This is a genomic window from Neorhizobium sp. 05N33, from assembly GCF_056397445.1.
The window spans coordinates 1-56230 of sequence record NZ_JBFTNK010000016.1 but is presented as its reverse complement, the minus strand read 5'-3'; the positions used below and the strand labels follow the sequence as shown (position 1 = coordinate 56230).

Genomic DNA, 56230 nt, shown 5'->3' with positions numbered 1-56230 from the left:
CCGAGCGGGTAGGGCGAACCGGCATTTTTTAGGTCGCGCAGGATGTGGTAGTCGAAGCTCATCAGCGCCACCTTGCCCTGATAACCTTCGAGGACCTCGAGCACCGCCTCGGCGAACCCGTCGTCGTCGCCGTCGCCTTCGCGTCCCTTGACCTCGATCACCAGAGGCACCTTGCCGGCGACGAGGGCAAGCATCTGCTTCAGCGTCGGCACCTTGTCCTTGGTCGCCCCGACCGAAAGCATGCCGAGTTCGGCTGAGGTCTTTTCACGGATATCGCCCTTGATGCCGCAGAGCCGTTCGAGATCGTGATCGTGGAAGATCACCGGCACGCTGTCGGCGGCAAGCTGCACGTCGCATTCGATCGCAAAGCCGGCCTCGACAGCGCGGGAAAACGCCGACAGGGTGTTTTCCCAGACCTGGTGGTTCACATCGTGATAACCGCGATGGGCTACCGGAAGGTCCTTGATCCAGGTGGCGTCGGTCATGCTTCGATCTCGATAATGGCTTCGATTTCGACGGAGGCGTTGAACGGCAGCGCCGCCATGCCGACGGCAGCCCGCGCATGCTTGCCCGCGTCGCCGAGAACGTTGGCGATCAGGTTCGATGCGCCGTTGGTGACGATATGCTGTTCGAAGAAGCCGGGCGCCGAGGCGACAAAGCTCGAAAGCTTGACCACCCGCTTGATCCGGCGGAGATCGCCGCCCAATGCCGCCTTCGCCTGGGCGAGGATATTGATGGCGCAGAGTTCTGCAGCACGGCTCGCTGCCGGCACGTCGACACCCGCGCCGACAAGGCCGGTGACGGCCACCTTGCCGTTTTCATTCGGCAGCTGGCCGGAGATGAACAGCAGGTTGCCGGTAATCACGTAGGGCACGTAATTGGCGGCGGGTGCGGCCGCGACGGGGAGTTCGATCCCCAGTTCCTTCAGGCGGCCTTCGATGGCTTCGGTCATTTTCGACTCCCGTTTTGTTGTAAATTCTTCAAAAATCCTGCATCAAGGCCTTAGCTTGGTCAGATGGCGTTCTTATAACATCCCCGACTGAGTCCAACAGGAGAATGTGAATGTTGCGAATGAGCCTCGGGGTGATCCTTGCCGGCGGTCTGAGCCTTGCGGCTGCCACCTCCGCGGACGCGACGACCGACGGTGCCGCCCGGCTGCTCGTCCCGCATCGCGCCATTTACGACCTGAAGCTCAAGAATGCCTCTGAACGTTCGGGCATCGAAGGCATGTTCGGCCGCATGGTCTATGAGTTCACCGGCTCGGCCTGCACCGGTTTTTCCACCAATTTCCGGCTGGTCACCAAGATCGACACGGGCGAGGAGACGCGCCTTAGCGACCAGCAGACTACGACCTTCGAGGACATGGCCGCAAACCAGTTCCATTTCGAGACCAAGTCCTTCACCGACGAGCAGCTCGACAAGCAGCTGACCGGCGATGCGTCGATCGCCGACAAGGGCGTCAAGGTGGCAATTACCCAGCCCGACGGCCGCGAGATCGACCTGCCGGCGAGCGATTTCCCGACCAGCCATATGCTGGACGTCATCGCGAATGCCAAGCAGGGTAAGAACTTCTTCGAGGCGCGGGTCTTCGACGGTTCGGAAAACGGCGACCAGGCGCTCCTGACGACGACGGTGATCGGCAAGTCGCAGACGGTGCAGAAGGACGATGTGGATGCCGACAAGGCGGGCGAGTTCGCAAAGACGGCCTATTGGCCGGTGACGATCGCCTATTTCAACGAAAATGCCGCCGGCGATCCCACCCCCGTCTACAATATGTCGTTCAAACTCTACGAAAACGGCATCACCCGCGATCTCACCATGGATTACGGCGACTTCGTGCTGTCCGGCAGCCTGGTCAAGCTGGAGCTCCTGAAGCCGCAGGATCCATGCCCCGCGCCGGCGAAATAGCCGTCCTCTGTCAATTGCCGGTCACTGGCTGGCCCGCTGAGGCAATTTCCGGCAAAAGCACTTGCTTTTGCGGTAAATCGAATGTATGGCCAGCCGCATTCCACACGTAAGGCATGGGATTGTCCGGGAGAAATCCGGACTGTTCCGCCCGGTGGCATTCTCGAAGAGGGTGCTGTTCGCCTTGCGGAGGTTCAACCGGAAAAGGATAACAAGGCATGGCATTGCCCGATTTCTCTATGCGCCAGCTTCTCGAAGCAGGCGTTCACTTCGGCCACCAGACTCACCGCTGGAACCCGAAGATGAAGCCGTACATCTTCGGCGACCGTAACAACATCCACATCATCGACCTGGCCCAGACCGTCCCGATGCTGTCGCGCGCCCTTCAGGTCGTGTCGGACACCGTCGCCCGCGGCGGCCGCGTTCTGTTCGTCGGCACCAAGCGCCAGGCGTCTGAACTGATTGCCGACTCGGCCAAGCGTTCGGCCCAGTATTACGTCAACTCCCGCTGGCTCGGCGGCATGATGACCAACTGGAAGACCATTTCGAACTCGATCCAGCGCCTGCGCAAGCTCGACGAGATCCTGAATTCGGAACAGTCCGGCTATTCCAAGAAGGAACGCCTGAACCTTGAGCGCGAACGCGAAAAGCTGGACAAGGCTCTCGGCGGTATCCGCGACATGGGCGGCACTCCGGACCTGATGTTCATCATCGACACCAACAAGGAAAAGATCGCTATCGACGAAGCCAAGCGCCTGGGCATCCCGGTCGTTGCCATCATCGATTCGAACTGCGATCCGGACCTCATCGACTACCCGATCCCGGGCAATGACGACGCCTCGCGCGCCATCGCTCTCTACACCGACCTGATCGCTCGCGCTGCCATCGACGGCATCGCTCGCCAGCAGGGCGCTTCGGGCCGCGACATCGGTGCCTCTGCAGAAGCTCCGATCGAGCCGGCGCTCGAAGGCGAAGCAGAAGCAGAAGCTTAAAGCTCGGATGGAGCGGCCCGGCCGCTCCTCCTTTCTGAAATTCGATCGAGGCCAGAGATACCGATCCCTGGCCTTGGTCGTTTCAAGGCGAGCCGCCACCGCTTGGTCGTCGAGGCGATCGCTTTCGTGATGTCTTCATCACGCTGTCACACTTCCGGGTACATTCGTCCCAAAACTTTTGAGTCCGCCGACGTTTTTCCGGCGAGAAGCACTTGAACCGACAAGAGGCAAAACAATGGCTGAAATCACCGCTGCACTGGTAAAGGAACTGCGCGAAAAATCTGGCGCAGGCATGATGGACTGCAAGAAGGCGCTGACCGAAACGAACGGCGACATCGAAGCGGCGATCGACTGGCTGCGTGCCAAGGGCATTTCCAAGGCCGACAAGAAGTCCGGCCGCACCGCGGCTGAAGGCCTGATCGGCATCGCCAGCGCCGGCCACAAGGCTGTCGTCATCGAGCTCAACTCGGAAACCGACTTCGTTGCCCGCAACGATGCCTTCCAGGACCTCGTCCGCGGCGTTGCAAGCGTCGCCCTGACGACCGACGGTTCCGTCGAAGCAATCTCGGCTGCCACCTATCCGGCTTCCGGCAAGCCGGTTGCCGACACCATCAAGGACGCGATCGCCACGATCGGCGAGAACATGACGCTGCGTCGCGCCGCCCTGCTGCAGGTCGAGCACGGCGTCGTTGCGACCTATGTCCATAACGCTGCCGGCGACGGCATCGGCAAGCTCGGCGTTCTGGTCGCCCTGAAGTCGGTCGGCGACAAGGAAGTCCTGAGCTCGATCGGCCGTCAGGTCGCCATGCACATTGCTGCCACCAACCCGCTCGCCATCCGCGCCGAAGAGGTCGATGCGGCTGTGGCTGAGCGCGAGCGCAACGTCTTCATCGAGCAGTCGCGCGCTTCCGGCAAGCCGGAAGCCATCATCGAAAAGATGGTCGACGGCCGCATGCGCAAGTTCTTCGAAGAAGTTGCCCTTCTGTCGCAGGCCTTCGTCGTCAACCCGGAAGTGACCGTCGGCCAGGCCGTCAAGGACGCTGAAAAGCTCGCCGGCGCTTCGATCGAAGTCGTCGGCATGGCCCGTCTTCTGCTCGGCGAAGGCGTCGAAAAGGAAGAAACGGATTTTGCCGCTGAAGTCGCGGCAGTCGCCAAAGGCTGATATTCGTTAGCTAAAGCTGTCGAAAGCGCAAGGGCACCGGTGACAAGCCGGTGCCCTTCGTGTATCCGCAAGCCGTTTGACCCTCCGCATGCATTTCGATTTCAAGGAGCCTCCATGTCGCCTCAGCCCCTCTACAAGCGTGTCTTGCTCAAGGCCTCCGGTGAAGCTCTGATGGGCAGCCAGGGTTTCGGCATCGATGTCGCAGTTGCCGATCGAGTCGCCTCCGATATCGCCGAAGCGCGCGCCATGGGCGTCGATGTCGGCGTGGTCGTCGGCGGCGGTAATATCTTTCGCGGCGTCGCGGTCGCTTCCAAGGGTGGCGACCGGGTGACCGGCGACCATATGGGGATGCTCGGCACCGTGATCAACGCGCTGGCGCTCGCCACCTCGCTGCGCAAGCTGAACGTCGATACCGTGGTTCTGTCGGCGATCTCGATGCCGGAGATCTGCGAGAGCTTTTCGCAGCGCCAGGCGCTGCATCATATGGCGCAGGGCAGGGTGGTGATCTTCGCCGGCGGCACCGGCAATCCGTTCTTCACGACCGATTCGGCGGCGGCCCTGCGCGCGGCCGAAATCGGTGCGGAGGCGATCTTCAAGGGCACCCAGGTGGACGGCATCTATTCGGCCGATCCCAAGAAGGACCCGACGGCGACCCGCTTCGAGACGCTGACGCACGGCGAAGTGCTCGAAAAGGGTCTGGCGGTGATGGACGTGGCAGCGGTGGCGCTCGCTCGCGAAAATTCCATCCCGATCATCGTTTTTTCGATCCATGAGAAGGGCGGCTTCGCTCAAATCTTGACCGGCGGCGGCCGCAAGACCATCGTAGCGGACAATTGAGGCGCGGCGTCGCGGGCCGCCCAGACAACATACGGGAGTAGACGGATGAGTGGAATCGACCTCAACGACATCAAGCGCCGCATGGAAGGCGCGATCAACGCCTTCAAAAGCGATATCGCCTCGCTGCGCACCGGCCGCGCCTCGGCCAATATTCTCGATCCGGTGATGGTCGAAGCCTATGGTTCGCGCGTGCCGCTCAACCAGGTGGCCAACATCACCGTGCCGGAAGCGCGCATGCTCGGCGTGTCCATCTGGGACAAGTCGATGGTCGGCGCCGTCGACCGGGCGATCCGCGAATCAAACCTCGGCCTCAACCCGATCGTCGATGGCCAGAGCCTGCGCATTCCGCTCCCCGAGCTTAATGAAGAGCGCCGTAAGTCGCTGGTCAAGGTCGCGCATGATTATGCGGAAAAGGCGAAGGTTGCTGTACGTCACGTTCGCCGCGATGGCATGGACGGCCTGAAAAAGGCCGAAAAGGACGGCGACATCGGCCAGGACGAAAGTCGCTCGCAGTCGGAAAAAGTGCAGAAGATGACGGATGATACGATTTCCGAAGTCGACCGCTTGCTTGGCGACAAGGAAAAGGAAATCATGCAGGTCTAATTTAGGCCTGGTTTGCCGCCATATTCCCGGCGGCCAAAGGAGCCGCATAGAATATGGTGAACCCCGAGCTTGCAATCATCCCTCAACACGTTGCCATCATCATGGATGGTAATGGACGCTGGGCCAACAAGCGCGGGCTTCCTCGTACGGTCGGACACAGCAAGGGCGTCGAAGCGGTTCGCGAAACGGTACGGGCTGCCGGCGATGCGGGCGTCAAATATCTGACGCTCTTTGCGTTTTCTTCGGAAAACTGGAGCAGGCCTGAAACCGAGGTGAGGGATCTCCTCGGTCTCCTCCGGCGCTTCATCCGCCAGGATCTGGCCGAACTGCACCGCGAGAACATCCGCATCCGGGTGATCGGCGAGCGCGAAAAACTGCGCAGCGACATCCTCCCGCTTCTTCTTGAAGCCGAGGAAACCACAAAGTTCAATACGTCGCTGACACTGATCATCGCCTTCAACTACGGTGCCCGCGATGAGATCGCCCGCGCCGTCGCGATGCTCGCGCGCGACGTCGAGGCCGGCATCCTCAAGGCATCCGAGATCGACCCGGACAAGATCAGCGCAAAGCTGGACACCGCCGGCATTCCCGATCCGGATCTCATCATCCGCACTAGCGGCGAGGAACGGCTTTCGAACTTTCTGCTGTGGCAGGCGGCCTATTCCGAACTTGTCTTCCTGCCGGACTACTGGCCGGATTTCGATCGGAAGCTCTTCCTCGACGCCCTGAAGATCTATGCCTCGCGCGACCGCCGCTTCGGTGGCCTATCGGACAAGACGATAGCGGTGGGCGGTTGATGAGCGCTGAACTGAAGCGCCGCATTGCATCCGCATTGGTTCTGGCGGTCGTAGTGCTGACGGCCACCTGGTATGGCGGCCTGACATTCCGCGTCGTGGCGGCCGTCATGGCGGTGCTGATCTATTACGAGTGGTCGACGATCACGCGGGCGGCCGAGCGCGATTTTCGTGCCAACGCCTTTGGCTGGCTCTCCATCGTTCTGATTGCTATTGACCTGGTCGCTGACGAAGGTGAGCTCTCGGTGCCGATTCTCGGCGGCGCGATGATCACCGCCATTCTTTTCGTGCTGCTGCGCAAGGGAAGCTGGTGGCTGCCGGGTGGCATCTTTTACGCAGGCTTGAGCGGTATCTCGCTCGCCGCGATCCGTGCCGAGGACCAGGCGGGGTTGGTCGCGACGCTTTTCATTTTCGCGGTCGTCTGGGCGACCGACATTCTCGCCTATTTTGTCGGTCGTGCCCTGCAGGGGCCAAAACTGGCGCCGCGGATTTCTCCCGGCAAGACCTGGTCGGGCGCGATCGGCGGCACTGTGTCCGGCGTGATTGCAAGCTCGGCCCTGACGCTCGGCGTGTTTTCCCGGCTGTCGATCTGGACGGTGGCGATCGCATTTTTGCTCTCGGTGGCAAGCCAGATAGGCGACCTGTTCGAATCGTTCATCAAGCGCCGGTTTGGGGTGAAGGATTCCAGCCACCTCATCCCGGGGCATGGCGGCGTCATGGACCGCGTCGACGGCCTCGTTTTCGCCTGTTTCGCAGCGTTCCTGATGACGCTTGTTTATGCGGCCACGACGGGCCATCTTGATATATCGGTTGCAGGCTTTCTCTTCGGCTTTTGAGGACTGGGCGGCCGCTACAATGTTGAAACGGAAACTTTGATGGCCATCCTCAGCTTCTTCACCGGCTACATCATCCCCTTCGTGCTGGTCTTGTCCCTGCTCGTCTTTGTGCACGAGATGGGACACTATCTCGTCGGGCGCTGGTGCGGCATCCGGGTAACCGCCTTCTCGGTCGGCTTCGGTCCGGAACTCATAGGCTTCACCGATAGTCACGGCACCCGCTGGAAGATCTCGGCGATCCCGCTTGGCGGCTACGTCAAATTCTTTGGCGACGAGGATGCCGCGAGCATGCCGGATGCGAGCGGCCTTGCGGGCATGAGCGAGGAAGACAAGGCGAGGACGCTCGCAGGCGCCAAGCTTTGGAAGAGGGCCGCCACCGTTGCGGCCGGCCCGATCGCCAATTTCATTCTGGCAATCGCGATTTTCGCCGTCCTCTTCAGCGTCTATGGCAAGGTGGTCGCCGATCCGGTGGTTGCCGAGGTTCAGCCGAATAGCGCCGCCCTTGCCGCTGGCGTGCAGCCCGGCGATCGGCTGGTGGCGCTTGACGGTTCGCGCATCCGGACTTTCGACGACGTGCGGCGTTATGTCAGCATCAGGCCGGAGACCCCGATCGTCGTGACGGTCGAGCGCAACGGCCAGGATCTCGATCTGCCGATGGTGCCGAAGCGCTCCGAGGTCACCGACCAGTTCGGCAACAAGGTCGAGCTCGGCCTGATCGGCATCGTCACCAACGAACAGCGCGGCAATTTCCGCATCGAGACGTTCACGCCGCTGCAGGCCGTTGCCGAAGGCGTCACCGAGACCGGCCATATCGTCACCGGCACCTTCCGCTATATCGGAAATCTGGTGACCGGCCGGATGAAGGCCGACCAGCTCGGCGGGCCGGTCAGGGTTGCCCAGGCATCGGGGCAGATGGCGTCGCTCGGCTTTGCAGCAGTGGTCCAGCTCGCAGCCGTTCTTTCCGTCTCAATTGGGCTTTTGAACCTCATGCCTGTGCCAGTTCTGGACGGCGGCCATCTCGTCTTCTACGCAATCGAGGCCATCCGTGGCCGGCCGCTTGGCGCGGGAGCGCAGGAGATCGCCTTTCGTATCGGGCTTGCGATGGTTTTGAGCCTGATGGTCTTCGCGACCTTCAACGACATCAGCAATCTGATCGGCTGATGTCCTTCAAATCGTAAAAGAAACCGTTTATTCACCATGTTTCCAACAGTTGCGTGGCCATTGGGTCACGCAAGGGAAGTAAGTAAACAGAAATTAACGCGATGCCTTGCTTGTAGGTCAAAAGAAGGTAAAACGACACACGTGGCCGGAGTCGGGCACCACCCGCCGAGGGACAACGGGAAAAGGTAAGAATTGAAATGAAGGCTGGTTCAAAGTTTTTGAACGCAGTGTCGGCGTTTGCGCTGTCTGCTAGTGTTGTTGCATCGGGCGCAGGTGTACTGGTACTTGCTTCCGCACTTTCTGCCGAAGCGGCGGTTATCCGGAACGTTCAGGTCCGCGGCGCACAGCGCGCCGGCGAGGAGGCCGTCCGTTCCAACCTGACCATCCGTCCGGGTGTCAACTTCTCCAACAACGACATCGATGAATCGGTCCGCAAGCTCTATTCGACCGGCTATTTCTCGGATGTCAAAATCAGTGTTTCCGGCAGCACGCTCGTCGTGTCGGTGAGCGAAAATCAGCTCATCAACCAGGTCGTGTTCAACGGAAACCGCAAGATCACCGACGAGAAGCTCCAGGCCGTGGTGCAGACCCAGCCGCTCGGCCCGTATAATCAGGCCCTGATCGATGCGGATATCCAGCGTCTGCGCGAAGCCTATCGTGCGATCGGCCGCAGCGACGTCCAGATCACCACCCAGACCGCTGACGTCGGCCAGGGACGCGTCAATCTCGCCTTCGTCATCAACGAAGGCGACCGCACCAAGATCGCCGACATCAATTTCGTCGGCAATCAGGCTTATGGCGATGGCCGCCTGAAGTCGGTGATCGTCACCAAGGAATCCGGCCCGCTGTCCTTCCTGACCCGCAAGGACGTCTATAGCGAGGACAAGCTGCGCGCCGACGAAGAAGCGTTGCGCCAGTTCTATTACAATCACGGTTATCCGGACTTCCGCGTCATCTCGTCGGAAGCTGTGCTCGACGCATCGGGCAACAAGTACAATATCAGCTTCACGGTCGAGGAAGGCCAGCGTTACGAATACGGCAACGTCTCGGTCGAATCCACCGTCCAGGGGATCAGCAGCCAGGACCTCGAAGGTCTGGTTAAGACCCGTGCCGGCAACGTCTACGACGCCCGCGAAATCCAGAAGACCATGGAAGCGATCTCCAAGCGCGTCGCCGCGGCCGGTTATCCGTTCGCCCGCGTCACGCCGCGCGGCGACCGCAATATGCAAAACCACACGGTCGGTGTTTCCTACCTGGTCGACCAGGGCGAGCGCGCCTACGTCGAGCGTATCGAAATCCGTGGCAACACCCGCACGCGTGACTATGTCATCCGCCGCGAATTCGATTTCAGTGAAGGCGACGCCTTCAATCAGGAAATGATTTCGCGCGCCAAGCGTCGCCTTGAAGCGCTCGGTTACTTCACCTCCGTCAACATCTCGACCTCGCAGGGCTCGTCGCCCGACCGCGTCGTCATCGTTGTCGATGTCGAAGACCAGCCCACCGGTTCGTTCGGTATCGGTGCCGGTTACTCCGCTGGCGGCGACGGCTTCCTGCTCGAAGCTTCGATCGAAGAAAAGAACTTCCTCGGCCGCGGCCAGTTCATCCGCGTTGCAGTCGGCGGTGGTCTTGACGAAGCGCGCAGCTACAATCTTTCGTTCACCGAGCCCTACTTCCTCGGTTATCGTCTGGCGGCCGGTTTCGACCTCTTCAAGAGCAAGACCTCGTCGAACAGCTATTACGATTACAACGAGCAGGGCGTTACCCTGCGCGTTACGGCGCCGATCACCGAAGATCTGGCGACGACGTTCCGCTACACCTACAAGGAAATCGAATACTCCAACGACGGTGCCTTCGGCGCTGACGGCGTTCCTGGCACCGTAGACGACAATCTTTCGTCGCCTTACATCTCGATGATCGACAACGGCAAGTTCGTTCAATCGTCGATTTCGCAGACGCTGACCTACAATACGCTCGACAGCCAGACGCTGCCGCGCGAAGGCATCTACGCGACGATCACGCATGAATATGCAGGTCTCGGTGGCGACTCCGACTTCTACAAGATTTCCGGTCGTGCCCGTTACTTCCAGCTCCTGTCGACCGAAGCTGACCTGATCGGCTCCATCGCAGTCGGCGCCGGCCATGTGGTTTCCACCGGCGACAATCTGCATGTCTTCGACCAGTTCACGATCGGCGGTCGTCAGGTTCGCGGCTTCGAGAACGACGGTATCGGTCCGCGTACGACCGATCACGGCGACGCGCTCGGTGGCACGACCTACTTTACGGCCTCTGCCGAAATGACGATGCCGATGCCGGCTGTTCCGGAAGACTTCGGTCTGCGTGCTGCTGTCTTTGCCGATGCCGGTACACTTTACGGCAACGATGTTCCGCTCGGCACCAGCACCGCGCAGGGCACCAGCATGAACTGGCGTGCTTCGGTCGGTGCGGGTATCATGTGGGCGTCGCCGTTCGGCAACATCCGCTTCGACTACGCGCATCCCGTCATGAAGGAAGACTTCGACGAAACCCAGGAATTCCGGTTCAGCATGGCGAACCAGTTCTGATCATCTCCGCTCGCGATTGCGAGCGGAAATCTGTTCTGGAGCTTTAGCTTTATGGACCACAATGAATTCTTTCCGCCCCATGATGGCGTGAGCCTGCGCGAGTTGGCCGCCCTTCTTGGGGCCGAATTGCTTGATGGCAGCGCCGGAGATCGGTTGATCCGTTCCGTTGCACCCGTTGCGCGGGCCGGTGAGGGCGAGATTTGTTATATCCTGTCCCGGAAAAGCCGTCGCGAACTGGAGAGCTGCAAGGCTTCCGCGATTATTTGTGACACGGCGATCCGTTCCATCATCCCGGCCCATATCCCGGTCGTGCTGACCAAGACCCCGCACACGGCGTTTGCGCAGGCGGGTGCTATCCTGCATCCGATCGCGATGCGACCGTCTCCGATCACCTCGTTTCCGCCCGGCATTTCGCCGGCCGCTTTCGTGGATCCAACCGCCAGGCTTGAACCCGGCGTCGAAGTCGAGCCCATGGCCGTGATCGGCGCGCGGGCGGAAATCGGCACCGGCAGCCGCATCGGCGCCGGCAGCGTCATCGGCGCCGACGTCAAGATCGGCCGGGATTGCACAATCGCCGCGGGTGCGAGCGTCGTTGCAGCTCTCATCGGTAATGGCGTGATCATCCATAATGGCGTTCGCATCGGCCAGGATGGCTTCGGTTTTGCTCCGGGTCCGAGAGGCATGCTGAAAATCGTTCAGATCGGCCGCGTCATCATCCAGGACAATGTCGAGATCGGCGCCAACACGACCGTCGATCGCGGCGCCATGGATGATACGGTCATCGGCGAAGGCACCAAGATCGACAATCAGGTTCAGATCGCCCACAACGTCCGCATCGGCCGCCATTGCGGCATTGCGAGCGGCGCAGGTATTGCCGGTTCGACGCGGATCGGCGACGGAGTATTGATCGGTGGCGCATCCGGTATTAATGGACACATCTCGATTGGAGACGGCGTGCAGATCGCCGCGATGAGCGGTGTGGTGGGGGATATTCCTGCCGGGGCGCGTTATGGCGGCATTCCCGCCCGCCCGATGCCGGATTTCCTCCGCGATACCGCGGAAGTCTTGATGCGTTCGGACGAGCGGGCGAAACGCAGAGGAGAGAAGAAGAATGACTGATGAGACCAAGCCGGTGCTCGGCGCGGCCGATATTCAGGAAATCATGAAGCTGCTGCCGCACCGCTATCCTTTTCTCCTGGTCGATAAGATCGTCGAGATCGATGGCGATAACTCCGCGATCGGCATCAAGAACGTCACCGCCAACGAGCCGCATTTCACCGGGCATTTTCCGGAGCGGCCGATCATGCCGGGCGTGCTGCTGATTGAAGGCATGGCGCAGACCGCCGGCGCAATCTGCGCCAGGAAGGAAGGCGAGGGTGGCAATCTCGTCTACTTCATGACCATCGACAATGCCCGCTTCCGCAAGCCGGTCGTGCCGGGTGATCGGGTCGAGTTCCATGTCACCAAGCAGAAACAGCGCGGCAATATCTGGAAATTCCATTGTGACGCGAAGGTAGACGGCGTACTTGTTGCCGAAGCCGATATCGGCGCGATGATCCGGCGCAAGGAAGAAGAATGAAAAGCATTGCAGCTAGCGCACGCATCCATCCGTTAGCTTTGGTCGAGGACGGTGCCGTCATCGGCGAGAATGTCGTCGTCGGCCCGTTTTCGCATGTCGGTCCGCGTGTGGTGCTGAAGGATGGCGTCGAACTGGTTTCGCATGCTGTGGTAAGCGGCCGTACCGAGATCGGCCGCAACTGCCGAATTTTCCCGATGGCGATCATCGGCGGCGTCTCCCAGAGCCTTCATGAGGCTGGCGAGGATTCGACGCTGACGGTTGGCGATAATTGTACCATGCGCGAAGGCGTGACGATGAATTGCGGCACGGTCGGCGGCGGTGGCAAGACCGTCGTTGGCGACAACTGCCTGTTCCTCGCCAATTCGCACGTGGCGCATGACTGCCAGCTCGGCAACGACATCATCATGTCGAACAATGTCATGCTCGCGGGCCATGTCCATGTGGCTGATCGGGCGATCCTCGGTGGCGGCTGCGCCGTGCATCAGTTCACCCGCATCGGCCGCCAGGCTTTCATCGGTGGGCTAACGGCCGTCAATTACGACGTCATCCCGTATGGCATGCTGAACGGCAATCCCGGCGTGCTCGGTGGCCTGAACGTGGTCGGCATGACCCGCGCCGGCATTGAACGGGCGACCATCCATGTCGTCCGCCGCGCCTTCAAGCAGATCTTCGAGGGCGAGAGCAATATCCGCGCCAACGCAGCGGCGATCCGTAACGACTACGCCGATTGCAAGGAAGCGATGGAAATCCTTGATTTTATCGCGGCCGATAGCGATCGCGCCATTTCCTCGACGTTCCGCGGCAAGGGCTGACCCGCGATGGCCGGCCTCCCGAGCCTCGCGCCGAAGGGCCGGCTGGCGATCATCGCCGGGAAGGGCTTTTTACCCCTCTATGTAGCAAAAGCCGCGCAGCAGGCCGGTGAAGCGCCGCTCATTCTCGCGCTCGCCAATGAATCCGATCACAGCTTTGATGGTTTCGAGGCGGTTTCCGTCGGCGTCGGCGATCTTGCCGCAATCGAGCGCCTGTTTCGCGACAAGGGCGTCACCCGCGTCATCCTGTCGGGAGGCGTGGCGCGAAGGCCTGACTGGCGTGACATCCACCCGACCTTCCGCACCATTCTGAAAGTCCCCTCCGTGGTTCGCACGCTGCTGTCCGGCGGTGACGATTCAGTGCTCCAGATGGTCATCAAGCTCATCGAGGCGATGGGCTGCGAGGTGCTGGGCGCCCACGACATCGTCCCCGGCCTGCTCGCCAAGACCGGACCGCTCGGTGCTCATACGCCATCCGATGATGATCGCCGCGACATCGATCGTGCGTCCGAAGCCGCCAAGCGTCTCGGCGAACTCGATATCGGCCAGGGCGCCGTCAGCGTCGGCGGACGTGTCGTGGCGCTTGAGGGCGTCGAGGGCACGGACCGGATGCTCGAACGGGTGGCGGCATTGCGCGCCGAAGGCCGTATTTCGGCCCGCCGCAAGGGCGTGCTCGTCAAGCTCTGCAAACCGCAGCAGGACATGCGCGCCGACCTGCCGACGATCGGCCCGTCGACCGTGGAGAATGTCATCCGGGCCGGGCTCGCGGGCATCGCCGTGGAGGCGGGGCGCGCACTTGTGCTGGAAGAAGCGAAGATGATTGCCGCGGCCGATGCTGCCGGTATTTTCGTCTGCGGTATCGATCCAGGTCTGCCGCAAGGAGGATTGTGATGGTCGAGACTTTGAAGGTTGGCGTCATCGCCGGCGAAGTATCGGGCGATCTCCTCGGCGGCGATCTGATTGCGGCCTTGAAGGCAGCTTGTGGCGGCGAGGTCGAACTCATCGGCGTCGGCGGCGAGGCGCTCGAAGCGCAGGGCCTCAATCCGCTCTTCGATTTTTCGGAGCTGTCGATCATGGGGATCACCCAGGTGATCGCCCGCCTGCCGAACCTGATCAAGCGGATCAATCAGACGGCGGCGGCCATTGTGGCTGCAAAGCCGGATGTGCTGATCATCATCGACAGTCCCGATTTCACCCATCGCGTCGCCAAGAAGGTGCGGGCCGCTCTGCCGGACCTGCCGATCGTCGACTACGTCTGCCCGAGCGTCTGGGCATGGAAGGAATACCGCGCCAAGGCGATGCTCGCCTATGTCGATCATGTCCTGGCTGTGCTGCCGTTCGAGCCCGAGGCCATGAAGCGTCTCGGCGGACCGGAAACAACATTCGTCGGTCACCGCCTGACCGCCGATCCGTCGCTCCTCAAGGTCCGCGGTATCCGTGCCGAACGCCCAGTAAAGGCGCAGGGCGAACAGAGGACGATCATGCTGTTGCCGGGCTCCCGGTCGGCGGAGATCAAGGCGCTTCTGCCGGTCTTCGGCGAGGCGGCTCGCGAGTTCGTCGCCCGCAACGGACCGACCCGCTTCGTGTTGCCGACGGTTGCCCGCCAGGAAAAGCTGGTGCGCGAGATCGTTGCCGGTTTCGAGGTCAAGCCGGAGATCACCGCTGATACGGACGGCAAATGGGCGGCATTCGCCGAAGCCGATGCAGCGCTTGCAGCCTCGGGTACGGTTATCCTGGAACTCGGTCTTGCCGGGATTCCACTGGTCTCGGCCTATAAGACCGACTGGCTGATCACCATGCTCGCAAAACGCATCAGGACCTGGTCCGGCGCCCTGCCGAACCTGATCGCCGACTATGTCGTCGTGCCGGAATACGTCAACGAGGTGGTGCGGCCGGCAAGCCTGTGCCGCTGGGCCGAGCGCTTATCCTCCGACACGATGCAGCGTCGCGCCATGATCGAAGGTTTCGATCTTACGTGGGAGCGCCTGCAGGTGCCCGTGCCGCCCGGTGAGGCCGCCGCCGGCATCGTTCTCCAGGTTATGGACACTAAAAAACCCGGCCATTTCTGACCGGGTTTTTTGTTGGGTGTGGCTTGCCGATTAACGCTTGGAAACCGGGATGTAGTCGCGCTGGGCTTCGCCGGTATAGAGCTGACGCGGGCGGCCGATGCGCTGTTGCGGATCTTCGATCATTTCGGCCCACTGGGCGATCCAGCCGACGGTGCGGGCGAGAGCGAAGAGCACGGTGAACATGGTGGTGGGGAAGCCCATCGCCTTCAGCGTGATGCCCGAATAGAAGTCGATATTCGGGTAGAGCTTCTTCTCGATGAAATACTCGTCGGTGAGCGCGATGCGTTCCAGTTCCATCGCGACCTGCAGCAGCGGATCGTCCTTGTGGCCGAGTTCGCCGAGCACTTCATGCGTGGTCTTCTGCATGATCTTGGCGCGCGGATCGTAGTTCTTGTAGACGCGGTGACCGAAGCCCATCAGGCGGAACGGATCGTTCTTGTCCTTGGCGCGGGCGATATATTCCGGGATCTTGTCGACCGTGCCGATTTCCGTCAGCATGTTGAGCGCAGCTTCGTTGGCGCCGCCGTGGGCCGGGCCCCAGAGGCAGGCGATGCCGGCCGCGATGCAGGCGAACGGGTTGGCGCCCGAGGAGCCGGCGAGGCGGACCGTCGAGGTCGAAGCGTTCTGCTCATGGTCGGCATGCAGGATGAAGATGCGGTCCATGGCGCGAGACAGCACCGGATTGACCACATATTCTTCGCACGGAACCGCAAAGCACATGCGCAGGAAGTTCGACGCATAGTCCAGGTTGTTCTGCGGATAAACGAAGGGCTGGCCGATATGGTATTTGTAGGCCATCGCGGCAAGCGTCGGCATCTTGGCGATCATGCGCAGCGAAGCGACCATGCGCTGGTGCGGATCGGTGATGTCGGTAGAGTCGTGATAGAAGGCAGACAGCGCCCCGACACAGCCGCACATGACGGCCATCGGATGGGCGTCGCGGCGGAAGCCGGTGAAGAAGCGGCTCATCTGCTCATGGACCATCGTGTGGTGGGTCACGCGATAGTCGAAGTCCTTCTTCTGGGCAGCGGTCGGCAGTTCCCCGTAAAGCAGCAGGTAGCAGGTTTCCAGGAAGTCGCCGTGCTCGGCGAGCTGTTCGATCGGATAACCGCGATGCAGCAGGATGCCGGCGTCGCCATCGATATAGGTGATCTTGGATTCGCAAGACGCCGTCGAGGTGAAGCCGGGGTCGTAGGTGAAGGTGCCGGTGTGCTTGTAGAGAGCGCCGATATCGACCACATCGGGACCGATGGTCCCCGACTTGACCGGCAGATCGACTTGTCTGTCACCGATTACCAGATTTGCGCTTGTTTCCGTCATGCTGATCCTCCAACCTTTTGGCGGCATGGCGCCCTAAAAGCGCCACAAGAATTAAGCGTCCACCAGTTTAGCTATATGATCCTAAAGCTGATGCCAAGCTGTCGTGACGGCATTTTGTGCAGCGCGAAAAATTATTGAGCAACAGCTTTTGCTTGGATGTCCAACTTCCTGTTGCATGCCCTTTCGGTGGCTCGGAATTCCCGATATTTAACCGCCAGTTGACGACCGAAGAAGAAACGCGCAGGTTGTATTGCCGCATGTCTGGCGGTGGGGCGGACAGAGCGTTTCATGCCGGAGGAAAATGCATTTCCGACGCATGCCAAGGCAGGGAAACTGATATCCCGGCCGCCGGACCCCCGCATAAACACAAGCGCTCCCGACTCGGGCAAGCTCCGAAATCTGGCCGAGCTTTTCCCCGCGATCGAGCGCCGCCCGCCGGTCCATACGCTGGACGGGGGCTTTCGCCGCTCCGCGAGCCGGCGCCTCGATCGGTTGCTACGCAGTTTCCCGATCATGCTGGAAGAGGAGACGGTCTATGGCCATGGCTTCCTTTTCCTGCCGGTCGTCGTCGGGGCAGGGGCCGTCTGCTGGTTCGCACTGCCCTATAACCCTGCGTTCTGGCCGTTTTTCCTCGTTTTTTGCGTATGTACGATCTTCGTCATCGTCTCGCGCCACCGCTCCGGCACGATCCATCTCTTGCCGCTCGGTGTCGCGCTCTTTCTGGGCGGCATGATGCTGGCACAGTTCGAGACGTGGCGGCGGTCCACCGTCGTTCTCGATACGCCGGTGACAACCGAGCTTGCCGGCGTGGTCGAGCGCAGGGAGATCGATGCCCAGGGCCGTTGGCGTTATGTCGTCCTTATCGACCGGACATCCAATCCGGAAGTCAGGCGCCCGCCGGAGCGTGTATCGCTGCTTGCAAGGTCTCGACATGAGCCCGCCCAGATCGGCGAGACGATCAGCGGCCGCGCGCGCCTTTCACCACCCTCCGGACCTGCACTGCCTGGCCTCAACGACTTTGCCTTCTCCTCCTATTTCGACGGCATCGGCGCGGTCGGATTTTTTTATGGAGCGCCGAAAAAACAGGCTGCCGGTCCGTCGACCCGGAGCTGGATTGCCGACATCGAAAGCCGGCTTTTCGATCTCCGCAGCGCAATCGCCACCCGTATCCGCGAGACCGTGCCGGGAGATTCCGGCGCCTTTGCTGCGGCAATCGTGACGGACGAACGCCGGGCGATCTCCAAGGGAACGACCGAAGCTTTACGGCTTTCGGGATTAGCCCATATCGTCGCCATTTCCGGACTGAACATGGCGCTCGCCGCCGGTATCTTCTTCGTCGGCGTGCGGACCGTGCTCGCGGTCTTTATGGGCTTCGGCCACGCCTATCCGGTGAAGAAGATCGCCGCACTCGGCGCTCTGATAATGGTCACCGCCTATTACCTGATCTCCGGTTTCGGCGTTTCGGCCGAGCGGGCCTACATCATGATGGCAATCATGCTGGTTGCCGTCCTCTTCGACCGACCGTCGATCAGCCTGCACAATGTGGCGCTGTCCGCGCTCGTCATCATCGCCATGTCGCCCTCGGAAATGCTCGGGCCGAGCTTCCAGATGTCGTTTGCCGCCACCGCCGCCCTGGTCGCCGGTTATGCGCTCTGGAAACAGAGGGCCGAAGGCCGCGATCCTCAGCCTCTGCCGTTCCGTCACCGCATGGTGATGCCTATCCTGGCATCGTGGAACTTCGCAGCCGGCGTCTTCGTCACCTCGCTGATCGGCGGCGTTTCGACCGCGATGTTTTCGGTCGAGCATTTTCATCGCATCGCCACCTATGGCCTCGCCGCAAACCTCGCAGCCATGCCGATCATCTCCTTCGTGGTGATGCCGGCCGGTCTGGTCGGCATGCTACTGATGCCCTTCGGCCTTGATGCTCCCTTCATGAAGCTCATGGGCCTTGGCCTGGAAGCGGTGATCGCTATTGCCGGGCACGTGGCTGCCTGGGGTGGCGATGTCGGGATAGGCCGCCAGCATCCATGGTTCCTGACGGTCTCAACGGCAGGCTTCCTGCTGCTGACCCTGCTCAGGACGAAGCTAAGGCTGATCGGTCCGCCGCTGATGGTGACCGCTCTGCTGCTTTCCTGGCATGAGCGATCGACGCCTCTGGCGGATATATTGGTCTCGGAAGACGGGACAATGGTGGCGCTCGTAAACGGGGAACAGGTTTCCACCAACCGCGCCCGCCCGCCTGATTTCATCTACGACCAGTGGAAGAGGGCGCTTCTGCTCGGCGACCCGACCAAACCGGACATGTCGCCGGCCAGGGACAAGCCGCCCGACCGCAAACCAGCAGGCGCAAAAAACGATAAGCGCCGCGAGTTGACCTCGGCGGAACTCGAAACAGTGAGGTTGCGAATAAGCCAGGTGACTTCCGACCGCTTCACCTGCGAGCCTAAGGCCTGGTGCGCCGCAAGCACGGGCAATGCCATCATCGTGGCCGTAGAAGACGGCCGTTACGCCGGCGCTGCCTGCGACGCCGCCGATCTTGTCATCGCCCCGCGGGCACGCTTCGACCGATGCCGGTCCGGCGGACTGATGATCAATGGCACGACGCTCAGAAAGACCGGCGCGCTGGAGATTTCGCTGAACGACACGGGCGACATGCGACGCTGGCAGGTCCGTGCCGCAATGGCGGCCGAGGACCGGCCCTGGACTAGGCACCGCCACTACGATTGGCGAAGCCAGAGTTTCGACAACGCGTTGCCGGAACCGCTCCGGCAGCTGATCAGTGATAACGGCGGATGAGGCCGACGAGCTTGCCCTGGATCTTCACCCGGTCAGGCCCGAAAATGCGGGTCTCGTAGGCGGGGTTGGCGGCTTCGAGCGCGATCGAGGCGCCGCGGCGGCGAAAACGCTTCAGCGTCGCTTCCTCATCGTCCACCAGCGCCACGATGATGTCGCCGGGATTGGCCGTCGTGCCGTTGCGAATGATCACGGTGTCGCCATCGAGAATGCCTGCCTCGATCATCGAATCGCCCTTGACCTCCAGCGCGTAATGCTCGCCGGAGCCGAGCATCTCGGCCGGCACGGAGATGTCGTGCGTGTTGTTCTGGATCGCCGAGATCGGCACGCCGGCGGCGATGCGGCCCATGACGGGAACGGTCGTGGCGTTCGACGAGCCATCGTTGGCCGCGAGTTTCTGAGGTGCTGCGGCCGGCTGCGGTTTGCCGAGGCTGCCCTCGATGACGCTGGGCGAAAAACCGCGCCGCGGCTGAATGCTCGGCGAATAGGCTTCCGGGAGCTTGATGACTTCCAGCGCGCGGGCCCGGTTCGGCAGGCGGCGGATGAAGCCGCGCTCCTCGAGCGCCGTGATCAGACGATGGATTCCGGACTTGGACGCAAGGTCGAGCGCGTCCTTCATTTCGTCGAATGACGGCGGGATACCGGATTCCTTCATGCGTTCGTGAATGAACAGAAGCAATTCCTGTTGTTTGCGCGTGAGCATCTTTTGGCACCCTCAGAGTCGGAAACAAATCCAGAACGGACACTATATGTTCCATATGTGTTCCGCAAGTCCCTAAATTTCTGTGAAGTATGATGATTTTTTCTTCATAGATGCGTGCCAGATATCTGGTGTCACACCACTTGCGCGGCGCCAGCCCGCTGCCAAAGTAGCTTTGCGATTCCAATTCAGGGGGCCCTCGCGTGAACGCAAGACCGATCGATCATCTCGTGCTGCCGGTGGCGGGACTTACCGCTGCGCGTTCCCGGCTCACGGAGCTCGGTTTTACAGTTGCGCCGGATGCTTTTCATCCTTTCGGCACCGCCAATGCTTGCGTGTTCTTCTCGGATGGGACCTACCTGGAGCCGCTGGCTCTTGCCAACCGACGCCATGCGGGTGTTGCGGCAAAGCGCGGCAACGTTTTCACGGCTCGCGATCTCGCCTTCCGCAAGACGTCCAACCGGCAGGGCTTTTCCGCTCTCGTTGTCGCGACCCGCGATGCGATGGCCGATCATGCGCGTTTCAAGATGCGCGGCGTTTCGGCAGGCGACGTGCTCGAATTTTCCCGCGGCATGATCCTGGCCGACGGTTCCGAGACGCAGGCGAGCTTCCGGCTGGCATTCGCCGGCGATGACCGCGCGCCCGAGTTCTTCCTGTTTTCCTGCCAGCGCATCAACCCGCTGCCTGCCGACCGCGAGCTGGAGCGGCATGCCAATACCGTCACCGGCCTGAGCGAAATCATCCTGTCGGCCCCGACACCTGCCGATTTCGCTCCGCTGGTCGAACAGGTGCTGCTGACCAAGGCCGCGCCGGAGGCTGCACCGCTCCAGCTTGCCGCGGCCAATGCCCGCATCCGGATCCTGCAGGATCGGGAGCTCGAGGCGGAATTTGCGGTTCAGCCGACCCCGGGCGCCGAAGGACTGCGCGGCCGGGCGGTCATCTTCAAAACCGCCGATCTTGCCGTGACAGAGATCACCCTTGCTGCTAATGACGTCGCATTCGTCCGCCGGGAGGGCCGCGTTCTCGTCTCGGCGGCGCCCGGCCAGGGTGTTTTGTTCGGCTTCGAGGAATAGATCATGGAAGTTACCGCAAACTCCAGCGTCTCCGTCGGCGAAGGAGGCGGCAAGGTGGTTTTCGCGCAGAACGCAAAACTGTCGCTGATCGCCGGTCCCTGCCAGATGGAAAGCCGCGACCACGCCTTCATGATGGCAGGCGCGTTGAAGGAACTCTGCAGCAAGCTCGGCATCGGCCTCGTCTACAAGTCCTCCTACGACAAGGCCAACCGCACGTCGATTTCAGGCAAGCGCGGCCTCGGGCTCGAAACCGCCATGGAAATCTTTGCCGACCTCAAGAAAGAGTTCGGCTTCCCGGTTCTGACCGACATTCACACGGAAGAGCAGTGCGCCGTCGTGGCCGAGACGGTCGACATCCTGCAGATCCCGGCCTTCCTCTGCCGCCAGACCGACCTGCTTATTGCGGCGGCCAGGACCGGCCGCGTCATCAACGTCAAGAAGGGCCAGTTCCTGGCGCCTTGGGACATGAAGAACGTGCTTGCGAAGTTCACCCAGAGCGGCAATCCGAATGTGCTGCTTTGCGAGCGCGGCGCGTCCTTCGGCTATAATACGCTGGTCTCCGATATGCGCTCGCTGCCGATCATGGCGTCAATGGGCGCGCCGGTGATTTTTGATGCGACGCATTCGGTGCAGCAGCCGGGCGGGCAGGGCGCTTCGACCGGCGGCGACCGCACCATGGTGCCGGTGCTGGCGCGCGCAGCCGTGGCTGTCGGTGTCGCCGGCGTCTTCGTGGAAACCCATCAGGACCCCGACAATGCTCCCTCGGACGGCCCGAACATGGTGCATCTGAAGGACATGCCGCGGCTGCTCGAAAAGCTGCTTGCCCTCGACGCCGTCGCCAAGGCGGCGTGAGCGCGCCCACAAAAAGCACGCAAACTGCTTCGATTGTAATTTTCGTGTCATTGATTATGAGACATTTTCAGTGACCTCGTGACGTCAAGTTCAAACCCAGGGAGAGACCCTTGACCGCCATCACCGATATCATCGCCCGCGAAATTCTCGACAGCCGCGGCAATCCGACCGTTGAGGTGGATGTCTATCTGGAAGACGGTTCGATGGGCCGTGCGGCCGTTCCGTCGGGCGCCTCCACCGGCGCACATGAAGCCGTCGAGCTGCGTGACGGCGGCAAGCGCTATCACGGCAAGGGCGTCGAAAAGGCGGTCGAAGCCGTCAACACCGAGATCTTCGATGCGATCGGCGGTTTCGATGCAGAGAGCCAGATCCATATCGACAAGACCATGATTGCGCTCGACGGCACGCCGAACAAGTCGCGCCTCGGCGCCAATGCCATCCTCGGCGTCTCGCTCGCCGTTGCAAAGGCTGCCGCCGAGACCTCGGGCCTGCCGCTCTACCGTTATGTCGGCGGTCCGAATGCGCATGTCCTGCCGGTTCCGATGATGAACATCATCAACGGCGGCGCCCATGCCGACAATCCGATCGACTTCCAGGAATTCATGATCATGCCGGTCGGCGCCGACACGCTGAAGGACGCCGTGCGCATGGGCTCGGAGATCTTCCACGTCCTGCGGAAGGAACTGGCGGCCCAGGGTCACAACACCAATGTCGGCGACGAAGGTGGTTTCGCACCGGGCCTGAAGAGCGCGCCGGAAGCCCTCGATTTCATCATGAAGTCGGTCGAGAAGGCCGGCTATACCCCAGGCGACGACGTCTGCCTGGCGCTCGACTGCGCCTCGACCGAATTCTTCAAGAACGGCAAGTACGAGATGGAAGGCGAGGGCCGCACGCTCGAGCCGGAAGCCATGGCCGATTACCTCGCCGAGCTTGCAGCAAAATACCCAATCATTTCGATCGAAGACGGCATGGCCGAAGACGATTGGGCCGGCTGGAAGTACCTGACCGACAAGATCGGCGCCAAGTGCCAGCTCGTCGGCGACGATCTGTTCGTCACCAACTCGTCGCGCCTGCGCGATGGCATCAGGCAGGGCGTCGCCAATTCGATCCTGGTCAAGGTCAATCAGATCGGCTCGCTGTCGGAAACGCTCGATGCCGTCGAGACTGCCCACAAGGCGGCCTACACCGCAGTCATGTCGCACCGCTCGGGTGAAACCGAAGACTCGACGATCGCCGATCTCGCCGTCGCCACCAATTGCGGGCAGATCAAGACCGGCTCGCTGTCGCGCTCCGACCGGCTTGCCAAGTACAACCAGCTTATCCGCATCGAGGAAATGCTCGGTCCGCAGGCCGTTTATGCCGGCCGCAGCGTCCTGAAGGCCTGACAGCCTCCCAGGCTCGACATTTTCATGGAAGCCCGCGCCGAAAGACGCGGGCTTTTTTCGGACTCGATTCTGGTCAACGATTGCTTAAGCAAGTTCTGCGAATTTGAAGCTCTGTTTCGGATCGATTTGAGATCCCGTAAGCGTGGCAAGGCGTTAGAGCGGTATGTGGACAAAGCATCATAAGAAAAGAAAATTCGGCCGTTTTGTTCTTCCCGCCATCACAGTCGCGTTTCTTTGCTACTTCGGCTATCATTCCATCCATGGCGATCTCGGGCTGATCGCCACGGAGGAATTCGAACGTCAGCGGCAGGCGCGTGCAGGCGAGCTCGCAAAGTTGACCGCTCGGCGCGAGACGCTGGAGCGGCAGGTTCAGCTGATGAGCGATGGTTCGCTTGACAAGGATATGCTGGACGAGATCGCCCGTTATCAGCTGAACGTCTCGCGCGGCGACGAAATCGTCATCTTCAACAACTACTTCTAAATTAACCGAAATCCAGTTAATTTCATATTTCTGTAACCTTTTCATAGTGTTGCATGGAATGTGAGCCATGCGTTTATGGCATTGCTGGGGCAGCTTTTCTTGCCTATGGTACGCCCCGAAACCAGAGTGGGAATCTGGCGATATACGTCAGAGCGTAATCTCGCTCTCAACGCAGAACTCAAAGGGAGGGATGAATGGCGCCGACAAAAACCGCGTCTGTATCCGGCCGCAAACCAGCGGCAAAGTCTGCAATCAAATCAGCCTCGAAATCCTCCGCCAAGGAGTTTACGGGCAAAAACACCCCGGATTTCGGCAAGGATCAGGATCTTCACGCCTATCGTGAGATGCTGATGATCCGCCGTTTCGAGGAAAAGGCCGGCCAGCTCTACGGCATGGGCTTCATCGGTGGTTTCTGTCACCTCTATATCGGCCAGGAAGCTGTCGTCGTCGGCATGCAGATGGCGCAGCAGGAGGGTGACCAGGTTATCACCGCCTATCGCGACCATGGGCATATGCTGGCAACCGGCATGAGCGCGCGTGGCGTCATGGCGGAGCTGACCGGACGCAAGGGCGGCTATTCCAGGGGGAAGGGCGGCTCGATGCACATGTTCTCCAAGGAAAAGCATTTCTACGGCGGCCACGGCATCGTCGGCGCCCAGGTTTCGCTCGGAACCGGTCTCGCCTTCGCCAACAGGTATCGTGGTAACGACAGCGTCTCGGTCGCCTATTTCGGCGATGGCGCGGCCAACCAGGGCCAGGTCTACGAGAGCTTCAACATGGCGGCCCTCTGGAAGCTGCCGATCGTCTATATCGTCGAGAACAACCGTTATGCGATGGGCACCTCGACGGCCCGTGCGACGGCGCAGTCGAACTACTCGCTGCGTGGTTCCGGCTTCGGCATCCCCGGCATCCAGGTCGACGGCATGGACGTTCGTGCCGTGAAGGCCGCCGGCGACGAGGCGCTCGAGCACTGCCGCTCCGGCAAGGGCCCGATCATTCTCGAAATGCTCACCTACCGTTATCGCGGCCACTCCATGTCCGACCCGGCGAAATATCGCTCCAAGGACGAAGTGCAGAAGATGCGCTCGGAGCACGACCCGATCGAGCAGGTGCGCCTGCGCCTCATCGAAAAGGGCTGGGCGACCGAAGACGAGCTGAAGGCGATCGACAAGGATATCCGCGACGTCGTTTCGGATAGCGCCGATTTCGCCCAGGCCGATCCGGAGCCGGATCCGTCCGAGCTCTACACCGACATTCTGCTCTGATCGCGGGGAGGGAACCCAATGCCAATCGATATCCTGATGCCCGCCCTTTCTCCGACCATGGAGGAAGGCACGCTCAGCAAGTGGCTGAAAAAAGAGGGTGACAAGGTCACCTCCGGCGACGTGATTGCCGAAATCGAGACCGACAAGGCGACCATGGAAGTGGAAGCCGTCGATGAAGGCGTGATCGGCAAGCTGCTGGTCGAGGCCGGCACCGAAAACGTCAAGGTCAACACCAAGATCGCCGTGCTCCTGCAGGACGGCGAGAGCGCTGATTCGATCGGCTCCGCGGCTCCTGCCAAGGAGGCGCCGAAGGCGGCTCCGCAGGTCGAACAGGAAGAAAAGCCGACCGCGACCGGTTCGGCATCCGCCCCGGTCCCGGCCCAGCCGAAGGTCGAGGCCGCTGCCGATCCGGATATCCCGGCCGGTACCGAAATGGTCATGACCACCGTTCGCGAAGCACTGCGCGACGCGATGGCCGAGGAAATGCGCCGCGACGAGAACGTCTTCGTCATGGGTGAGGAAGTCGCCGAATACCAGGGTGCCTACAAGATCACCCAAGGCCTGCTGCAGGAATTCGGGGCTCGCCGCGTGGTCGATACGCCCATCACCGAACACGGCTTTGCCGGCGTCGGCGTCGGTGCCGCCATGGCGGGCCTGAAGCCGATCGTCGAGTTCATGACCTTCAACTTCGCCATGCAGGCGATCGACCAGATCATCAATTCGGCCGCCAAGACGCTCTACATGTCCGGCGGCCAGATGGGGGCGCCGATCGTGTTCCGCGGCCCGAACGGTGCCGCCGCCCGCGTCGGCGCGCAGCACAGCCAGGACTATGCCTCCTGGTACAGTCAGATCCCGGGCCTCAAGGTCGTCATGCCGTACACGGCTGCCGACGCCAAGGGCCTGCTGAAAGCTGCCATCCGCGATCCGAACCCGGTCGTCTTCCTGGAAAACGAAATCCTCTACGGCCAGTCCTTCGAAGTGCCGAAGCTCGATGATTTCGTCCTGCCGATCGGTAAGGCGCGCATCCACCGCAAGGGCAAGGACGTCACCGTCGTCTCCTTCGGCATCGGCATGTCCTATGCCGTGAAGGCTGTCGCCGAACTGGAAAAGGAAGGCATCGACGTCGAGCTGATCGATCTGCGCACGCTGCGCCCGATGGACCTTCCGACGGTCATCGAGTCGGTCAAGAAGACCGGCCGTCTCGTCACGGTCGAGGAGGGTTATCCGCAGAACTCGATCGGTACTGAAATCGCCACCCGCGTCATGCAGCAGGCCTTCGATTATCTCGATGCGCCGATCCTGACGATCGCCGGCAAGGACGTTCCGATGCCTTATGCGGCCAATCTCGAAAAGCTGGCGCTGCCGAATGTCGGCGAAGTCGTCCAGGCGGTGAAAACCGTCTGCTACAAATAAGGGGAGGATGTTTCGATGCCGATCAACATCACCATGCCTGCCCTGTCTCCGACCATGGAAGAGGGCAATCTTTCCAAGTGGCTCGTCAAGGAAGGCGACAAGGTCAAGTCCGGCGACGTGCTTGCCGAGATCGAGACCGACAAGGCGACCATGGAAGTCGAATCCGTCGATGAGGGCACCGTTGCCAAGCTCGTCGTTGCGGCCGGTACCGAAGGCGTCAAGGTCAATGCCCTGATCGCCATTCTTGCCGCCGACGGCGAGGATGTCTCGGCTGCCGCCTCTTCGGGCGGTGGCGCTTCTCCGGCTCCGAAGGCCGAGGCTGCACCCGCCCCGAAGGCGGAAGCCGCTCCGGCTCAAAAGGCGTCCGAACCGGCGCCTGCAGCCGCAGCTTCGGCTCCGGCATCTTCGGGTGGTGCAAAGCCCTTTTCTTCGCCACTCGCCCGTCGCCTCGCAAAGGAAGCCGGCCTCGATCTTTCGGCCGTTTCCGGCTCCGGCCCGCACGGCCGTGTCGTCAAGGCCGATATCGAAAAGGCAGTTGCCTCCGGCGGCGCAAAGGCTGCTCCGGCTGCAGCTCAGCAGACTGCTGGCGCACCGGCTTCGGCCATGGCCAAGGGGCCGGCGGACGATACCGTCCTGAAGCTTTTCCCCGAGGGTTCGTACGAGCTTCTGCCGCATGACGGCATGCGCAAGACGATCGCCTCGCGCCTCACCGAGTCGAGCCAGACGGTTCCGTCCTACTTCGTCTCGATGGATTGCGAGCTCGACGCGCTGATGAAACTGCGTGCCGAGATCAACAAGTCTTCGCCGATGAAGAAGACGGACAAGGGCGACGTTCCGGCCTTCAAGCTCTCGGTCAACGACTTCATCATCAAGGCGATGGCGCTCGCTCTGCGCGATGTCCCGATGGCGAATGCTTCCTGGACCTCGACGGCTCGTGTGCTGCACAAGCACGCCGACGTCGGCGTAGCGGTGTCCATCCCCGACGGCCTGATCACCCCGATCGTCCGCAAGGCCGAAACGAAGACGCTGTCCGTCATCTCCAACGAGGTGAAGGATCTTGCGAGACGCGCCCGCGACAAGAAGCTGAAGCCGGAAGAATACCAGGGCGGCACGACATCCGTGTCCAACCTCGGCATGTTCGGCGTCTCCAACTTCACCTCGATCGTCAACCTGCCGCAGGCCTCGATCGTCTCGATCGGCGCAGGCGTCGAGAAGCCGATCGTCAAGAACGGTGAAATCAAGGTGGGCACGGTCATGACCGCAACTTTCGCCTTCGACCACCGCGTCATCGACGGCGCGCTCGGTGCGGAACTCGCGTCCGCCTTCAAGCGCTACATCGAAAACCCGATGGCGATGCTGGTGTAATCGTGTTCTCCCTCCCCCTTGCGGGGAGGGTGTCCGCGAGGGAGGGGTATCGGAGGTGCTTCCATGAAAACCGTTCTGTGCTTCGGCGACTCGCTCACCTGGGGTTTCGATCCTGAAGGGCCGGGCCGGCATGCGTTCGAGGACCGTTGGTCGAGCGTCCTCGGGACTGCGCTCGGGTCTGGCGTCACCGTCATCGCCGAGGGGCTGAACGGCCGCACGACGGGTTACGCCGATCACCTTGCCGACTGCGACCGCAACGGCGTCACGAACCTGCCGACTGTGCTACATACCCACATGCCGCTCGATCTGGTGATCATCATGCTCGGCACCAACGACATGAAGCCGATGATCGCCGGCACTGCCCATGCGGCGCGTGCCGGCATTCAGCGTCTGGTGGGGCTGATCCGTCACCACGAATATTCGTTCGACTACGACGCGCCGGATATCCTGATCGTTTCGCCGCCGCCGCTCTGCGAGACCGCCGACCCGATTTTTTCGGCGATCTTCAAGGGCGGCATCGAGCAGTCTTCGATGCTCGCATCGCTCTATCGGGACCTCGCGGACGAACTAGGCTGCGGTTTCTTCGATGCAGGATCGGTGGCGAAAACGACCCCGATCGACGGCGTGCATCTCGATGCAGAAAATACCCGCGCGATCGGACGCGGCCTTGAGCCGATCGTCCGGATGATGCTGGGTCTCTAGAACAAGATTTCCCGAGGCGGGCCGCCTAGAGCTGGCTCCCCAATGAGAAGGCAGGAAAGCAATGGCTCAATCCTACGACGTCATCGTTATCGGTTCCGGTCCCGGCGGTTATATCGCCGCCATCCGGGCATCCCAGCTCGGGCTGAAGGTCGCGGTCGTCGAACGCGAGCACCTCGCCGGCATCTGCTCCAACTGGGGCTGCATTCCGACCAAGGCGCTTCTGCGCTCGGCCGACGTCATGCACACCGCGACCCACGCCAAGGACTACGGCCTGACGCTGGAAGGCACGATCAAGCCGGACGTCAAGGCGATCGTCGACCGCTCGCGGGGCATCGCCCACCGCATGAACAACGGCGTCGGTTTTCTGTTCAAGAAGAACAAGGTCGACATCATCTGGGGCGAGGCGAAGCTTTCGAAACCCGGCGAGATCGTCGTGTCGAAGACCACCAAGAAGCCGGTCGAGCCGATCGGTCCGATCCCCAAGAACACGCTCGGCGAGGGCACCTATACCGCCAAACACATCATCATCGCTACAGGCGCCCGCCCGCGCGCGCTGCCGGGCATCGAGCCGGACGGCAAGCTGATCTGGACCTATTTCGAGGCAATGAAGCCGGAAGAGATGCCGAAGTCGCTGCTGGTCATGGGCTCGGGCGCCATCGGCATCGAGTTCGCCAGCTTCTACCGCACCATGGGCGTCGAGGTCACCGTCGTCGAAATCATGAGCCAGGTCATGCCGGTCGAGGATGCGGATATCTCGGCGCTTGCCAAGAAGCAGTTCGAGCGCCAGGGCATGAAGATCCTGCTCGAAGCCAAGGTCGCCAAGGTCGTGAAGGGCGCCAACTCGGTCACTGCGACGATCGAGCTGAAGGACGGCAAGACTCAAGAGATCACTGCCGACCGGATGATCTCGGCCGTCGGCGTCCAGGCCAATATCGAAGGCATCGGCCTTGAGGCGCTCGGCGTGAAGACCGACCGCGGCTTCATCGTCATCGACGGTTACGGCAAGACCAACGTGCCCGGCCTCTATGCGATCGGCGACGTCGCCGGCCCGCCGCTGCTCGCCCACAAGGCCGAGCATGAAGCGGTCATCTGCGTCGAGAAGATCGCCGGCCTGCCGAACGTCCATCCGATGGACAAGCTGAAGATCCCCGGCTGCACCTATTGCAACCCGCAGGTCGCCTCCGTCGGCCTGACCGAAGCCAAGGCCAAGGCCGAAGGCCGCGACATCCGCGTCGGCCGCTTCCCGTTCGTCGCCAACGGCAAGGCGATCGCGCTCGGCGAGGACCAGGGCCTCGTCAAGACCATCTTCGACAAGAAGACCGGCGAACTGATCGGCGCCCACATGGTCGGTGCCGAAGTCACCGAACTGATCCAGGGCTTCGTCGTCGCCATGAACCTGGAGACGACGGAAGAGGAACTGATGCACACCATCTTCCCGCATCCGACCATTTCCGAGACGATGAAGGAAAGCGTGCTCGACGCCTACGGCCGGGCGCTGAATGCCTGACGAGATCGCCCTGCCGGGGATTGTTCCACGGCCGGGCGGCGCCCATATGAGTGTCTCTGGAACGGGAGCGTAGCATGCAGGTAGGTTGGATTGCGGCGATCATCATCGGCGGCCTGGCGGGTTGGCTCGCCGGCAAGCTGATGGATGTCCGTTTCGGCATTTTCATGAACATCGTCATCGGCATTGTCGGCGCGGTGCTGGCCAACGGCATCTTCAACAGGTTCAACATCCATGTTGCAGACGGATGGCTGGGTTACCTGGTTGCAGGTTTCATCGGCTCCTGCATTTTGCTATTTCTTGCCAAACTCGTCAGGCGCTGACGAACCCCGCGATACAGGCGGTTGAAAGCAGGTTCTTATGGTCACCATTCTCGACACGATCGCATCCGGCGATGAAAAGCGCGTCCGTCATCCGGAAAAGGCCCACCGGCCGGACCAGGAAGTCATGCGCAAGCCCGAATGGATCCGCGTCCGGGCGCCGGTCTCCAAGGGCTACCAAGAAACCCGCGCGATCGTGAAGGAAAACAAGCTGGTGACGGTCTGCGAGGAAGCGGGCTGCCCCAATATCGGCGAGTGCTGGGACAAGAAGCACGCCACCTTCATGATCATGGGCGAGATCTGCACCCGCGCCTGCGCCTTCTGCAATGTCGCGACTGGCAAGCCGAACGCGCTGGATATGGAAGAGCCCGAAAACGTCGCCAAGGCCGTCAAGCAGATGGGTCTTAGCCATGTGGTCATCACCTCCGTCGACCGCGATGACCTGGCCGACGGCGGCGCCGAGCATTTCGAAAAGGTGATCTGGGCGATCCGCGCCGCGTCGCCGGCAACCACCATCGAGATCCTGACGCCAGACTTCCTGAAGAAGCCCGGTGCGCTGGAGCGAGTCGTCGCCGCCAAGCCGGATGTGTTCAACCACAATATGGAAACCGTGCCGGGCAACTATCTGACGGTGCGCCCCGGAGCCCGTTATTTCCACTCCGTCCGGCTGCTGCAGCGGGTGAAGGAGCTGGATCCGACCATGTTCACCAAGTCGGGCATCATGGTGGGGCTCGGCGAGGAGCGCAACGAAGTGCTGCAGCTGATGGACGACCTGCGCACGGCCGACGTCGATTTCCTGACGATCGGCCAGTATCTGCAGCCGACCCGCAAGCACCACAAGGTAGAAAGCTTCGTCACGCCCGAGGAGTTCAAGTCCTACGAGACGGTGGCCTATGCCAAGGGTTTCCTGATGGTGTCTTCGAGCCCGCTGACCCGGTCTTCGCATCACGCCGGTGATGATTTCGCTCGCCTCAGGGCTGCACGCGAGAGGAAAGTCCTGGCCGCCGCCGAGTAGGGCGGCGAGCCGGTCGTAAGCCTTATTCGGCTGCCTGAACCTTTTCGTGCTTGTCCTGGCCGCGGCGACGCTCGCGCAGCGTGAAACGGTGTCCGCGCGCTTCACTCTTCGCCATTTCAATAAGATAGACCAGCATGGGAAGCTGGTTCATGTCTGCAAGCTGCTTTGCGGATTCGAGCAGCTTTATCATCTGCGAGAAATCGTCCATGGATGCTTCTTTCGGGTGCGCCCGGTCTGCTATCGGTTGATTATACCAATTGTACGCTGGCTTGCGACTCTGGATCACTACAACCGGATGAATCCTACATTAAATCTTATTAATCTGAATGCCATCTGACATCGACAAATGACCGGTGGTTGAACCCGTCACTCTGACGTCCGTGTCAAGACTCCGTCACAATCGCATTCGGCGACCTCTATAGCGCCGTCTGCCCGACATTGAAATCCTCCTGTCATCAACGGCGTCTACCGCCAGTCACGATGCTGCGAGACTGATTCACGGGAGATCATCATGGATGTGGAATCTGGCGTGAATGCGATCCGTTACGTGGGAATTGCCGAGGCGGCGGACAAGGTCTCCAGTGCCGACCGAATTCTGGTCATCGGCTGTTCCGGCGGCGGCAAATCGACGCTGGCCCAGAAGGTCGCCCGCCGTTTCGAGCTCAACTACATCTCGATCGACCGCGATGTGCTCTGGTTGCCGGGCTGGGTGCAGCGGGACAAGCCCGAACAGCACCGCCTCATCGTCGAGCTGGCCGCCGGCGAACGCTGGATCATGGATGGCACCAATACCTCCACGTTCGACATTCGCGTGCCGCGCAGCGATCTGGTCATCTGGGTGCGCATGCCGCGCTGGCTATGCGTCTGGGGAATTCTCAGCCGCTGGATCATGAACAGGGGAGGCACCCGTCCGGAAATGGCGCCCGGTTGTCCGGAGAAGATCGATCTCGATTTCTTCCGCTTCGTCTGGACCTGGGAGAAGGTCTATGGCCCGCGCGTGGCTGCCGGATTGACGGCACACGCGGCCGGCAAGCCGGTTCTGGTGTTGAAATCCCGTCGCGAAATGCGCGATCTTCTTGATCTTATCGGAGCGGGCGCTTAACTCGGGATCATGCCAAAGTTCGAAATCCGCCGTCCCGTGAAGCACAGCGCCGAAAAGATGTACGCGCTCGTAGCTGATGTCGAAAAATATCCGCAATTCCTGCCGCTCTGCGAAGCGCTCACCGTGCGCTCCTCCAAGGAGCGTGACGGCAAGACGCTGCTCGTGGCCGACATGACCGTCGGCTACAAGGCGATCCGCGAGACCTTCACCACCCAGGTCCTGCTCAATCCGGCCGAGCGGATCATCGATGTGAAATATATCGAGGGACCGTTCAAGTATCTCGACAACCGCTGGAGCTTCGAGCCGGCGGCGGCCGGCTCGCCGAATGCAGGCCCAGAGGGGTGCGTCGTGCATTTCTACATCGATTACGAGTTCAAGAGCATGATCCTCGGCGCCCTGATGGGCTCGATGTTCGACCGCGCCTTCCGCATGTTCGCCGAAGCCTTCGAAAAGCGGGCCGACAAGATCTACGCCTGAGCGGCCACCTCGGCCAGCATTTCCAGCGCGGTTCTGACGGTCGCCAGCCTGACCTCGGTGCGGCCGATATCGCCGTAGCGCATTTCCCGATGCTGGACTTTGCCCGAACGGCTTTTCGCCGCCAGATGCACCAGCCCGACGGGTTTTTCCGCCGATCCGCCGCCGGGTCCCGCTATGCCGGTCACTGCAACCGCCACGGCGGCCTTTGAGCGATACAGCGCACCGTGCACCATCTGCAGCGCGGTTTCCTTCGACACCGCGCCATGCGTCGCGAGCGCGGCGTCTGTCACGCCGAGCATGTCCATCTTCGCCTGGTTCGTATAGGTGACGAAACCGCGGTCGACGACGGCGGACGAGCCGGAAATCTCCGTCAGCGCCCCGGCGATCAGCCCGCCCGTGCAGGATTCGGCGGTCGCGACCATTTTTCCGCGCGCGCTGAAATCCATGATGATCCGCCGCGCCTGGTCCTCGATATCGGCGGGAAACAGGCTCACGCAGCATCTCCGCGATAGACCACGGTCGCCGTGGCGATCGCCGCAATGCCCTCGCGGCGGCCGATGAAGCCGATCTTCTCGTTGGTGGTCGCTTTGACCGAGCAACGGTCGAGCGAAATGCCGAGGATCTCGCAGAGGGTTTCGCGCATCGCCTGGCGGTGTGGGGCGATCTTCGGCGCTTCGGCGATCAGCGAGATATCGGCGTTCATGATCGTGCCGCCACGCTCGCGGACGATCTTTGCCGCATGGTCGAGGAAGATCTTCGACGGCGCACCGCGCCACTGCATGTCGGACGGCGGAAAATGGTCGCCGATATCGCCGGCGCCGCAGGTGGCGAGCAGCGCATCGGTCAGCGCATGCAATGCGACATCTGCATCCGAATGGCCGCTGAGCTTCTGGTCGTGGGGAATGAACACGCCGCAGAGCGTCACGCCGTCGCCGGGTTCCAGCTGGTGCACGTCGTAGCCGTTGCCGGTGCGGACATCGGGGAGGGTGGCCGAGGACAGGCTCTGCGAGAGTTTTTCGTCGGCCATGGCGATATCCCGCTTCACGGTGAGTTTGATATTGTCGACCGATCCTTCCACCAGGGTCACCGGCAGGCCGGCCCATTCGGCGATCGAGGCGTCGTCGGTGAAATCCTCGCGGCGCAGTGCTGCCGCTTTTTCGTGGGCGGTGCGGATTTCGGAGAGAAGAAAACTCTGCGGCGTCTGCGCGGCGTAGAGGCCGGAGCGCGGCACGGTCTCGTGCACCAGCCCGTCGGAACCGCTGCGCTTCAGCGTATCGCTGACGGGAATGGCCGGCAGCACGCCGTCCTGCCCCTCGTCGAGCGCCTGCGCCACCCGCTCGAGCACGCCGTGATCGACGAAGGGACGCGCCGCATCGTGGATCATCACATGGGTGGCCTCGGTGCCGGAGAGGGCGCGCAGGCCCTCATAGACCGAGCGCTGCCGGGTTTCGCCGCCGAACGTGGTGATTACCCCTGCGGCCCCCTGGACGTCGGCCGTTGCCGCCGCAAACAACGCCTCGTCGTCCGGGTGGATGACGACCACGATCGGGCCGCTTCGACGCCACGTCAGAAATCGTTCGAGCGTATGGGCGATGACCGGTCTGTCGCCGATCCGCCGGTACTGCTTGGGACCGTCATGCAGAGAGCCTGCTCGTTCCCCGCGGCCTGCGGCGACGATGACGATACCGATTGTCATGGAACCGATTGTCATGGCTTTGTCGTCCTCGACCCGTAACTCGTTTTGGATTGACAGGCGCAGAACTATAGGACCAAAAGCCTGAATTCCAGCATGCCGCTCAAAAATAACGCAGTTCCGGAATTGCTCTTGGCAAACGCCCGAGACATGAATAAAAATAGTGCAACTATCTCATGTGCCCGAAAGATCATCATTTGAGTTTCCAAGATCTTGCCAAGCCTTTTCAGATCGGGCCTGTCGCCATTCGCAATCGCGTCGTCCTGGCGCCGATGTCCGGCGTCACCGATCTGCCGTTCAGGCAGCTTGCCTGGCGTTATGGCGCCGGGCTGGTCGTGACGGAAATGGTTGCCAGCGGTGAGCTCATTCTGAACCGCGGCGAATCATGGGCGCGGCTGAAGGGTGCTGGCATCTCGCCGCATATGGTCCAGCTCGCCGGCCGCGAAGCGAAGCCGATGGCGGAAGCCGCGAAAATCGCTGCCGATAACGGCGCCGATATCATCGACATCAACATGGGGTGTCCGGCCAAGAAGGTGACGGGCGGTTATTCCGGCTCGGCGCTGATGCGCGATCCGGACCACGCCCTGTCCATGATCGAGGCGACGGTCAACGCCGTCAGCGTGCCCGTGACCCTGAAGATGCGGCTCGGCTGGGACGAAAATTCCATCAACGCGCCGGAGATCGCCCGCCGCGCCGAACAGGCCGGCGTCCGGCTGGTGACCATCCACGGCCGCACCCGCATGCAGTTCTACGAGGGCAGGGCGGACTGGGATGCGATCCGCGCGGTGCGCGACGCGATCTCCATTCCGCTGATCGCCAATGGCGATGTCGAATCGCCCGAGGACGCTCAAGCTATCCTGGCGCGCTCGGGCGCCGATGCGGTCATGGTCGGCCGCGGCGCGCAGGGGCGGCCCTGGCATGTCGGCTGGCTCGCCGGTCATGCGGGGCCTACAAGGTCGGAAATCCCCGGCCTGGTCGTCGAACACTACGAGGCGATGCTGGAGCTTTACGGCCGCGAGGCCGGCCTCCGGCATGCGCGAAAACAGCTCGGCTGGTATCTCGACCGTTATGCGGCCGGCCTGCCGGTCGAAGAAAAGGCCGCCATCATGATTTCGAAAGACCCGGCCGATGTCTCGCGCCGGATGACAGCAGCGCTTGGCGGGCAACACGTCGACGCTCAGAAGGAGGCCGCATGAGCAAGTCCCAGGCGCAGGATGCCGCGATCGGCAATGCGCTCGCCATGGCGGTCCTCAATTCGGTGCAGAACCCGGTGATCCTGGTCGATGCGGCGGGCAAGGTCGCGTTCGCAAACTGGGAGGCCGAGGCCTTCTTCGGCGCCAGTGCCGCCCATCTCGCCAAGAACAGGATCTCCACCTTCATCCCCTTCGGCAGCCCGCTGCTTGCCCTGATCGACCAGGTGCGCGAGCGCAAGGCGCCGGTCAACGAGTACCGCGTCGACCTGTCGTCGCCCCGCCTCGGCCAGGACAAGCTGGTCGACCTCTATGTCGCGCCTGTCGTCAGCGAGCCGGGCTCAGTGGTCGTCGTCTTCCAGGAACGCTCGATGGCGGACAAGATCGACCGCCAGCTCACCCATCGCGCCGCCGCCCGTTCGGTGACCGGTTTGGCCTCGATGCTGGCGCACGAGATCAAGAACCCGCTGTCGGGCATCCGCGGCGCCGCCCAGCTTCTGGAAAGCGTGGTTCCCGACGACGATCGGGCGCTGACCCAGTTGATCTGCGACGAGACCGATCGGATCGTCTCGCTGGTCGATCGCATGGAAGTCTTTTCCGACGAACGGCCGGTCGATCGCATCGCCCTCAACATCCATTCGGTGCTCGATCACGTGAAGGCGGTCGCCAAGGCCGGCTTTGCCCGCAAGATCAAGATTTCCGAAATGTACGATCCGTCGCTGCCGCCGGTCTTTGCCAACCGCGACCAGCTGGTGCAGGTTTTCCTCAACCTCATCAAGAACGCGGCCGAAGCCGTCGGTGACCAGCCGGACGGCGAAATCATGCTGACGACCGCCTATCGCCCGGGCATCAAGCTCTCGGTCGCCGGCACGCGGGACAAGATTTCCCTGCCGCTCGAATTCTGCGTCATCGACAACGGACCCGGCGTTCCGACCGATCTCGTGCCGCATCTCTTCGATCCCTTCATCACCACCAAGACGAACGGCTCCGGCCTGGGCTTGGCCCTGGTCGCCAAGATCATCGGTGGCCATGGCGGCATCGTTGAATGCGACAGCCAGGCTCGCCGGACGATATTCCGTGTTCTGATGCCCATGCACAAGGAAGAGGCCATGGACGGCCGCGCCTTGAACTCCACAGGAAACGTAAAATGACTGCCACGATCCTTGTCGCCGACGACGACGCGGCCATCCGCACCGTTCTGAACCAGGCCTTGACCAGGGCGGGCTACGAAGTGCGCATCACCTCCAATGCCGCCACCCTGTGGCGCTGGATCTCTGCCGGCGAGGGCGATCTCGTCGTCACCGACGTGATCATGCCCGACGAGAACGCCTTCGACCTGCTGCCGCGCATCAAGAAGGCGCGGCCCGATCTGCCGGTCCTCGTGATGAGCGCCCAGAACACCTTCATGACCGCCATCAAGGCCTCCGAAAAGGGCGCCTACGATTACCTGCCGAAACCGTTCGACCTGACCGAGCTGATCGCCATCATCGGCCGGGCACTTGCCGAACCGAAGCGCAAGCCCGCCCGCCTCGACGACGACATGCAGGACGGCATGCCGCTGGTCGGCCGCTCCGCCGCCATGCAGGAAATCTACCGCGTACTTGCGCGTCTGATGCAGACCGACCTGACGCTGATGATCACCGGTGAGTCCGGCACCGGCAAGGAACTCGTCGCCCGCGCGCTCCACGATTATGGCAAGCGCCGCAACGGTCCGTTCGTGGCGATCAACATGGCCGCCATTCCGCGCGACCTGATCGAATCGGAACTCTTCGGGCACGAGAAGGGCGCCTTTACCGGCGCCCAGAACCGCTCCACCGGCCGCTTCGAGCAGGCCGAGGGCGGTACGCTTTTCCTCGACGAGATCGGCGACATGCCGATGGACGCCCAGACCCGTCTTTTGCGCGTCCTGCAGCAGGGCGAATACACCACCGTCGGCGGTCGCACGCCGATCCGTACCGACGTGCGCATCGTCGCGGCGACCAACAAGGACCTGAAGCATCTCATCAACCAGGGCCTGTTCCGCGAGGACCTCTATTACCGTTTGAACGTCGTGCCGCTGCGCCTGCCCCCCTTGCGCGACCGCGCCGAGGACATTCCCGATCTCGTTCGCCATTTCATGCAGATGGCCGAAAAGGAGGGACTCGACGGCAAGCGTTTCGACACCGAGGCGCTGGATCTCATGAAGGCCTATGCCTGGCCGGGCAACGTGCGCGAGCTGGAAAACCTGGTCCGACGCCTGATGGCGCTGTATCCGCAGGAGGTCATGAGCCGCGAGATCATCGAATCGGAGCTGCGCTCGGATGTTCCCGACAGCCCGATCGATAAAATGGGCACGCGCAACGGCTCGCTCACCATCGCGCAAGCCGTCGAAGAAAACATGCGCACCTATTTCGCGAGCTTCGGCGATAACCTGCCGCCGCCAGGCCTCTACGATCGTGTCCTGACGGAGCTGGAATATCCGCTGATCCTGGCGGCACTGACGGCCACCCGCGGCAACCAGATCAAGGCGGCCGATCTCCTCGGCCTCAATCGCAACACCCTGCGAAAGAAGATCCGGGAACTGGGTGTCTCGGTCTATCGCAGCTCTCGTGGCGCCTGATACGTTAGTTTGTTCCCAGCTGCTTGACACCTTCCGCTCATCGTTGCATTTTCGCCACATTGCGTTGCTTAAAGGTCACGCAGGGTTTGGTGAGTGCTCGACGGAGTGGCGGCCGTCGAAGGGGTAGGCCGGCCCTTTTTCTGGAAAGTGGCTGTCGCTTCGCTCGGTCTGACCGGGTTGAAATGATCTCCCGCGAGGGTTTTGGGGATCGGAGTGGATTCGATGACGGAAGGCGTAACAGCGCCGATGGCCGAAGACGAGCCAGCGGTGTCAGTGCAGGACCGGCGCGCCTCGTTTGCGCTTCCCGGACTTCTGCTCGCCGGCGGAGCCTTGATCTGCGCCTCGGTGACGCTGTTCATCCTGCTTGGTCTGACCCCGATCGCCCCGACCACCAATGTGGTGATCGCGTCGGCTGCGCTGAATTCGCTTTTCATCCTCTGCCTGATGTATCTGATCGGCCGTGAGATCGTCCGGCTGGTAAAGGCGCGCAACCGCGGCCGCGCCGCGGCCCGCCTGCATGTCCGCATCGTCGTGCTCTTCTCGATCGTGGCGATCACCCCGGCGGTTCTGGTGGCGATCTTCGCCAGCCTCACGCTCAATGTCGGCCTCGACCGCTGGTTCTCGCTGCGTACCCAGTCGATCGTGCAGTCCTCCCAGGACGTCGCCCGCGCCTATATGCTCGAGAATGCCAGCTATCTTCAGGGCCAGACGGTGTCGATGTCGAACGACCTCGAGCGCAACCGGCCGATGTTCTATCTCGACCGTACCGGTTTCGTGGAGCTGATGACCCGCCAGGCGCGGGGCCGCGGCATGCTGGGCGCCTTCCTGGTGCGCGAGGACGGCCAGGCGATCGTTCAGGCCGATATCAAGACCGAAAAGCCGCTGCCGGCGATCCCGGCGGATGCGCTGAAGACGGCGGCGGCCGGCCAGCCGACCTTGATCCCGCCTGGTGTCACCAACCTTGTCGGCGCCGTCATCAAGCTCGATGCCATTCCGGGCTCCTATCTCTATACGATCCGCGCCGTCGATCCGAAGGTCATCTCGGCCATGCGGCTGATGGAGGAGAACACCGCCGAATACCAGGCGATGGAGGCCGGCCGCACATCGCTGCAGATCGCCTTTGCGGTGCTCTATCTCGGTTTCGCGCTGATCGTGCTGCTCGCGGCGATCTGGACGGCGATCGCGGTCGCAGACCGCATCGTCCGCCCGATCCGGCTGCTGATCAGCGCCGCCGACAGCGTGGCGACCGGCAATCTCAACGTCGTCGTGCCGGTGCGCGCCGCCGATGGCGACGTGGGCAGTCTGTCGCGTACCTTCAACAAGATGATTTCTGAAATACGCAGCCAGCGCGACGAGATCCTTGAAGCCAAGGACGAGGTCGATGACCGCCGCCGCTTCATCGAGGCGGTGCTGTCCGGCGTCACCGCTGCCGTTATCGGCGTCGAGGAAGACCGCCGTATCACCATCGTCAATCCGTCGGCGGAACATCTCCTGGACGTTCCCGCCGAAAAGCTGATGGGCGAGAAGCTGGAGGATGTCGCGCCCGAGATCGACCACGTCCTCACCGAGGCGCGCAGCAGAGCCCGCGGCGAATTCCGCAAACAGGTGAACCTGATGCGTGGCGGCAAGGAGCGGACGCTGTCGGTTCAGGTCACCCGCGAGGAACAGCGCGCCGCTCACGACAGCTATGTGGTGACGCTCGACGATATCACCGATCTCGTTATCGCCCAGCGTTCCACCGCCTGGGCGGATGTCGCCCGCCGCATCGCCCATGAAATCAAGAACCCGCTTACCCCGATCCAGCTTTCCGCCGAGCGCCTCAAGCGCCGCTACGGCAAGCAGATCGCCGAGGACGACCGCGCCGTCTTCGACCAGTGCACCGACACGATCGTGCGCCAGGTCGGCGACATCGGCCGCATGGTCGACGAATTTTCCTCCTTTGCCCGCATGCCGAAACCCGCCAAGGAAGAGGCCGATCTGCGCGATATCCTGCGCGACGCGATCTTCCTGCGCGAGATGGGCACCACCCATGTCGATTTCATCCGTGAGCTCGGCGAGGAGCCGCTGAAGGGCATGTTCGATGCGCGCATGCTCGGCCAGGCCTTCGGCAATCTCATCAAGAACGCCGTCGAGGCGATCGAGGCGGTGCCGAGCGATCAGGAACGCGACGGCCGCAAGGTCAAGGTCCGCTCGGTCTACGATGCGGAGCGCGACACCTACGTGGTCGACATCATCGACAACGGCAGCGGCCTGCCGAGCGAAAACCGGCACCGCATCCTCGAGCCATACATGACCATGCGCGACAAGGGCACGGGATTGGGGCTCGCGATCGTCAAGAAGATCATCGAAGAACACGGCGGGCAGCTCGAATTGCACGATGCCCCCGCCGATTTCGATCATGGCAAAGGCGCCATGATCAGGGTGCTGCTGCCGCATCTGGAGCAGGTGGCGGTGCCGGGAACGGATAATAACAAGGAATTGGCTTATGGCGTCTGATATTCTGGTCGTAGATGACGAGGCGGATATCCGCGATATCGTTTCAGGTATTTTGTCCGATGAGGGCCATGAAACTCGCACGGCCCACGACAGCGACAGCGCGCTGGCGGCGATATCCGATCGCGTGCCGCGGCTGATCTTCCTGGATATCTGGATGCAGGGCTCCAGGCTCGACGGCCTTGCGCTGCTCGACGAAGTCAAGAGCCGGCATCCCGAATTGCCCGTCGTGATGATCTCCGGCCACGGCAATGTCGAGACGGCGGTGTCTGCGATCAAGCGCGGCGCCTTCGACTTTATCGAAAAGCCGTTCAAGGCCGACCGTCTGATCCTGATCGCCGAGCGGGCACTCGAAAACTCCAAACTGAAGCGCGAGGTGACCGAACTCAAGAAGCGCACCGGCGACGCCGCCGAGCTGGTCGGTACCTCGGTTGCCGTCTCGCAGCTCCGTCAGACGATCGAGAAGGTCGCCCCCACCAACAGCCGCGTGATGATCCTCGGCCCTTCCGGCTCCGGCAAGGAACTGGTGGCGCGGATGATCCACAAGCGCTCGTCCCGCGTCGCCGGTCCGTTCGTGGCGCTGAACGCGGCGACGATCACGCCCGATCGCATGGAGGTCGCTCTGTTCGGCACCGAAGGCGCTCCCGGCCAGGCGCGCAAGATCGGTGCTCTGGAAGAGGCCCATCGCGGCATCCTCTATCTCGACGAAGTCGGCGAAATGCCGCGTGAGACGCAGAACAAGATCCTTCGCGTGCTGGTCGACCAGCAGTTCGAGCGCGTCGGCGGTTCCAAGCGCGTCAAGGTGGATGTCCGCATCATTTCCTCGACCTGCTACAATCTCGAAAGCCTGATCGCCGACGGCTCGTTCCGCGAAGACCTTTATCACCGGCTGGCCGTTGTGCCGGTCAAGGTGCCGGCGCTTGCCGAACGGCGCGAGGACATTCCCTTCCTGGTCGATATGTTCATGCGCCAGATTTCCGAGCAGGCCGGCATCCGTCCCCGCAAGATCGGCGAGGACGCCATGGCTGTCCTGCAGGCCCACGACTGGCCGGGCAATATCCGCCAACTCCGCAACAATATCGAGCGGCTGATGATCCTCGCCCGCTCCGACGGCCCGGATTCGCCGATTTCTGCCGACATGCTGCCAACCGACCTTGGCGACATGTTGCCGAAGGTGTCGGCCAAGGGCGACTACCACATCATGACGCTGCCGTTGCGCGAAGCCCGCGAAATGTTCGAGCGCGACTACCTGATCGCCCAGATCAACCGGTTCGGCGGCAATATTTCCCGCACCGCGGAATTTGTCGGCATGGAACGCTCTGCATTGCATCGCAAGCTCAAGTCGCTCGGTGTGTAGCCGATGCCGGTACGTAACCCATGAAAGTGATCATATGCGGCGCGGGTCAGGTGGGCTACGGCATCGCCGAACGGCTGTCTCAGGAGGACAATGACGTCTCCGTCATCGATACCTCGGCGACCCTGATCGCCGCGATCACCGAGACCCTCGACGTCAAGGGCTATGTCGGCCACGGCGCCCATCCGGACGTGCTGGAAAAGGCCGGTGCCGAAGACGCCGACATGATCATCGCGGTGACCCTCTACGACGAGGTCAACATCGTCGCCTGCGAGGTCGCGCAGGCGCTCTTCTCCGTGCCCACCAAGATCGCCCGCATCCGCGCCCAGAACTATCTGAAGCCGGAATATGCCGATCTGTTCAGCCGCCAGAACATGTCGATCGACGTGACGATCTCGCCGGAGATCGAGGTCGGCAAGATGGTGCTGCGGCGCATCTCCTTTCCCGGCGCCACCGATGTCGTCCGCTTTGCCGAGGATCACATCGCCATGGTGGCGATCGAGTGCATGGAGGACTGCCCGGTCGTCGCCACGCCCCTGCATCAGCTTTCCGACCTCTTCCCCGACCTGATGGCGACGGTAGTCGGCATCTTCAGGAACGGTGTTCTGACCGTCGCCCGCTCCGCCGATGAGCTCGAGGTCGGCGATCTCGCCTATGTCATCTGCCAGCGCGAACACATTCGCCGCACGCTCGGCCTGTTCGGACACGAGGAGCAGGAGGCACGCCGCATCATCATCGCCGGCGGCGGCAATATCGGTTATTACGTCGCCCGCACCATCGAGGAACACCAGCCGAGGACCCGGCTGAAGATCATCGAGAGTGACCGTGACAAGGCGATGGCGGTTTCCGAGCAGCTTCGCAACACGATCGTGCTACACGGCTCGGCGCTCGACCAGAACATCCTCACCCAGGCGGATATCCAGGATACCGACCTGATCGTGATGCTGACCAACAACGACCAGATCAACATCCTCGGCGCGGTCATGGCGAAATCGCTCGGCTGCAAGTCAAACCTGGTGCTGATCAACTCCACGTCCTTCCATCAGGTCACCGACGCGCTCGGCATCGACGCGCAGATCAATCCGCGCGCCGTAACGATCTCGCGCGTCCTGCAACATGTCCGCAAGGGCCGCATCCGCTCGGTCTATGCGGTGCAGAATGGTGCTGCCGAGATCATCGAGGCCGAGGCGCTCGAAACCTCGCCGCTGGTCGGCCGGGCTTTCCGCGAGCTCGACCTGCCGGACGGCGTCCGTATCGGCGCCATCTATCGCGGCGAGGCGGTGATCCGCCCGAATGGCGACACCAGGATCAAGGCGCGCGACCGGGTCGTGCTTTTTGCCGCCGCCGAAGCCGTGCGCCATGTGGAACAGCTTTTCCGCGTTTCCATCCAGTATTTCTGACCAGCATTCTGAAGAGAGCAGGGGATATCGATGTCGAGAATTGCCTATGTGAACGGACAATATGTTCGCCATTCCGAAGCCGCGGTGCATGTGGAGGATCGCGGTTTCCAGTTTGCGGACGGCGTTTACGAGGTCTGCGAAGTGCGTCACGGCATGATCGTCGACCTGACCCGCCACCTGAACCGCCTCGACCGTTCGCTGAGCGAACTGAGGATGGCATCGCCCATGAGCCGTGCAGCGCTCACCTTCGTCATCCGCGAGGTGCTCCGCCGCAACCGGGTCAAGAACGGCATCTTCTACATGCAGGTGACCCGCGGTGCCGCCCGCCGCGACCACTATTTCCCGGCCGAAGGCACGCCGCCGACCATCACCATCACTGCCAAGAGCACTGATCCCTCGGCCGCCGCCAGGAAATATGCAAACGGCATCAAGGTGATCACGCTGCCCGAGAACCGCTGGGACCGCGTCGACATCAAGACGGTCGGCCTGCTGCCGAACGTGCTCGCCAAGCAGCAGGCGAAGGAAGCCGGTGCCCAGGACGCCATCTTCATCGACCGCAGCGGCATCGTCATGGAAGGCGCGTCCTCCAATGTCTGGATCGTCACGCCGGATGGCGAGCTCGTCACCCGCCCGGCCGAACACGGCATCCTGAAGGGAATCACCCGCACGACGCTCATCGACGTCGCAAGGAAGCTCGATCTCAAGGTCGTCGAGCGCGAGTTCAGGACGGAAGAGATGCTGGCCGCCCGCGAGGTGTTTTTCACCTCCGCCACCGGGATCTGCGTGCCGATCGTCGAAATCGACGGAAAGCCCGTCGCCAACGGCCATCCGGGCACAGTGTCGTCAAGTATTCGCGACACCTTTTTCGACGTTGCGGAAAAGACGGCGATTTGATAGTCAAACATCGGGGAAGGGAAGCACGGGGCGCTTTCCGGTCGCCTCTTATCAAGCTTGATCATGATCCCGGCTATTGGCCGGCAAAAAAGAAAGAAGCGGCGCTATGGCGGAACGTTCTCAGAACCTGCAGGATTTATTTCTTAATACCGTTCGCAAGCAGAAGATTTCCCTGACGATTTTCCTGATCAATGGGGTCAAGCTGACAGGTGTCGTGACCTCTTTCGACAACTTCTGCGTCCTGCTTCGCCGTGACGGCCATTCTCAGCTCGTGTATAAGCACGCGATCTCGACCATCATGCCGGGCCAGCCCATGCAGATGTTCGAAACCGAAGAGAACGCCGCCTAACAGGACAGAACAGATTTCAAATCGCGATACTTCCAACGAATCCATGGTCCCGGAGGCTGAAAAGCGCCGGGACGACATGCGTGCGCTCGTCATCGTGCCGGTCCTCAAGCAGGCACGGTCGAAGGCCGGGCAGGGCGACTCAAGTCAGGCACCCGCACCGCAGCGCTCTAACGAAGCCCGCCTCGAAGAGGCGATCGGCTTGGCACGAGCGATCGACCTGGAGATCGCCCAGGGCCTGATCGTGCCGATCAGCCAGCCGCGTCCGGGAACGCTGATGGGCAGCGGCAAGATCGAGGAAATCAAGACGCTGCTCGACGAGCACGACGCCGGCCTCGTCATCGTCGACCATCCGCTGACCCCGGTGCAGCAGCGCAATCTCGAAAAGGAATGGCAGGCCAAGGTCATCGACAGGACCGGCTTGATCCTCGAAATCTTCGGCCGCCGCGCCTCCACCAAGGAAGGCACGCTGCAGGTCGATCTGGCGCATCTCAACTACCAGAAGGGCCGTCTGGTTCGCAGCTGGACCCACCTTGAACGCCAGCGTGGTGGCGCCGGCTTCATGGGCGGCCCCGGTGAAACCCAGATCGAAGCCGACCGCCGGCTGCTGCAGGAGCGCATCGTCAAGCTGGAGCGCGAGCTCGAACAGGTCGTGCGCACCCGCCAGCTTCACCGCGCCAAACGCCGCAAGGTGCCGCACCCGATCGTGGCGCTGGTCGGTTATACCAATGCCGGCAAGTCGACGCTGTTCAACCGCATCACCGGTGCCGGCGTGCTCGCCGAAGACATGCTGTTTGCCACCCTCGATCCGACGTTGCGCCGCATGAAGCTGCCGCATGGCCGCACGGTGATCCTCTCCGATACGGTCGGTTTCATCTCCAACCTGCCGACCCATCTAGTTGCCGCCTTCCGCGCCACGCTGGAAGAGGTGCTGGAAGCCGATCTCGTCCTGCATGTGCGTGACATGTCCGACCCGGACAATGCCGCCCAGGCCGGCGACGTGATGCGCATCCTTGCCGATCTCGGCATCGACGAGAAGGAAGCGGCCGCCCGCATCATCGAGGTCTGGAACAAGATCGACCGGCTCGATCCGGAGGCCCACGAGGCGATCGCCGAACGCGCCCTCGGTCGCGAGAACGTCATGGCGGTCTCGGCGATCACGGGCGAGGGCGTCGAGCCCCTGATGGACGAGATTTCGAAACGCCTTTCCGGCGTTCTCACCGAAACCTCGATCACCATCCCGCCGGAAAAGCTCGGCCTCGTCTCGTGGATCTACGGCAACGCCGTCGTCGACGGCCGCGAGGACAACGAGGACGGTTCGGTGACCCTGGACGTCCGCATGTCCGAAGCCGAGGCTGCCGAGTTCGAGCGCAAGCTCGGCAATGGTCCAAAAGCGGACAAGGAAGACTGGGAACGATAGGAAGCCCGGTTACGTGACTTGGCGCCGGGCGGCAGCGCCATGATGTTGCCCGTTTTTTGCGGTGCAACATCAGCCGACGAGAACGGCCACGATTCCCGCAGTTCTCATTCACGGGCCGGCAACAAGGGTGGCGTAATGATACAGAGTCAGCCGCACGAAGAGACCGGAAAACATCTGGACTATCTTGACGGATGGCGAGGTATTGCGGTCATCTTCGTGATTGTCGGCCATTTCTGGCTGGATGATTTCAAGCCCGGGTTCAGTACATTCGGTGTAGACCTATTCTTTGTCTTGTCCGGCCGGTTGATGTCCGAAATCCTGTTCGTCAAGCGGGCAGAATTGCCGACCTTCTTCTTCAGGCGTTTCTCACGCATCTATCCGGCTCTCTTCGCATTCGTGGTCATCACCACGCTTGCTTTCCAGGGTAGCGAGATCTCGCATGGCCCTGTCGCGGCATTGCTGGCGCTGACGTTTACGATCAACTACGCGATGGTCTATACCCATCCGGTGGCGTTGCTTGATCACCTGTGGTCGCTGTGCGTCGAGGAGCACGCCTATATTCTCCTGGCAGGCATCGCCTTCCTGTCCCGCCGCAGACTGTTTCCGGTCGCCGCCCTGGTCATCGCGCTTGGCGCTGCGGCCATGCTGAACGGCATCATCCGCACCGAGCTCGGCGCAAGCGTTCTTTATACCCACTGGCGCAGCGACGTTTCTGTCGCGGGCATATTCATGGCCGGCGGTCTCTGGCTGTTCCTGCGCAACCGCCAGGCCCCCTGGTGGGTCTCGCCGCTGGCGCTGCTGATTGCGGTCGTGGCGAAGGGGATGCCCTTTCAGGTCGTCTCCTTTGGCCTGTCGACCGCCATGCTGGCACTGTCGATCACCACGATCGACAGTGCGGCTCTGGTCTTCCGCAAAATCCTGTCCGCCAAGATGCTCACCTATGCGGGCCTGTGGTCCTTCTCGCTTTATCTGTGGCAGCAGCCTTTCTACAAACTCTATCGCGAGGGAGCGGCTCCAACTCCGTTGTTGCTGCTGGCTGCCGTGCTTGTCGCGCTCGTCAGCTTCTACCTCGTGGAAAAACCCTCCCGAACAGCGCTCAATCGCTTTTTCCAGAACCGCATGGAGAAAGTCGTCACCGCTGGCCGAACGGCGTAGAGAGCATCTCCGGAAAGCAGCGGCTCAATAGACCCCCGGAACCAGCCTGTATCTCACGCGCTCGCAATAAGCGGCATAGCCCTGCAATTCGGCCCGCAGATGTCTTTCCTCGTCGATCAGGCGGGCGACCAGCCCGCCGACGATAAACACCACGAGTACCAGTCCCCAGAGGGAACCGAGTGCAAGCGGGGCGCCTGCGAAAAGAAGGAGGGCGGAACTGTACATCGGATGTCTCACAAGACCGTAGAGGCCTTCGGAGACGACCCTTTGGCCCGGTTGAACATCCACAGTCGCAGAGGCATAGGAGTTCTGCCGGAAGACGGCGAGACAGCCCGCAAACCCGAGGGCGGTCAGGATGTTTCCGATGACGACGAGGCCAACCGGCGTGGACGACCACGAGAAGCGGTAATCCAGAGCGGAGACCACATAGAGCGCCATGATCACCACGCTGTTATATGCCTGGATGCGCTTCTGCGCCGGCTGCGTCTCCGAACCCGGCCCGGCACTCAGCCGTTTCTCGGCAAGTTCGGGGCTGTGCGTCACCACATACCAGCCGGTCCCGATCGTCCAGGCGGTGAAGTTCGCCAGGTAGAGCCAAGCCTGCCAGTAGTCCAATGTGCCCGCGCAAGCAAATATCAGGATTGCCAGGAAGGCGATGAAGATTGCGGTGACTTTGGTCGTTCGGACGCCGAGCCGATTGCTGTGCTCCTGCATGTCACTATCCCGATCTGGTGAGCGAAATGTAGATAACTCTCTGATCGCGGCGATCAAGAGGGCGGGCCGGACTGTCAGTCGAGCTTCCGTTCGATCGCCTTGGCGGCCTGCCAGAGTTCTTCCATGCGTTCCAGCGTGGCAGCCTCCAGCGTCTCATTCGATTGTTGAAGAGACGTTTCTATATAATTGAACCGCCGCCTGAATTTTGTATTCGTGCCGCGAAGCGCCTCTTCCGGATCGGCTTTCACATGCCGGCCGATATTGACCAGCGCGAAGATCAGATCGCCGAGTTCGTCGGTGACCTTGTCCTGGCGTCCGTCACGCAGAGCCTCGCGCAGTTCACCGATTTCCTCCTCGATCTTGTCGAGGATCGGTTCGGCCGCCGACCAGTCGAAGCCGACCTTCGCCGCCCGCTGCTGCAGCTTCAGCGCCTCCGTCAGCGCCGGCTGGGCGCGGTGGACGCTTCCGAGGTATCCGAGCTTGAAATCCTCGGTAATACCGCGCCGTGCCCGCCGGTCGGCCCGCTCGCGCTTCTCCTCAGTCTTGATGTCGTCCCACTGCAGTTTCACCGCGTCCGGCGTCGCAGCGTCGGAGACGGCGAAGACATGCGGATGCCGGCGGATCATCTTTTTGGTGATCGCCTGCACCACGTCGCCGAAGGAGAATTCGCCGGCTTCCTCGGCCATCCGGGCGTGGAAGACGACCTGCAGCAGCAGGTCACCCAGCTCCTCGCAGAGATCGTCCATGTCATTGCGCTCGATCGCATCGGCGACCTCATAGGCCTCCTCGATCGTGTAGGGTTTGATGGTCGAAAAATTCTGTTCGAGGTCCCATGGGCAGCCGGTGACGGGTGTCCTGAGCGCCGCCATGATCTCGATCAGCCGCGAAATATCCTTCGATGCTTCCATCATCTTGTCCTTCAATGCCGGATGTCAGGCGAGCGGAATCGTGTTTTTGTCTTTGCTGGACTGGTAGACGCCGGAAAGCCCGTCATATCGGGCTTTGATCCGGCTGGTCTGGGTCTTGAGGCCGGCACGGAGCGGCTCGCCTTCGCTCTCGACCAGGTCGGCAATTGCGTAGGAATGCCAGAAGGCGTTGTTGCACCGGTAACCGCCGGGTTCCAGGCCGAAAACCTCTTTGAGGATCTTCAGGTCATGCGGGATGGCGAAGGCGTCGCGCGAATCCTCGTGGCTGAAAAAATAGTAGAAATTGTCGAAGCCGGCCCAGGTGATTGCCGACATGCACATCGTGCATGGTTCGTGAGTCGAGAGGAAAATCAGATCCTTGGTGGGAAGATCTCGTGTGGTTTCGTAAAAGCGCTTCAGCGTGTGCACTTCGCCATGCCAGAGCGGATTCTCGAGTTCGTTATTGGTCTCTGCGATCACCAGCGACAGGTCCGATTTCTTGAGGATCGCCGCGCCGAAAACCTTGTTGCCGGCTGCAACGCCCTTTTCAGTCAAGGGCAGGATGTCGTTTTCGATGACGTCGAGAAGGCAGGCGGCAATTGTCATGGGAACTCTTTATCGCAAGGTGTCTAGGCAGTTTATGGCGCGCAACAAGCCGATCGGGGCAAAAAACACTTTAGTCTACAGAAATACTGGAGAAATATCGTTTGCGGTGGCTTTTGCTCAAGAACCGGTTGATCGTAAAACAGAAATACCGGCTCGCAATCCAGTTTGCATATCCATTCCTTCAATTCCGATGCGTTATTGTGGATAGTGCCAGCATATGATTCAGGATACCCGCATGTCTCCGAGCCAACAACGCCTGTCGGTCTTCCCGGCTTTCTTCCGCGTGAGCGGACGGAGCGTTGTCGTGTTCGGCAATGGTGACGAAGCCTATGCCAAGGCCCGGCTGTTGCGCAACACCGATGCGGAGATCGTTGCTTACGTCTCCGCACCTGATGCGGACTATTCCGGCTGGCTGGCCGCTCAGGGCATCGACACCGTTCATTCGGATTTTTCGCCGGATCAGCTCGCAGATCAGGTCAAGGGCGCGGTGATGGTGTTTGCCGCCACCGGCGACGCCGCACTGGATCGTGCGATCGTCATTGCCGCCCGCGCTGAAAAAATTCCCGCCAACGCGGTCGATCAGCCCGATTTCTGCGATTTCTACACGCCGGCCCTCGTCAACCGAGCGCCGGTCGCCATTGCCATCGGTACGGAAGGTGCCGGCCCGGTTCTCGCCCAGATGATCCGTGCCCGCATCGACCAGATGCTGTCACCGTCGCTCGGCGTTCTCGCCCGTCTCGCCGCAGAATATCGCGACGCCGCCGAACGCCTGGTGCCCCGCGGCGTGTCGCGCCGCATCTTCTGGCGTCGTTTCTTCTCCGCCGATGTCGCAAGCGCCGTCGATGCCAACGATATCGCCACCGCCCGCCGCTCGGCCAATGCGCTGCTGTCGACCACCGGTCGCGCCGCGGGCCATGTCTGGCTGGTCGGCGCCGGCCCGGGCGCCGAGGACCTTTTGACGCTGCGTGCCCAGCGCGTGCTGATGGAAGCCGACGCGATCGTCTTTGACGCGCTGGTGCCGCAGGCGATCGTCGACATGGGCCGCCGCGATGCCGAGCGCTTGTCGGTCGGCAAGCGCAAAAGCTGCCATTCGAAGTCTCAAGACGAAATCAACAAGCTGCTAGTCAGGCTCGGCCGTCAAGGCAAGCGCGTCGTGCGCCTCAAGTCCGGCGATCCGTTGGTCTATGGCCGCGCCGGCGAGGAAATGGCGGCACTTCGCGACGCCGGTGTCACTTACGAGATCGTACCCGGCATCACCTCCGCCTTTGCCGCAGCCGCCGATTTCGAGCTGCCGCTGACGCTGCGCGGCGTCGCCTCGTCGCTGATCTTCACCACCGGCCATGACCTGACCGGCGATATCCTGCCCGACTGGGCGAGCCTTGCGATTTCCGGCGCGACGATCGCCGTCTATATGGGCCGCACCGTTGCCGCCTCCGTCGCCGAACGCCTGATGGGCGCCGGCCTTGCCCCGGAAACCACGGTCGCGGTGATCGAGAATGCCAGCCGCGCCGACCGCCGGCTCTTCCACGGCGTTCTTCGCGAGCTGCCGGACCTGGAAGCGCGCGACGACCTTTGCGGCCCGGTCATGGTGATCATCGGCGAAGCCGTCGCCGGTGCGAATTTCGAAAAGTCCGAACCGCTTTCTCATAGTAGGATTCCGGTTCGCGAGGAAATGGAACAGACAAGATGACCGACAAGGTTCTGACCGCCAACCGCCTTTCCGACGGCATCGCCGTCTGGCTCGATGCGAGCGGCCAATGGGTGGAAAACCTGCAGGATGCGATCGTCGCCCGGCATCCCGAGGCCGTGGCCTCGCTGGAGGCGATCGGCAAGCGCGATTTTGCGCAGAACCGGGTGGTTGACGTTGCCGTCATCGACGTGCAGGAGCAGGACGGCAAGCTCTGGCCGCTGCGTCTTCGCGAACGTATTCGTGCCCAGGGCCCGACCATGGAATATGCTGCCGGCTACCGCCCCGCCGATCCGGCCTTCATCGCAGTTTGAGGAAGTCATGTACCGTTACGACGAATTCGACCACGCTTTTGTTTCGAGCCGCGTGGAGCAGTTCCGCGATCAGGTCGGCCGCCGCCTCGCCGGTGAGCTGGCCGAGGACGCGTTCAAGCCGCTGCGCCTGATGAACGGGGTCTACCTCCAGCTTCACGCCTACATGCTGCGCGTCGCGATCCCCTATGGGACGCTGAATGCTAGGCAGATGCGGATGCTCGCCCATATCGCCCGCAAATACGACCGCGGTTACGGGCATTTCACCACCCGCCAAAACATCCAGTATAACTGGCCGAAACTTTCCGACACGCCGGATATCCTCGCTGATCTCGCGACCGTCGAGATGCACGCGCTGCAGACCTCGGGCAACTGCATCCGCAACGTCACCGCCGACCATTTCGCAGGTGCTGCCGCCGATGAGGTCGCTGATCCCAGGCCTTATGCCGAAATCCTGCGCCAGTGGTCCTCGGTCCACCCGGAATTCTCTTATCTGCCCAGAAAATTCAAGATCGCCGTCACCGGCGCCGAGCGCGACCGCGCCGCGATCCAGGTGCATGACATCGGCCTGCACCTGAAGAAGAACGAGGACGGCGAGATTGGTTTTGCCGTCTATGTCGGCGGCGGGCAGGGGCGTACCCCGATGATCGCCAAGAAGATCAAGGATTTCCTTCCAGAGGAAGACCTGCTCTCCTACACGACCGCGATCATGCGCGTGTACAATCTGCACGGCCGCCGCGACAACAAATACAAGGCGCGCATCAAGATCCTCGTCCACGAGACCGGTGCCGAGGAACTGGCCCGCCAGGTGGAGGAGGAATTCTCCCATCTGCAGGGCACCGAGCTGAAGCTGCCGGAGAAGGACATCCAGGCGATCGCCGCCTATTTCGCGCCGCCGGCCTTGGCCGACCGCGCCGAAGGCTGGCCGCAGCTGGCCGGCTGGAAAAAGACCGACGAGAATTTCGCCCGTTGGGTCGACCAGAACGTCAAACCGCACAAACATCCTGACTACGGCATGGTGACCATTTCGCTGAAGCCGATCGGCGGCATTCCGGGCGACGCTTCCGACGTGCAGATGGACGCGATCGCCGAGCTGGCGGAAGAGTTCGCCTTCGACGAGATCCGCATCAGCCACGAGCAGAACGTCATCCTGCCGCATGTGGCGCTGGCCGATCTCGAGCCGCTCTACCGCGCGCTGGTCGCCCATAATCTCGCGACCGCCAATGCCGGCCTGATCACCGACATCATCGCCTGTCCCGGGCTCGACTACTGCGCGCTGGCGAACGCCCGTTCGATCCCGCTGGCGCAGGAAATCTCCTCCCGCTTCGGCGCGGCCGAACGCCAGGCGGAAATCGGCGAGCTGAAGATCAAGATTTCCGGCTGCATCAATGCCTGCGGCCACCACCATGTCGGCCATATCGGTCTCCTTGGTGTCGAGAAGAAGGGCGCCGAACTCTATCAGATCACACTCGGAGGCTCCGGGGATGAAAATACCTCGATCGGCGAAATCATCGGCCGCGGCTTCGAGCCGGACAAGGTGACCGACGCCGTGGAAACGATCGTCGATACCTATCTCGGCCTTCGTTCTTCGAAGGAAGAGACTTTCCTCGAAGCCTACCGCCGCGTCGGGCCGCAGCCTTTCAAGGATGCGCTCTATGGCGATGCCAAGGCGGAGGCTGCGTAAATGACCAGACTCTGGAGAGAAACCGGCTTCGTCGAAAACGATCCCTGGGTGATCGAGACCGAGGAGGTCAAGGCGACCGAGGACCAGAAGGTGCTGCTGCCGCTCGACGAGATGATCGCCCGCGCCGAGGAGAGCAACGACGTCGGCCTCGGCGTGCTGATCCGCCCGGCGGACGACGTGCGCAAGCTCGAACCCTATCTCTACCGCCTCGAGATCGTCGCGGTGGATTTCCCGGCCTTCAATGACGGCCGCGCCTTTTCGCATGCCTCGCTGCTGCGCGACCGGCTTGGCTACCGGAACGAGCTGCGCGCGGTCGGCGACGTGCTGATCGACCAGATCCCCCTGATGCTGCGCTGTGGCATCGACAGCTTTTCGGTGAAGAACGCCACGGCGCTGAAACGGCTCGAAGAGGGCCGGCTGCCGGGCATCGCCGAGCACTATCAGCCGACGGCCCGCCACGCCGAAAAGGGCGAGGGCTACAGCTGGCGGCGCCGCACCGTGACGGCCTGAGGCCGGGGAACGACCGGCCGAAAGGTGAATTTCCCGCACATATTTTCTGAAAGACCCGCGACAAAGGCACGCGGATGCCTTCAAATGCGGGACCAGATGGTATATTTCGCTTCTGCGAAGAACGACGAGACGAAGAGACCGATAGGCATGAACGCTCCAGCAAAGACGGAAGAATTCGCAGTGGCCCAGGTTCAGGCAAAGATCCCGGACGGCGTTTATGCCGAGACGGTGCTTGCCGTCGAGCATTATACCGACCGCCTGTTCCGCTTCCGCATGACCCGGCCGGCCGGTTTCCGCTTCCGTTCGGGCGAGTTCGCGATGATCGGGCTGATGGTCGGCGACAAGCCGGTCTACCGTGCCTATTCGATCGCCAGCCCGGCCTGGGACGAGGAGCTGGAATTCTTCTCGATCAAGGTGCCGGACGGCCCGCTGACCTCGCACCTGCAGCTGATCAAGCCCGGCGACACGGTGCTGATGCGCAAGAAGCCGACCGGCACGCTGGTGCTCGACGCGCTGACGCCCGGCAAGCGGCTCTATATGTTCTCGACCGGCACCGGCATCGCGCCCTTCGCCAGCCTCATCCGCGACCCCGAGACCTACGAGAAGTTCGACGAGGTCATCCTCACCCATACCTGCCGCGACGTCGCCGAGCTGAAATACGGTTTTGACCTGGTGCACGAGATCAACAACCACGAGTTCCTGCACGAGATCGTCGGGGACAAGCTCAAGCATTACCCGACCGTGACCCGCGAGGATTTCAAATATCGCGGCCGCATCACCGACCTGATCGAGAACGGCAAACTGTTCACCGATCTAGGCGTCCCCGCGCTCGACCCGGCCGTCGACCGCGGCATGATCTGCGGCTCGACCGCGATGCTGAAGGACACCAAGGACCTGCTCGAAAGGGCCGGCCTCGTGGAAGGCTCCAACAACAAGCCCGGCGAGTTCGTCATCGAAAGGGCGTTTGTAGGGTGAGGAACGGTCGGGCGCAGCCCGAGCAATCGATCCAGTGAATCGATTGCAGTGACGAACGCCCTGAGCCAAAGCGAAGGGCCGGGGGCGGTGCGGTATACGCGGCCCCTGCACCATCTCACCGCCCCGATCCACTCCCTCTACTGCCCCCCATCGTCCTCCTCCGGCAGGAACTCGCCGAACCTCTCGAAGGCTCCCGCGATGCTGCGGGGAGGCGGGGCGGGTGGAGGAAGGCGGATGCGGCGCAGCCATCCCCGAACCGCGGGGCGGACCGCTTGGCTGTCGCAAAGCGCGGAGACGGCTGCGCAGGCGCCCTGCCTCAGCATGAAAGACTGTCCAGGGTCGACCACTCCCGGCAGACCCCGCCGCGCGGAGAAGCGCTCGGCGCAGAGGGCGGCGATCCGTTTCTGGACGATAAACAATTCGCGATGACAATCCTGCAGGACGCTGATGCAGGCGGGTTCGCCCGCGGTGGAGACTTCGGCGGCGCAATGTCCGGTGCGTCGGCACGCGCGGCGCCGGCAGATCTGCGGCATGCCGAGAGCATCGGCGAGGCGGCGGCTGATGCGGTCTTCGAGCGGTGCAGGCCGCTCGCTGGATCGTGGTTGTTCGGGCAATCGCTTTGTGGCCATGGGTTCCTCGGTCTGTCTCGGCATATGGACGGGAAGGGCGGGATCCACCGGACACACTCCTCCCTTGGCGATCCTCGGTTTCTTTTCGTCATTCTCGGGTGAGCAAAGCCAGACCCGAGGATCGGACGGGGCGCTGAAAGCTGCCTCGTAAGATAAGTAATAAGTGACACCTCTCAGCGCCCCGTTCGGCGGTTAATATCCGCTGCTTCGGTCCCTCTGCGATGACGGGGGTTGTGGGAACGGTTGCGTGCCCCTCCGAAGAGGGCGTCATGCACGCTCGCAGACCAGGATGCCGCAGGCCATGACTGCCGCCCGACATCGTCTTCCACCTGCGCCGCACAATCCGGGTTTTTGAAAAACCCTCGGACGCCGCACGACGCGGCCCCATCACCCTGTGTGCCTCACAGGCACGCCCGACGCACCATGACGGAAAACGAAACAAGAAGTCGGTCCGACAGCTTCTCATCCGTCCCGCGTCGCCGGAGGGAGACCATTTTCCGCGAACCCGAACGCCAAGGTTTTGCGTCTTGCCCTTGACGTCCGCGCCGGTCCCGCCTCGCCGGCACGCCTGCCGGTGTATCCGCGACGGA

54 protein-coding genes (1 of these 54 cut by a window edge) are annotated in these 56230 nt (G+C 62.0%); 43 read left to right on the top strand and 11 right to left on the bottom strand.

What is annotated here, in order from left to right; translation table 11 throughout:
- Both AC1DLT_RS26560 and AC1DLT_RS26555 read right to left on the bottom strand, forming a co-directional pair.
- Positions 1 to 485 carry the 5' portion of a glycerophosphodiester phosphodiesterase gene (locus AC1DLT_RS26560; protein WP_477482565.1) on the bottom strand. 253 nt of this gene lie to the left of the window's left edge, so the window shows 485 of its 738 coding nt (coding positions 1-485); the start codon lies at positions 483 to 485; its stop codon lies off the left edge, out of view.
- Positions 482 to 952: a RidA family protein gene (locus AC1DLT_RS26555; protein WP_477488740.1), complete on the bottom strand. Its 471-nt coding sequence runs from the start codon at positions 950 to 952 to the stop codon at positions 482 to 484. Before AC1DLT_RS26555 ends, AC1DLT_RS26560 begins: the two co-directional genes overlap by 4 nt.
- Before the next feature lie 110 nt (positions 953 to 1062).
- Between AC1DLT_RS26555 and AC1DLT_RS26550 the strand changes: the two genes are divergently transcribed.
- The 14 genes from AC1DLT_RS26550 (at position 1063) to lpxB (ending at position 15308) form a co-directional block, all read left to right on the top strand.
- Positions 1063 to 1908, top strand: a complete 846-nt coding sequence (locus tag AC1DLT_RS26550; protein ID WP_247033339.1) for a cell envelope integrity EipB family protein — start codon at positions 1063 to 1065, stop codon at positions 1906 to 1908.
- A gap of 215 nt (positions 1909 to 2123) precedes the next feature.
- A complete protein-coding gene (gene rpsB, locus AC1DLT_RS26545; RefSeq protein WP_007758342.1) occupies positions 2124 to 2897 on the top strand; it encodes a 30S ribosomal protein S2 in 774 nt (257 codons plus the stop codon).
- A gap of 235 nt (positions 2898 to 3132) precedes the next feature.
- Positions 3133 to 4059 (top strand): translation elongation factor Ts, encoded by a 927-nt coding sequence (gene tsf, locus AC1DLT_RS26540; RefSeq protein WP_038542598.1) that lies wholly within the window; start codon positions 3133 to 3135, stop codon positions 4057 to 4059.
- Positions 4060 to 4173: 114 nt separating this feature from the next.
- A complete protein-coding gene (gene pyrH, locus AC1DLT_RS26535; RefSeq protein ID WP_038542600.1) occupies positions 4174 to 4896 on the top strand; it encodes a UMP kinase in 723 nt (240 codons plus the stop codon).
- 45 nt (positions 4897 to 4941) lie between these two features.
- Positions 4942 to 5499, top strand: a complete 558-nt coding sequence (frr, locus tag AC1DLT_RS26530) for a ribosome recycling factor (protein WP_038542602.1) — start codon at positions 4942 to 4944, stop codon at positions 5497 to 5499.
- Positions 5500 to 5552: 53 nt separating this feature from the next.
- Positions 5553 to 6296, top strand: a complete 744-nt coding sequence (locus tag AC1DLT_RS26525) for an isoprenyl transferase (protein ID WP_038542604.1) — start codon at positions 5553 to 5555, stop codon at positions 6294 to 6296.
- The gene (locus tag AC1DLT_RS26520; RefSeq protein WP_477488739.1) at positions 6296 to 7129 is read left to right on the top strand and encodes a phosphatidate cytidylyltransferase; all 834 of its coding nucleotides are present in this window, start codon (positions 6296 to 6298) and stop codon (positions 7127 to 7129) included. Before AC1DLT_RS26525 ends, AC1DLT_RS26520 begins: the two co-directional genes overlap by 1 nt.
- A 39-nt stretch (positions 7130 to 7168) precedes the next feature.
- Positions 7169 to 8290, top strand: a complete 1122-nt coding sequence (gene rseP, locus AC1DLT_RS26515; protein ID WP_038586352.1) for an RIP metalloprotease RseP — start codon at positions 7169 to 7171, stop codon at positions 8288 to 8290.
- A 197-nt stretch (positions 8291 to 8487) separates the two neighbouring features.
- Entirely contained in the window at positions 8488 to 10851 is a 2364-nt protein-coding gene (gene bamA, locus AC1DLT_RS26510) for an outer membrane protein assembly factor BamA (protein WP_038542610.1), read from the top strand.
- A gap of 51 nt (positions 10852 to 10902) precedes the next feature.
- On the top strand, positions 10903 to 11970 hold the full coding sequence (gene lpxD / locus AC1DLT_RS26505; protein ID WP_247136171.1) for a UDP-3-O-(3-hydroxymyristoyl)glucosamine N-acyltransferase: 1068 nt from the start codon (positions 10903 to 10905) through the stop codon (positions 11968 to 11970).
- Positions 11963 to 12430, top strand: a complete 468-nt coding sequence (fabZ, locus tag AC1DLT_RS26500; protein WP_038542613.1) for a 3-hydroxyacyl-ACP dehydratase FabZ — start codon at positions 11963 to 11965, stop codon at positions 12428 to 12430. The genes lpxD and fabZ overlap by 8 nt, the downstream gene beginning before the upstream one ends.
- Positions 12427 to 13242, top strand: a complete 816-nt coding sequence (gene lpxA, locus AC1DLT_RS26495) for an acyl-ACP--UDP-N-acetylglucosamine O-acyltransferase (protein ID WP_247136170.1) — start codon at positions 12427 to 12429, stop codon at positions 13240 to 13242. The genes fabZ and lpxA overlap by 4 nt, the downstream gene beginning before the upstream one ends.
- Before the next feature lie 6 nt (positions 13243 to 13248).
- Entirely contained in the window at positions 13249 to 14130 is an 882-nt protein-coding gene (locus AC1DLT_RS26490; protein WP_247136169.1) for an LpxI family protein, read from the top strand.
- A complete protein-coding gene (lpxB, locus tag AC1DLT_RS26485) occupies positions 14130 to 15308 on the top strand; it encodes a lipid-A-disaccharide synthase (protein ID WP_477488738.1) in 1179 nt (392 codons plus the stop codon). The genes AC1DLT_RS26490 and lpxB overlap by 1 nt, the downstream gene beginning before the upstream one ends.
- Before the next feature lie 30 nt (positions 15309 to 15338).
- Here the strand turns inward: lpxB and gltA are convergent, their stop codons facing one another.
- Positions 15339 to 16628, bottom strand: coding sequence for a citrate synthase (gene gltA / locus AC1DLT_RS26480; RefSeq protein ID WP_038542622.1), 1290 nt, complete (start codon positions 16626 to 16628; stop codon positions 15339 to 15341).
- Positions 16629 to 16916: 288 nt separating this feature from the next.
- Between gltA and AC1DLT_RS26475 the strand changes: the two genes are divergently transcribed.
- Positions 16917 to 19424 carry a ComEC/Rec2 family competence protein gene (locus tag AC1DLT_RS26475; RefSeq protein ID WP_477488737.1) on the top strand — a complete coding sequence of 836 codons (2508 nt, stop codon included), beginning with the start codon at positions 16917 to 16919 and terminating at the stop codon, positions 19422 to 19424.
- Here the strand turns inward: AC1DLT_RS26475 and lexA are convergent.
- Complete coding sequence (gene lexA, locus AC1DLT_RS26470) at positions 19405 to 20124, bottom strand: transcriptional repressor LexA (RefSeq protein WP_038542624.1); 720 nt, start codon at positions 20122 to 20124, stop codon at positions 19405 to 19407. The genes AC1DLT_RS26475 and lexA overlap by 20 nt on opposite strands.
- A 200-nt stretch (positions 20125 to 20324) precedes the next feature.
- Here lexA and AC1DLT_RS26465 point away from each other — a divergent pair, with 200 nt between their 5' ends.
- The 11 genes from AC1DLT_RS26465 to lipA all read left to right on the top strand — a co-directional run bounded on the left by AC1DLT_RS26465 (position 20325) and on the right by lipA (position 31496).
- Positions 20325 to 21194: a VOC family protein gene (locus AC1DLT_RS26465; protein WP_247136165.1), complete on the top strand. Its 870-nt coding sequence runs from the start codon at positions 20325 to 20327 to the stop codon at positions 21192 to 21194.
- 3 nt (positions 21195 to 21197) lie between these two features.
- Positions 21198 to 22046 (top strand): 3-deoxy-8-phosphooctulonate synthase, encoded by an 849-nt coding sequence (kdsA, locus tag AC1DLT_RS26460; RefSeq protein ID WP_477488736.1) that lies wholly within the window; start codon positions 21198 to 21200, stop codon positions 22044 to 22046.
- Positions 22047 to 22156: 110 nt separating this feature from the next.
- Positions 22157 to 23431: a phosphopyruvate hydratase gene (eno, locus tag AC1DLT_RS26455; RefSeq protein ID WP_038542630.1), complete on the top strand. Its 1275-nt coding sequence runs from the start codon at positions 22157 to 22159 to the stop codon at positions 23429 to 23431.
- A 163-nt stretch (positions 23432 to 23594) separates the two neighbouring features.
- Positions 23595 to 23912, top strand: a complete 318-nt coding sequence (locus AC1DLT_RS26450) for an FtsB family cell division protein (protein ID WP_038542632.1) — start codon at positions 23595 to 23597, stop codon at positions 23910 to 23912.
- A 194-nt stretch (positions 23913 to 24106) separates the two neighbouring features.
- A complete protein-coding gene (gene pdhA / locus AC1DLT_RS26445; protein ID WP_038542635.1) occupies positions 24107 to 25177 on the top strand; it encodes a pyruvate dehydrogenase (acetyl-transferring) E1 component subunit alpha in 1071 nt (356 codons plus the stop codon).
- Positions 25178 to 25195: 18 nt separating this feature from the next.
- Entirely contained in the window at positions 25196 to 26590 is a 1395-nt protein-coding gene (locus tag AC1DLT_RS26440; RefSeq protein WP_038542637.1) for a pyruvate dehydrogenase complex E1 component subunit beta, read from the top strand.
- Between the two features lie 15 nt (positions 26591 to 26605).
- A complete protein-coding gene (locus AC1DLT_RS26435) occupies positions 26606 to 27955 on the top strand; it encodes a pyruvate dehydrogenase complex dihydrolipoamide acetyltransferase (RefSeq protein WP_477488735.1) in 1350 nt (449 codons plus the stop codon).
- A gap of 63 nt (positions 27956 to 28018) precedes the next feature.
- Positions 28019 to 28657: an SGNH/GDSL hydrolase family protein gene (locus tag AC1DLT_RS26430; RefSeq protein ID WP_477488734.1), complete on the top strand. Its 639-nt coding sequence runs from the start codon at positions 28019 to 28021 to the stop codon at positions 28655 to 28657.
- A 61-nt stretch (positions 28658 to 28718) separates the two neighbouring features.
- A complete protein-coding gene (gene lpdA, locus AC1DLT_RS26425; RefSeq protein ID WP_151042056.1) occupies positions 28719 to 30164 on the top strand; it encodes a dihydrolipoyl dehydrogenase in 1446 nt (481 codons plus the stop codon).
- A gap of 74 nt (positions 30165 to 30238) precedes the next feature.
- On the top strand, positions 30239 to 30484 hold the full coding sequence (locus AC1DLT_RS26420; protein WP_038542645.1) for a GlsB/YeaQ/YmgE family stress response membrane protein: 246 nt from the start codon (positions 30239 to 30241) through the stop codon (positions 30482 to 30484).
- A gap of 37 nt (positions 30485 to 30521) precedes the next feature.
- Positions 30522 to 31496, top strand: a complete 975-nt coding sequence (gene lipA, locus AC1DLT_RS26415) for a lipoyl synthase (RefSeq protein WP_038542647.1) — start codon at positions 30522 to 30524, stop codon at positions 31494 to 31496.
- A 22-nt stretch (positions 31497 to 31518) separates the two neighbouring features.
- Here lipA and AC1DLT_RS26410 read toward each other — a convergent pair whose 3' ends face one another.
- Positions 31519 to 31704: a hypothetical protein gene (locus AC1DLT_RS26410; RefSeq protein WP_007758868.1), complete on the bottom strand. Its 186-nt coding sequence runs from the start codon at positions 31702 to 31704 to the stop codon at positions 31519 to 31521.
- A 303-nt stretch (positions 31705 to 32007) separates the two neighbouring features.
- Here AC1DLT_RS26410 and AC1DLT_RS26405 point away from each other — a divergent pair, with 303 nt between their 5' ends.
- A complete protein-coding gene (locus AC1DLT_RS26405) occupies positions 32008 to 32598 on the top strand; it encodes a P-loop NTPase family protein (protein WP_477488733.1) in 591 nt (196 codons plus the stop codon).
- A 9-nt stretch (positions 32599 to 32607) separates the two neighbouring features.
- A complete protein-coding gene (locus AC1DLT_RS26400; RefSeq protein WP_247037347.1) occupies positions 32608 to 33075 on the top strand; it encodes a type II toxin-antitoxin system RatA family toxin in 468 nt (155 codons plus the stop codon).
- Here the strand turns inward: AC1DLT_RS26400 and AC1DLT_RS26395 are convergent.
- Positions 33066 to 33569, bottom strand: coding sequence for a CinA family protein (locus tag AC1DLT_RS26395; RefSeq protein WP_477488732.1), 504 nt, complete (start codon positions 33567 to 33569; stop codon positions 33066 to 33068). The two genes, AC1DLT_RS26400 and AC1DLT_RS26395, sit on opposite strands and share 10 nt — an antisense overlap.
- Positions 33566 to 34786 carry a bifunctional 2-C-methyl-D-erythritol 4-phosphate cytidylyltransferase/2-C-methyl-D-erythritol 2,4-cyclodiphosphate synthase gene (locus AC1DLT_RS26390; RefSeq protein WP_477488731.1) on the bottom strand — a complete coding sequence of 407 codons (1221 nt, stop codon included), beginning with the start codon at positions 34784 to 34786 and terminating at the stop codon, positions 33566 to 33568. The genes AC1DLT_RS26395 and AC1DLT_RS26390 overlap by 4 nt, the downstream gene beginning before the upstream one ends.
- A 158-nt stretch (positions 34787 to 34944) precedes the next feature.
- Between AC1DLT_RS26390 and dusB the strand changes: the two genes are divergently transcribed.
- The 10 genes from dusB to AC1DLT_RS26340 all read left to right on the top strand — a co-directional run bounded on the left by dusB (position 34945) and on the right by AC1DLT_RS26340 (position 47619).
- Positions 34945 to 35964 carry a tRNA dihydrouridine synthase DusB gene (gene dusB / locus AC1DLT_RS26385; protein WP_477488730.1) on the top strand — a complete coding sequence of 340 codons (1020 nt, stop codon included), beginning with the start codon at positions 34945 to 34947 and terminating at the stop codon, positions 35962 to 35964.
- Entirely contained in the window at positions 35961 to 37109 is a 1149-nt protein-coding gene (locus AC1DLT_RS26380; RefSeq protein ID WP_038542660.1) for a two-component system sensor histidine kinase NtrB, read from the top strand. The genes dusB and AC1DLT_RS26380 overlap by 4 nt, the downstream gene beginning before the upstream one ends.
- Positions 37106 to 38557: a nitrogen regulation protein NR(I) gene (ntrC, locus tag AC1DLT_RS26375; RefSeq protein ID WP_038542662.1), complete on the top strand. Its 1452-nt coding sequence runs from the start codon at positions 37106 to 37108 to the stop codon at positions 38555 to 38557. The genes AC1DLT_RS26380 and ntrC overlap by 4 nt, the downstream gene beginning before the upstream one ends.
- 222 nt (positions 38558 to 38779) lie before the next feature.
- Positions 38780 to 41053, top strand: a complete 2274-nt coding sequence (locus AC1DLT_RS26370) for a sensor histidine kinase NtrY-like (protein ID WP_477488729.1) — start codon at positions 38780 to 38782, stop codon at positions 41051 to 41053.
- A complete protein-coding gene (ntrX, locus tag AC1DLT_RS26365) occupies positions 41043 to 42407 on the top strand; it encodes a nitrogen assimilation response regulator NtrX (protein ID WP_038542664.1) in 1365 nt (454 codons plus the stop codon). The genes AC1DLT_RS26370 and ntrX overlap by 11 nt, the downstream gene beginning before the upstream one ends.
- Positions 42408 to 42427: 20 nt before the next feature.
- Complete coding sequence (trkA, locus tag AC1DLT_RS26360) at positions 42428 to 43804, top strand: Trk system potassium transporter TrkA (protein WP_477488728.1); 1377 nt, start codon at positions 42428 to 42430, stop codon at positions 43802 to 43804.
- Positions 43805 to 43834: 30 nt separating this feature from the next.
- Positions 43835 to 44698, top strand: coding sequence for a D-amino-acid transaminase (locus AC1DLT_RS26355; protein WP_477488727.1), 864 nt, complete (start codon positions 43835 to 43837; stop codon positions 44696 to 44698).
- A gap of 106 nt (positions 44699 to 44804) precedes the next feature.
- The gene (hfq, locus tag AC1DLT_RS26350) at positions 44805 to 45047 is read left to right on the top strand and encodes an RNA chaperone Hfq (RefSeq protein WP_007757453.1); all 243 of its coding nucleotides are present in this window, start codon (positions 44805 to 44807) and stop codon (positions 45045 to 45047) included.
- A gap of 43 nt (positions 45048 to 45090) precedes the next feature.
- Positions 45091 to 46464: a GTPase HflX gene (gene hflX / locus AC1DLT_RS26345; RefSeq protein WP_477488726.1), complete on the top strand. Its 1374-nt coding sequence runs from the start codon at positions 45091 to 45093 to the stop codon at positions 46462 to 46464.
- A 135-nt stretch (positions 46465 to 46599) separates the two neighbouring features.
- A complete protein-coding gene (locus AC1DLT_RS26340) occupies positions 46600 to 47619 on the top strand; it encodes an acyltransferase family protein (protein WP_477488725.1) in 1020 nt (339 codons plus the stop codon).
- A gap of 24 nt (positions 47620 to 47643) precedes the next feature.
- On the opposite strand, the gene AC1DLT_RS26335 is transcribed toward AC1DLT_RS26340, so the two are convergent.
- From AC1DLT_RS26335 to AC1DLT_RS26325, 3 genes are all read right to left on the bottom strand, one after another.
- Positions 47644 to 48333 carry a methyltransferase family protein gene (locus AC1DLT_RS26335; protein ID WP_477488724.1) on the bottom strand — a complete coding sequence of 230 codons (690 nt, stop codon included), beginning with the start codon at positions 48331 to 48333 and terminating at the stop codon, positions 47644 to 47646.
- Between the two features lie 74 nt (positions 48334 to 48407).
- The gene (mazG, locus tag AC1DLT_RS26330) at positions 48408 to 49241 is read right to left on the bottom strand and encodes a nucleoside triphosphate pyrophosphohydrolase (protein WP_477488763.1); all 834 of its coding nucleotides are present in this window, start codon (positions 49239 to 49241) and stop codon (positions 48408 to 48410) included.
- Between the two features lie 24 nt (positions 49242 to 49265).
- Positions 49266 to 49844 carry a deaminase gene (locus tag AC1DLT_RS26325; RefSeq protein ID WP_477488723.1) on the bottom strand — a complete coding sequence of 193 codons (579 nt, stop codon included), beginning with the start codon at positions 49842 to 49844 and terminating at the stop codon, positions 49266 to 49268.
- A gap of 235 nt (positions 49845 to 50079) precedes the next feature.
- On the opposite strand from AC1DLT_RS26325, the gene cysG reads away from it, so the two are divergent.
- The 5 genes from cysG (at position 50080) to AC1DLT_RS26300 (ending at position 55011) form a co-directional block, all read left to right on the top strand.
- Positions 50080 to 51534, top strand: a complete 1455-nt coding sequence (cysG, locus tag AC1DLT_RS26320; RefSeq protein WP_477488722.1) for a siroheme synthase CysG — start codon at positions 50080 to 50082, stop codon at positions 51532 to 51534.
- Entirely contained in the window at positions 51531 to 51845 is a 315-nt protein-coding gene (locus tag AC1DLT_RS26315) for a DUF2849 domain-containing protein (RefSeq protein WP_247139022.1), read from the top strand. The genes cysG and AC1DLT_RS26315 overlap by 4 nt, the downstream gene beginning before the upstream one ends.
- A gap of 7 nt (positions 51846 to 51852) precedes the next feature.
- A complete protein-coding gene (locus tag AC1DLT_RS26310) occupies positions 51853 to 53526 on the top strand; it encodes a nitrite/sulfite reductase (RefSeq protein WP_477488721.1) in 1674 nt (557 codons plus the stop codon).
- Positions 53527 to 54036: a DUF934 domain-containing protein gene (locus AC1DLT_RS26305; protein ID WP_477488720.1), complete on the top strand. Its 510-nt coding sequence runs from the start codon at positions 53527 to 53529 to the stop codon at positions 54034 to 54036.
- Between the two features lie 147 nt (positions 54037 to 54183).
- Positions 54184 to 55011 carry a ferredoxin--NADP reductase gene (locus AC1DLT_RS26300; protein ID WP_477488719.1) on the top strand — a complete coding sequence of 276 codons (828 nt, stop codon included), beginning with the start codon at positions 54184 to 54186 and terminating at the stop codon, positions 55009 to 55011.
- Positions 55012 to 55148: 137 nt separating this feature from the next.
- On the opposite strand, the gene AC1DLT_RS26295 is transcribed toward AC1DLT_RS26300, so the two are convergent.
- Positions 55149 to 55640, bottom strand: a complete 492-nt coding sequence (locus AC1DLT_RS26295; RefSeq protein ID WP_477488718.1) for a hypothetical protein — start codon at positions 55638 to 55640, stop codon at positions 55149 to 55151.
- Positions 55641 to 56230 lie beyond the last annotated feature (590 nt).

Excerpts from the sequence above, each read along its gene's own strand:
- AC1DLT_RS26555 (WP_477488740.1), bottom strand. The coding sequence starts at position 952 with ATGACCGAAGCCATCGAAGGCCGCCTGAAGGAACTGGGGATCGAACTC.
- AC1DLT_RS26550 (WP_247033339.1), top strand. The coding sequence starts at position 1,063 with ATGTTGCGAATGAGCCTCGGGGTGATCCTTGCCGGCGGTCTGAGCCTT.
- rpsB (WP_007758342.1), top strand. The coding sequence starts at position 2,124 with ATGGCATTGCCCGATTTCTCTATGCGCCAGCTTCTCGAAGCAGGCGTT.
- tsf (WP_038542598.1), top strand. The coding sequence starts at position 3,133 with ATGGCTGAAATCACCGCTGCACTGGTAAAGGAACTGCGCGAAAAATCT.
- pyrH (WP_038542600.1), top strand. The coding sequence starts at position 4,174 with ATGTCGCCTCAGCCCCTCTACAAGCGTGTCTTGCTCAAGGCCTCCGGT.
- frr (WP_038542602.1), top strand. The coding sequence starts at position 4,942 with ATGAGTGGAATCGACCTCAACGACATCAAGCGCCGCATGGAAGGCGCG.
- AC1DLT_RS26525 (WP_038542604.1), top strand. The coding sequence starts at position 5,553 with ATGGTGAACCCCGAGCTTGCAATCATCCCTCAACACGTTGCCATCATC.
- AC1DLT_RS26520 (WP_477488739.1), top strand. The coding sequence starts at position 6,296 with ATGAGCGCTGAACTGAAGCGCCGCATTGCATCCGCATTGGTTCTGGCG.
- rseP (WP_038586352.1), top strand. The coding sequence starts at position 7,169 with ATGGCCATCCTCAGCTTCTTCACCGGCTACATCATCCCCTTCGTGCTG.
- bamA (WP_038542610.1), top strand. The coding sequence starts at position 8,488 with ATGAAGGCTGGTTCAAAGTTTTTGAACGCAGTGTCGGCGTTTGCGCTG.
- lpxD (WP_247136171.1), top strand. The coding sequence starts at position 10,903 with ATGGACCACAATGAATTCTTTCCGCCCCATGATGGCGTGAGCCTGCGC.
- fabZ (WP_038542613.1), top strand. The coding sequence starts at position 11,963 with ATGACTGATGAGACCAAGCCGGTGCTCGGCGCGGCCGATATTCAGGAA.
- lpxA (WP_247136170.1), top strand. The coding sequence starts at position 12,427 with ATGAAAAGCATTGCAGCTAGCGCACGCATCCATCCGTTAGCTTTGGTC.
- AC1DLT_RS26490 (WP_247136169.1), top strand. The coding sequence starts at position 13,249 with ATGGCCGGCCTCCCGAGCCTCGCGCCGAAGGGCCGGCTGGCGATCATC.
- lpxB (WP_477488738.1), top strand. The coding sequence starts at position 14,130 with ATGGTCGAGACTTTGAAGGTTGGCGTCATCGCCGGCGAAGTATCGGGC.
- gltA (WP_038542622.1), bottom strand. The coding sequence starts at position 16,628 with ATGACGGAAACAAGCGCAAATCTGGTAATCGGTGACAGACAAGTCGAT.
- AC1DLT_RS26475 (WP_477488737.1), top strand. The coding sequence starts at position 16,917 with ATGCCGGAGGAAAATGCATTTCCGACGCATGCCAAGGCAGGGAAACTG.
- lexA (WP_038542624.1), bottom strand. The coding sequence starts at position 20,124 with ATGCTCACGCGCAAACAACAGGAATTGCTTCTGTTCATTCACGAACGC.
- kdsA (WP_477488736.1), top strand. The coding sequence starts at position 21,198 with ATGGAAGTTACCGCAAACTCCAGCGTCTCCGTCGGCGAAGGAGGCGGC.
- AC1DLT_RS26450 (WP_038542632.1), top strand. The coding sequence starts at position 23,595 with ATGTGGACAAAGCATCATAAGAAAAGAAAATTCGGCCGTTTTGTTCTT.
- pdhA (WP_038542635.1), top strand. The coding sequence starts at position 24,107 with ATGGCGCCGACAAAAACCGCGTCTGTATCCGGCCGCAAACCAGCGGCA.
- AC1DLT_RS26440 (WP_038542637.1), top strand. The coding sequence starts at position 25,196 with ATGCCAATCGATATCCTGATGCCCGCCCTTTCTCCGACCATGGAGGAA.
- AC1DLT_RS26435 (WP_477488735.1), top strand. The coding sequence starts at position 26,606 with ATGCCGATCAACATCACCATGCCTGCCCTGTCTCCGACCATGGAAGAG.
- AC1DLT_RS26430 (WP_477488734.1), top strand. The coding sequence starts at position 28,019 with ATGAAAACCGTTCTGTGCTTCGGCGACTCGCTCACCTGGGGTTTCGAT.
- lpdA (WP_151042056.1), top strand. The coding sequence starts at position 28,719 with ATGGCTCAATCCTACGACGTCATCGTTATCGGTTCCGGTCCCGGCGGT.
- AC1DLT_RS26420 (WP_038542645.1), top strand. The coding sequence starts at position 30,239 with ATGCAGGTAGGTTGGATTGCGGCGATCATCATCGGCGGCCTGGCGGGT.
- lipA (WP_038542647.1), top strand. The coding sequence starts at position 30,522 with ATGGTCACCATTCTCGACACGATCGCATCCGGCGATGAAAAGCGCGTC.
- AC1DLT_RS26410 (WP_007758868.1), bottom strand. The coding sequence starts at position 31,704 with ATGGACGATTTCTCGCAGATGATAAAGCTGCTCGAATCCGCAAAGCAG.
- AC1DLT_RS26405 (WP_477488733.1), top strand. The coding sequence starts at position 32,008 with ATGGATGTGGAATCTGGCGTGAATGCGATCCGTTACGTGGGAATTGCC.
- AC1DLT_RS26400 (WP_247037347.1), top strand. The coding sequence starts at position 32,608 with ATGCCAAAGTTCGAAATCCGCCGTCCCGTGAAGCACAGCGCCGAAAAG.
- AC1DLT_RS26390 (WP_477488731.1), bottom strand. The coding sequence starts at position 34,786 with ATGACAATCGGTTCCATGACAATCGGTATCGTCATCGTCGCCGCAGGC.
- dusB (WP_477488730.1), top strand. The coding sequence starts at position 34,945 with ATGTGCCCGAAAGATCATCATTTGAGTTTCCAAGATCTTGCCAAGCCT.
- AC1DLT_RS26380 (WP_038542660.1), top strand. The coding sequence starts at position 35,961 with ATGAGCAAGTCCCAGGCGCAGGATGCCGCGATCGGCAATGCGCTCGCC.
- ntrC (WP_038542662.1), top strand. The coding sequence starts at position 37,106 with ATGACTGCCACGATCCTTGTCGCCGACGACGACGCGGCCATCCGCACC.
- AC1DLT_RS26370 (WP_477488729.1), top strand. The coding sequence starts at position 38,780 with ATGACGGAAGGCGTAACAGCGCCGATGGCCGAAGACGAGCCAGCGGTG.
- ntrX (WP_038542664.1), top strand. The coding sequence starts at position 41,043 with ATGGCGTCTGATATTCTGGTCGTAGATGACGAGGCGGATATCCGCGAT.
- trkA (WP_477488728.1), top strand. The coding sequence starts at position 42,428 with ATGAAAGTGATCATATGCGGCGCGGGTCAGGTGGGCTACGGCATCGCC.
- AC1DLT_RS26355 (WP_477488727.1), top strand. The coding sequence starts at position 43,835 with ATGTCGAGAATTGCCTATGTGAACGGACAATATGTTCGCCATTCCGAA.
- hfq (WP_007757453.1), top strand. The coding sequence starts at position 44,805 with ATGGCGGAACGTTCTCAGAACCTGCAGGATTTATTTCTTAATACCGTT.
- hflX (WP_477488726.1), top strand. The coding sequence starts at position 45,091 with ATGGTCCCGGAGGCTGAAAAGCGCCGGGACGACATGCGTGCGCTCGTC.
- AC1DLT_RS26340 (WP_477488725.1), top strand. The coding sequence starts at position 46,600 with ATGATACAGAGTCAGCCGCACGAAGAGACCGGAAAACATCTGGACTAT.
- AC1DLT_RS26335 (WP_477488724.1), bottom strand. The coding sequence starts at position 48,333 with ATGCAGGAGCACAGCAATCGGCTCGGCGTCCGAACGACCAAAGTCACC.
- mazG (WP_477488763.1), bottom strand. The coding sequence starts at position 49,241 with ATGGAAGCATCGAAGGATATTTCGCGGCTGATCGAGATCATGGCGGCG.
- AC1DLT_RS26325 (WP_477488723.1), bottom strand. The coding sequence starts at position 49,844 with ATGACAATTGCCGCCTGCCTTCTCGACGTCATCGAAAACGACATCCTG.
- cysG (WP_477488722.1), top strand. The coding sequence starts at position 50,080 with ATGTCTCCGAGCCAACAACGCCTGTCGGTCTTCCCGGCTTTCTTCCGC.
- AC1DLT_RS26315 (WP_247139022.1), top strand. The coding sequence starts at position 51,531 with ATGACCGACAAGGTTCTGACCGCCAACCGCCTTTCCGACGGCATCGCC.
- AC1DLT_RS26310 (WP_477488721.1), top strand. The coding sequence starts at position 51,853 with ATGTACCGTTACGACGAATTCGACCACGCTTTTGTTTCGAGCCGCGTG.
- AC1DLT_RS26305 (WP_477488720.1), top strand. The coding sequence starts at position 53,527 with ATGACCAGACTCTGGAGAGAAACCGGCTTCGTCGAAAACGATCCCTGG.
- AC1DLT_RS26300 (WP_477488719.1), top strand. The coding sequence starts at position 54,184 with ATGAACGCTCCAGCAAAGACGGAAGAATTCGCAGTGGCCCAGGTTCAG.
- AC1DLT_RS26295 (WP_477488718.1), bottom strand. The coding sequence starts at position 55,640 with ATGGCCACAAAGCGATTGCCCGAACAACCACGATCCAGCGAGCGGCCT.